52 protein-coding genes, 2 pseudogenes and 2 riboswitches (2 of these 56 only partly in view) are annotated in these 55,756 nt (G+C 61.8%); of the genes and pseudogenes, 27 read left to right on the forward strand and 27 right to left on the reverse strand.

What is annotated here, in order from left to right:
* The 5 genes in view from GTP46_RS17805 to GTP46_RS17825 are tightly spaced (at most 44 nt apart) and all read left to right on the forward strand, a layout consistent with a single transcriptional unit that may run on beyond the window.
* A protein-coding gene (locus GTP46_RS17805; RefSeq protein ID WP_229259002.1) for a chemotaxis protein CheB crosses the window boundary here: on the forward strand, positions 1–273 show its 3' portion. Its footprint begins 2,283 nt before the window's first position; only the last 273 of its 2,556 coding nucleotides appear in the window; its start codon lies beyond the left edge, outside the window; it ends in the stop codon at positions 271–273.
* Complete coding sequence (locus tag GTP46_RS17810) at positions 270–1,946, forward strand: sensor histidine kinase (protein ID WP_161007980.1); 1,677 nt, start codon at positions 270–272, stop codon at positions 1,944–1,946. The genes GTP46_RS17805 and GTP46_RS17810 overlap by 4 nt, the downstream gene beginning before the upstream one ends.
* A gap of 32 nt (positions 1,947–1,978) precedes the next feature.
* Entirely contained in the window at positions 1,979–4,114 is a 2,136-nt protein-coding gene (locus GTP46_RS17815; RefSeq protein ID WP_161007981.1) for a S46 family peptidase, read from the forward strand.
* A 44-nt stretch (positions 4,115–4,158) separates the two neighbouring features.
* Positions 4,159–4,767, forward strand: coding sequence for a nicotinamide riboside transporter PnuC (gene pnuC, locus GTP46_RS17820; protein WP_161007982.1), 609 nt, complete (start codon positions 4,159–4,161; stop codon positions 4,765–4,767).
* 7 nt (positions 4,768–4,774) lie between these two features.
* Complete coding sequence (locus tag GTP46_RS17825) at positions 4,775–5,290, forward strand: AAA family ATPase (RefSeq protein ID WP_161007983.1); 516 nt, start codon at positions 4,775–4,777, stop codon at positions 5,288–5,290.
* On the opposite strand, the gene GTP46_RS17830 is transcribed toward GTP46_RS17825, so the two are convergent.
* On the reverse strand, positions 5,287–7,431 hold the full coding sequence (locus GTP46_RS17830; RefSeq protein WP_161007984.1) for a TonB-dependent siderophore receptor: 2,145 nt from the start codon (positions 7,429–7,431) through the stop codon (positions 5,287–5,289). The two genes, GTP46_RS17825 and GTP46_RS17830, sit on opposite strands and share 4 nt — an antisense overlap.
* Positions 7,432–7,486: 55 nt before the next feature.
* Positions 7,487–7,586: riboswitch (TPP riboswitch) on the reverse strand.
* Between the two features lie 111 nt (positions 7,587–7,697).
* Between GTP46_RS17830 and GTP46_RS17835 the strand changes: the two genes are divergently transcribed.
* Positions 7,698–8,189 (forward strand): Imm26 family immunity protein, encoded by a 492-nt coding sequence (locus GTP46_RS17835; protein ID WP_161007985.1) that lies wholly within the window; start codon positions 7,698–7,700, stop codon positions 8,187–8,189.
* Here GTP46_RS17835 and GTP46_RS17840 read toward each other — a convergent pair.
* From GTP46_RS17840 to ompR, 3 genes are read right to left on the reverse strand one after another with little or no spacing between them, the layout of a single operon-like run.
* Positions 8,170–8,847, reverse strand: coding sequence for a hypothetical protein (locus GTP46_RS17840; RefSeq protein WP_229259003.1), 678 nt, complete (start codon positions 8,845–8,847; stop codon positions 8,170–8,172). The two genes, GTP46_RS17835 and GTP46_RS17840, sit on opposite strands and share 20 nt — an antisense overlap.
* On the reverse strand, positions 8,847–10,202 hold the full coding sequence (locus GTP46_RS17845; protein ID WP_161007986.1) for an ATP-binding protein: 1,356 nt from the start codon (positions 10,200–10,202) through the stop codon (positions 8,847–8,849). The genes GTP46_RS17840 and GTP46_RS17845 overlap by 1 nt, the downstream gene beginning before the upstream one ends.
* Before the next feature lies 1 nt (position 10,203).
* Complete coding sequence (gene ompR / locus GTP46_RS17850) at positions 10,204–10,971, reverse strand: osmolarity response regulator transcription factor OmpR (protein ID WP_161007987.1); 768 nt, start codon at positions 10,969–10,971, stop codon at positions 10,204–10,206.
* A gap of 244 nt (positions 10,972–11,215) precedes the next feature.
* Here ompR and GTP46_RS17855 point away from each other — a divergent pair, with 244 nt between their 5' ends.
* The 3 genes from GTP46_RS17855 (at position 11,216) to GTP46_RS17865 (ending at position 15,595) form a co-directional block, all read left to right on the forward strand.
* Positions 11,216–11,527, forward strand: a complete 312-nt coding sequence (locus GTP46_RS17855) for a hypothetical protein (RefSeq protein WP_371869688.1) — start codon at positions 11,216–11,218, stop codon at positions 11,525–11,527.
* Between the two features lie 302 nt (positions 11,528–11,829).
* A complete protein-coding gene (locus tag GTP46_RS17860; RefSeq protein ID WP_161007988.1) occupies positions 11,830–13,626 on the forward strand; it encodes a flagellar assembly protein A in 1,797 nt (598 codons plus the stop codon).
* A gap of 100 nt (positions 13,627–13,726) precedes the next feature.
* Positions 13,727–15,595 (forward strand): flagellar assembly protein A, encoded by a 1,869-nt coding sequence (locus tag GTP46_RS17865; protein ID WP_371869689.1) that lies wholly within the window; start codon positions 13,727–13,729, stop codon positions 15,593–15,595.
* Here the strand turns inward: GTP46_RS17865 and GTP46_RS17870 are convergent.
* Positions 15,592–16,482: a LysR family transcriptional regulator gene (locus tag GTP46_RS17870; protein ID WP_161007989.1), complete on the reverse strand. Its 891-nt coding sequence runs from the start codon at positions 16,480–16,482 to the stop codon at positions 15,592–15,594. The genes GTP46_RS17865 and GTP46_RS17870 overlap by 4 nt on opposite strands.
* A 77-nt stretch (positions 16,483–16,559) precedes the next feature.
* Here GTP46_RS17870 and GTP46_RS17875 point away from each other — a divergent pair, with 77 nt between their 5' ends.
* Entirely contained in the window at positions 16,560–17,276 is a 717-nt protein-coding gene (locus tag GTP46_RS17875) for a sulfite exporter TauE/SafE family protein (RefSeq protein WP_308495433.1), read from the forward strand.
* On the opposite strand, the gene arfB is transcribed toward GTP46_RS17875, so the two are convergent.
* Positions 17,266–17,661: an alternative ribosome rescue aminoacyl-tRNA hydrolase ArfB gene (gene arfB, locus GTP46_RS17880; RefSeq protein ID WP_161007991.1), complete on the reverse strand. Its 396-nt coding sequence runs from the start codon at positions 17,659–17,661 to the stop codon at positions 17,266–17,268. The two genes, GTP46_RS17875 and arfB, sit on opposite strands and share 11 nt — an antisense overlap.
* A 115-nt stretch (positions 17,662–17,776) precedes the next feature.
* On the opposite strand from arfB, the gene GTP46_RS17885 reads away from it, so the two are divergent.
* Complete coding sequence (locus GTP46_RS17885) at positions 17,777–18,253, forward strand: chemotaxis protein CheW (RefSeq protein WP_161007992.1); 477 nt, start codon at positions 17,777–17,779, stop codon at positions 18,251–18,253.
* Positions 18,254–18,255: 2 nt separating this feature from the next.
* Here the strand turns inward: GTP46_RS17885 and GTP46_RS17890 are convergent, their stop codons facing one another.
* The 5 genes from GTP46_RS17890 to GTP46_RS17910 all read right to left on the reverse strand — a co-directional run bounded on the left by GTP46_RS17890 (position 18,256) and on the right by GTP46_RS17910 (position 23,614).
* Positions 18,256–20,259 (reverse strand): ATP-binding cassette domain-containing protein, encoded by a 2,004-nt coding sequence (locus GTP46_RS17890; RefSeq protein ID WP_161007993.1) that lies wholly within the window; start codon positions 20,257–20,259, stop codon positions 18,256–18,258.
* A 3-nt stretch (positions 20,260–20,262) separates the two neighbouring features.
* A complete protein-coding gene (gene prmB, locus GTP46_RS17895) occupies positions 20,263–21,150 on the reverse strand; it encodes a 50S ribosomal protein L3 N(5)-glutamine methyltransferase (protein ID WP_161007994.1) in 888 nt (295 codons plus the stop codon).
* Between the two features lie 8 nt (positions 21,151–21,158).
* Positions 21,159–22,292: a succinyl-diaminopimelate desuccinylase gene (dapE, locus tag GTP46_RS17900; RefSeq protein ID WP_161007995.1), complete on the reverse strand. Its 1,134-nt coding sequence runs from the start codon at positions 22,290–22,292 to the stop codon at positions 21,159–21,161.
* A 1-nt stretch (position 22,293) separates the two neighbouring features.
* Complete coding sequence (locus GTP46_RS17905; protein WP_161007996.1) at positions 22,294–22,647, reverse strand: ArsC family reductase; 354 nt, start codon at positions 22,645–22,647, stop codon at positions 22,294–22,296.
* 67 nt (positions 22,648–22,714) lie between these two features.
* Positions 22,715–23,614 (reverse strand): LysR family transcriptional regulator, encoded by a 900-nt coding sequence (locus GTP46_RS17910; protein ID WP_161007997.1) that lies wholly within the window; start codon positions 23,612–23,614, stop codon positions 22,715–22,717.
* A gap of 114 nt (positions 23,615–23,728) precedes the next feature.
* Between GTP46_RS17910 and GTP46_RS17915 the strand changes: the two are divergent.
* The 3 genes and pseudogenes from GTP46_RS17915 to GTP46_RS17920 all read left to right on the forward strand — a co-directional run.
* Positions 23,729–23,893, forward strand: a pseudogene (locus GTP46_RS17915) (polysaccharide deacetylase family protein); the annotation flags it as partial.
* A pseudogene (locus GTP46_RS30385) lies at positions 23,892–23,993 on the forward strand (polysaccharide deacetylase family protein); the annotation flags it as partial. The pseudogenes GTP46_RS17915 and GTP46_RS30385, both read left to right, overlap by 2 nt.
* 12 nt (positions 23,994–24,005) lie before the next feature.
* On the forward strand, positions 24,006–24,719 hold the full coding sequence (locus GTP46_RS17920) for an SDR family oxidoreductase (RefSeq protein ID WP_371869693.1): 714 nt from the start codon (positions 24,006–24,008) through the stop codon (positions 24,717–24,719).
* Between the two features lie 2 nt (positions 24,720–24,721).
* On the opposite strand, the gene GTP46_RS17925 is transcribed toward GTP46_RS17920, so the two are convergent.
* From GTP46_RS17925 to dapC, 3 genes are read right to left on the reverse strand one after another with little or no spacing between them, the layout of a single operon-like run.
* On the reverse strand, positions 24,722–25,870 hold the full coding sequence (locus tag GTP46_RS17925; RefSeq protein WP_161007999.1) for a PilT/PilU family type 4a pilus ATPase: 1,149 nt from the start codon (positions 25,868–25,870) through the stop codon (positions 24,722–24,724).
* Between the two features lie 24 nt (positions 25,871–25,894).
* The gene (gene dapD / locus GTP46_RS17930; RefSeq protein WP_161008000.1) at positions 25,895–26,722 is read right to left on the reverse strand and encodes a 2,3,4,5-tetrahydropyridine-2,6-dicarboxylate N-succinyltransferase; all 828 of its coding nucleotides are present in this window, start codon (positions 26,720–26,722) and stop codon (positions 25,895–25,897) included.
* Between the two features lie 13 nt (positions 26,723–26,735).
* Complete coding sequence (dapC, locus tag GTP46_RS17935) at positions 26,736–27,950, reverse strand: succinyldiaminopimelate transaminase (protein WP_161008001.1); 1,215 nt, start codon at positions 27,948–27,950, stop codon at positions 26,736–26,738.
* Positions 27,951–28,036: 86 nt separating this feature from the next.
* Here dapC and GTP46_RS17940 point away from each other — a divergent pair, with 86 nt between their 5' ends.
* Positions 28,037–29,857 (forward strand): DUF4153 domain-containing protein, encoded by a 1,821-nt coding sequence (locus tag GTP46_RS17940; RefSeq protein ID WP_161008002.1) that lies wholly within the window; start codon positions 28,037–28,039, stop codon positions 29,855–29,857.
* Between the two features lie 7 nt (positions 29,858–29,864).
* Here the strand turns inward: GTP46_RS17940 and GTP46_RS17945 are convergent, their stop codons facing one another.
* Complete coding sequence (locus tag GTP46_RS17945; RefSeq protein ID WP_161008003.1) at positions 29,865–30,776, reverse strand: LysR family transcriptional regulator; 912 nt, start codon at positions 30,774–30,776, stop codon at positions 29,865–29,867.
* Between the two features lie 88 nt (positions 30,777–30,864).
* Between GTP46_RS17945 and GTP46_RS17950 the strand changes: the two genes are divergently transcribed.
* Positions 30,865–32,031, forward strand: a complete 1,167-nt coding sequence (locus GTP46_RS17950) for a mandelate racemase/muconate lactonizing enzyme family protein (protein WP_161008004.1) — start codon at positions 30,865–30,867, stop codon at positions 32,029–32,031.
* Here GTP46_RS17950 and GTP46_RS17955 read toward each other — a convergent pair whose 3' ends face one another.
* Positions 32,032–33,021 carry a dipeptidase gene (locus GTP46_RS17955; protein WP_161008005.1) on the reverse strand — a complete coding sequence of 330 codons (990 nt, stop codon included), beginning with the start codon at positions 33,019–33,021 and terminating at the stop codon, positions 32,032–32,034. It abuts the gene before it with no gap.
* Between the two features lie 109 nt (positions 33,022–33,130).
* On the opposite strand from GTP46_RS17955, the gene GTP46_RS17960 reads away from it, so the two are divergent.
* On the forward strand, positions 33,131–34,381 hold the full coding sequence (locus tag GTP46_RS17960; protein ID WP_161008006.1) for a DEAD/DEAH box helicase: 1,251 nt from the start codon (positions 33,131–33,133) through the stop codon (positions 34,379–34,381).
* A gap of 5 nt (positions 34,382–34,386) precedes the next feature.
* On the opposite strand, the gene GTP46_RS17965 is transcribed toward GTP46_RS17960, so the two are convergent.
* Complete coding sequence (locus GTP46_RS17965) at positions 34,387–35,331, reverse strand: GlxA family transcriptional regulator (protein WP_161008007.1); 945 nt, start codon at positions 35,329–35,331, stop codon at positions 34,387–34,389.
* 98 nt (positions 35,332–35,429) lie between these two features.
* Between GTP46_RS17965 and GTP46_RS17970 the strand changes: the two genes are divergently transcribed.
* Positions 35,430–36,041, forward strand: a complete 612-nt coding sequence (locus tag GTP46_RS17970) for an isochorismatase family protein (RefSeq protein ID WP_229259005.1) — start codon at positions 35,430–35,432, stop codon at positions 36,039–36,041.
* Here GTP46_RS17970 and GTP46_RS17975 read toward each other — a convergent pair.
* From GTP46_RS17975 to GTP46_RS18000, 6 genes are read right to left on the reverse strand one after another with little or no spacing between them, the layout of a single operon-like run.
* Positions 36,038–36,385 (reverse strand): translation initiation factor Sui1, encoded by a 348-nt coding sequence (locus tag GTP46_RS17975; protein ID WP_161008009.1) that lies wholly within the window; start codon positions 36,383–36,385, stop codon positions 36,038–36,040. The genes GTP46_RS17970 and GTP46_RS17975 overlap by 4 nt on opposite strands.
* Positions 36,385–37,347 carry a nucleoside hydrolase gene (locus tag GTP46_RS17980; RefSeq protein ID WP_161008010.1) on the reverse strand — a complete coding sequence of 321 codons (963 nt, stop codon included), beginning with the start codon at positions 37,345–37,347 and terminating at the stop codon, positions 36,385–36,387. Before GTP46_RS17980 ends, GTP46_RS17975 begins: the two co-directional genes overlap by 1 nt.
* A 56-nt stretch (positions 37,348–37,403) precedes the next feature.
* Entirely contained in the window at positions 37,404–38,060 is a 657-nt protein-coding gene (locus GTP46_RS17985) for a hypothetical protein (protein WP_161008011.1), read from the reverse strand.
* Positions 38,057–39,025, reverse strand: a complete 969-nt coding sequence (locus GTP46_RS17990) for an MlaD family protein (protein ID WP_161008012.1) — start codon at positions 39,023–39,025, stop codon at positions 38,057–38,059. The genes GTP46_RS17985 and GTP46_RS17990 overlap by 4 nt, the downstream gene beginning before the upstream one ends.
* A gap of 1 nt (position 39,026) precedes the next feature.
* Complete coding sequence (locus GTP46_RS17995) at positions 39,027–39,791, reverse strand: MlaE family ABC transporter permease (RefSeq protein WP_161008013.1); 765 nt, start codon at positions 39,789–39,791, stop codon at positions 39,027–39,029.
* A gap of 40 nt (positions 39,792–39,831) precedes the next feature.
* Complete coding sequence (locus tag GTP46_RS18000; RefSeq protein WP_161008014.1) at positions 39,832–40,698, reverse strand: LysR family transcriptional regulator; 867 nt, start codon at positions 40,696–40,698, stop codon at positions 39,832–39,834.
* A gap of 87 nt (positions 40,699–40,785) precedes the next feature.
* On the opposite strand from GTP46_RS18000, the gene GTP46_RS18005 reads away from it, so the two are divergent.
* Positions 40,786–42,171, forward strand: a complete 1,386-nt coding sequence (locus tag GTP46_RS18005; RefSeq protein ID WP_161008015.1) for an MFS transporter — start codon at positions 40,786–40,788, stop codon at positions 42,169–42,171.
* A gap of 60 nt (positions 42,172–42,231) precedes the next feature.
* On the opposite strand, the gene ribB is transcribed toward GTP46_RS18005, so the two are convergent.
* Positions 42,232–42,891 (reverse strand): 3,4-dihydroxy-2-butanone-4-phosphate synthase, encoded by a 660-nt coding sequence (ribB, locus tag GTP46_RS18010; protein WP_161008016.1) that lies wholly within the window; start codon positions 42,889–42,891, stop codon positions 42,232–42,234.
* 94 nt (positions 42,892–42,985) lie between these two features.
* A riboswitch (FMN riboswitch) is annotated at positions 42,986–43,117 on the reverse strand.
* A 101-nt stretch (positions 43,118–43,218) separates the two neighbouring features.
* Between ribB and GTP46_RS18015 the strand changes: the two genes are divergently transcribed.
* A complete protein-coding gene (locus tag GTP46_RS18015; RefSeq protein ID WP_161008017.1) occupies positions 43,219–46,038 on the forward strand; it encodes a M16 family metallopeptidase in 2,820 nt (939 codons plus the stop codon).
* Positions 46,039–46,047: 9 nt separating this feature from the next.
* Complete coding sequence (locus GTP46_RS18020; RefSeq protein WP_161008018.1) at positions 46,048–46,248, forward strand: hypothetical protein; 201 nt, start codon at positions 46,048–46,050, stop codon at positions 46,246–46,248.
* Positions 46,249–46,251: 3 nt separating this feature from the next.
* On the opposite strand, the gene GTP46_RS18025 is transcribed toward GTP46_RS18020, so the two are convergent.
* The gene (locus tag GTP46_RS18025; RefSeq protein WP_161008019.1) at positions 46,252–46,662 is read right to left on the reverse strand and encodes a VOC family protein; all 411 of its coding nucleotides are present in this window, start codon (positions 46,660–46,662) and stop codon (positions 46,252–46,254) included.
* A gap of 68 nt (positions 46,663–46,730) precedes the next feature.
* On the opposite strand from GTP46_RS18025, the gene GTP46_RS18030 reads away from it, so the two are divergent.
* Genes GTP46_RS18030 through GTP46_RS18040 form a run of 3 tightly spaced genes read left to right on the forward strand, consistent with a single transcriptional unit; the run spans position 46,731 to position 49,177 of the window.
* Positions 46,731–48,176, forward strand: a complete 1,446-nt coding sequence (locus GTP46_RS18030; protein ID WP_229259006.1) for a cytochrome P450 — start codon at positions 46,731–46,733, stop codon at positions 48,174–48,176.
* A gap of 13 nt (positions 48,177–48,189) precedes the next feature.
* The gene (locus GTP46_RS18035; RefSeq protein WP_161008020.1) at positions 48,190–48,717 is read left to right on the forward strand and encodes an SRPBCC family protein; all 528 of its coding nucleotides are present in this window, start codon (positions 48,190–48,192) and stop codon (positions 48,715–48,717) included.
* 37 nt (positions 48,718–48,754) lie between these two features.
* The gene (locus GTP46_RS18040) at positions 48,755–49,177 is read left to right on the forward strand and encodes a hypothetical protein (RefSeq protein WP_229259012.1); all 423 of its coding nucleotides are present in this window, start codon (positions 48,755–48,757) and stop codon (positions 49,175–49,177) included.
* On the opposite strand, the gene GTP46_RS18045 is transcribed toward GTP46_RS18040, so the two are convergent.
* Entirely contained in the window at positions 49,174–50,232 is a 1,059-nt protein-coding gene (locus GTP46_RS18045) for an AraC family transcriptional regulator (RefSeq protein WP_161008021.1), read from the reverse strand. The genes GTP46_RS18040 and GTP46_RS18045 overlap by 4 nt on opposite strands.
* 76 nt (positions 50,233–50,308) lie before the next feature.
* Here GTP46_RS18045 and GTP46_RS18050 point away from each other — a divergent pair, with 76 nt between their 5' ends.
* The 3 genes from GTP46_RS18050 to GTP46_RS18060 are packed head-to-tail and all read left to right on the forward strand — an operon-like array spanning position 50,309 to position 55,028.
* Positions 50,309–51,898 carry an FAD-binding oxidoreductase gene (locus GTP46_RS18050; protein ID WP_161008022.1) on the forward strand — a complete coding sequence of 530 codons (1,590 nt, stop codon included), beginning with the start codon at positions 50,309–50,311 and terminating at the stop codon, positions 51,896–51,898.
* Positions 51,895–53,454 (forward strand): glycerol-3-phosphate dehydrogenase/oxidase, encoded by a 1,560-nt coding sequence (locus GTP46_RS18055; protein WP_161008023.1) that lies wholly within the window; start codon positions 51,895–51,897, stop codon positions 53,452–53,454. The genes GTP46_RS18050 and GTP46_RS18055 overlap by 4 nt, the downstream gene beginning before the upstream one ends.
* 11 nt (positions 53,455–53,465) lie before the next feature.
* Positions 53,466–55,028, forward strand: coding sequence for an FGGY-family carbohydrate kinase (locus GTP46_RS18060; RefSeq protein ID WP_161008024.1), 1,563 nt, complete (start codon positions 53,466–53,468; stop codon positions 55,026–55,028).
* Here the strand turns inward: GTP46_RS18060 and GTP46_RS18065 are convergent.
* Positions 55,003–55,756: the 3' portion of a diguanylate cyclase domain-containing protein gene (locus GTP46_RS18065; RefSeq protein ID WP_161008025.1), read on the reverse strand. It continues 620 nt past the right edge of the window; only the last 754 of its 1,374 coding nucleotides appear in the window; its start codon lies off the right edge, out of view — the gene reads right to left on this strand; its stop codon occupies positions 55,003–55,005. The two genes, GTP46_RS18060 and GTP46_RS18065, sit on opposite strands and share 26 nt — an antisense overlap.

Consider the following 55,756-nt stretch of genomic DNA (forward strand, 5'->3'; position numbering starts at 1 on the left):
CCGAGCGATGTTAATCGCCCGCTGAGCGACATCGTCAACGACCTGCTGTACACTGACCTGGAAGAAGATGCGCAGCACGTGTTGCGCACCCTGGTGTTCTGCGAGAAGCAAATCGAAACGCGCAGCGGTGGCTGGTACACCATGCGCATCCGGCCTTACCGCACGGTGGACAATGTGATCGACGGCGTCGTCGTCACCTTCATCAACATCACGGAACTGAAGCAGATGGAAGCGCGCCTGCTGGTGCAATCCAAGGACACTGACCGCAAATGATCAAACGCTCGCGCCCTGAGCTGGATCCTGGCCAGCTGCGCGAGATCGCGGAGTGGACGGCGGCATCGCGGTCAAACCAGCCCCCGGCCGATGCCGATAGCGATCAACTGAAGCACTGGCATGAGCTGCAAGTGAGCCAGATCGAGCTCAATATGCAGCAGCAGGCGCTGGCCGAGCTGCAAAGCGAGCGCGATGAAGCGGACGTCATGCACCAGCGCTATGCTGCGCTATACGACCAGGCGCCGGCCGGCTACCTGTCGTTGAACAGCGGCGGCGAGATCGTTCGCGCCAACCTGGCTGCCGGCGAATTATTGCAGTGCCGGCGTGATGCCTTGATCGACAAGCGTTTCGAACAGTTTCTGGCGCCGCAGGCGCAGATCGGGTGGCGGCGTTTCCTGAATCAGTTGTTTGAAAGTGGAACACGCGCCGTGATGGAGGCGCCGCTATTCGATCCGGCTACGCCGGACGGCGCCTCGGCGCAGCGGCGCGTACGCGTTGAGGCTAATCTGGATGTGGAGCTGTCGCGCTGCCGCATGATCCTCACCGACATCGGCACGCCCGATGTGCGCGACGCTGCCCGGTTGCGCGCCATGCGGGTGCTGGACAATATCAACGAGGGCGTTCTGGTATGTGATGTGGCGCAGAACATCGTCTCCGTCAACCACGCATTCACCGTGTTGACCGGCTACCCGGTAGAAGAGGCACTGGGCCGCAATCCGCGTTTCCTTGGCCGACAGGATGCCCATCCACGTGGCTATCACGCCAGCGCCATGCACCAGCTACGCACCGCAGGGCGCTGGGAGGGAGATGTCTTCAATCGCCGCCGTGACGGCTCCGCCTACGTGGCGCATATGTCGCTGACGGTGATCCGCGACGACGATGGCGCGATCAGCTATTTCATCGGCGTGTTCTCGGACGTGACGGCGCAGCGCGAAGCCGATGCCGCGCAACTGCGCTGGTCGCAGGAGCTCGATGCGCGAGTAGAGGAGCGCACCGCCGAGCTGCTTGAGTCGCGCGAGCAGCTGCGCAAGCTGGCGGTGCATCTGGAGGTGGTGAAAGAGGAAGAGCGCAAGCGCATCGCGCGCGACGTGCACGATGAACTGGGCCAGAACCTGCTGGCGCTGCGTATCGACATGTCCATGCTCAGCGCACGTACCAGCGTGCAGCATGGATTGCTGCACCAGCGCGTGAATGCGGCGCTGGAAACTGTCGACGCCACCATTCGCAGCGTGCGAGGCATTATGAACGAACTGTGGCCGCCGGTGCTGGATCTCGGCTTGGCGGCGGCACTGGAGTGGCAGGCCGCTGAATTCCGCAAACGCAGTGGTCTGGCCTGTATGCTGGTGCTGCCGGAGGAGGCGGCGCTGGGCGGCGTGTCGCAGGATATGGCGACGGTGCTGTTCCGCGCCGTGCAGGAAGCCTTGAGCAATGTGCGCCGTCATGCCGCGGCCAGCCGGGTCGAAATCGCGCTGTCGGCGAGCGGCGGGCGGCTGGTCCTGAGCGTGGCCGACGATGGTGTGGGCATGGAGCCATTGAGTGATGCGCGGCGTGGTGCCGACGATTCCTTTGGCCTGATCGGCATGCGCCAGCGCGTGACGGCGCAGGGCGGCCGGCTCGATATCGCCAGCCCGGCGGGCGGCGGCTGTAGGCTGACGCTGAGCTTCGATCTATAATATCGGCGCCGTAATTCAACTGGGGCCGTATCTTGTTAAAATATTTAGTCATTCCAGCCGCGCTGCTGTGCGCCACGAGCGCACATGCAGACGAAGGCCAATGGCAGCCATACCAGCTGCCGCAACTGAAATCCGAACTGAAACGCGTGGGCATCGCCATCCCGGCGGAAAAGCTTGCCGATTTGTCCAAACACCCGATGAGCGCCATCGTGTCGCTGGGCGGCTGCTCGGCGTCGTTCGTGTCGGGCGACGGTTTGGTGGTCACCAATCACCACTGCGGGTACGGCGCCATCCAGCGCAACTCGACCCCTGAACATAATTACATCGCCAACGGCTTCCTCGCCAAGACCCGCGCCGAAGAGCTGCCGGGCGGCCCGAATACGCTGGTGTACGTGACCGACAAAGTGGAAAACGTCACCAGCCGCGTGCTGAAAGACGTAACGCCGGCCATGAGCGGCAAGCAGCGCAGCGAAGCGGTGGAGCGCGCCATCAAGGCGCTGATCGCCGAATGCGAGAGCGACAAGTTCTATCGCTGCTCGGTGCCGGCTTTCCATCGCGGCCTTGAGTACTACCGCATCCGCCAGATGATGATCCGCGACGTGCGCCTGGTGTACGCGCCGGCCAACTCGCTGGGTGACTTTGGCGGCGATATCGATAACTACGAATGGCCGCGCCACGTTGGCGACTACTCGTTCCTGCGCGCCTACGTCGGCAAGGATGGCCGTCCCGCCGATCCGTCGCCGGACAACGTGCCTTATAAATCCAAGGACTTCCTCGTCGTTTCGGCTGCGGGCCTGAAGAACGGCGACCCGGTGCTGTTGGCCGGCTACCCTGGCCGCACCAGCCGTTACAAGCTGCCGGCGGAAATCCGCTACGCGCGCGACGCCGCTTATCCGGCCAAGGCTGCCGAGATTCAGTCGGACCTGAATGTGATCGCTGAAGCCACCGCCAGCAGCGAAGGCAACGCCGTGCGTTACGCCAGCGTGGTGAAGAGCCTCAATAACGTGATGAAGAAGACGCGCGGCCTGGTGGACGGCTTCGCGCGCAAGGACATCGCCGCCATCAAGGACGTGCAGGACGCCGAGTTCCGTGCGTGGTACGGCAAGCAACCGGCCGCCAACAAAGCCTTGCTGGCAGAACTGGATGCGCTGATCGCCGCCGACATCGCCCTGAGCGATGAGGAATTCGGCTACGGCGTGGCCACCACCGGCGACCTGCTGAAAAGCGGCAGCACCCTGTATCGCCTGGCGCAGGAAAGCGCCAAGCCGGATGCGGAGCGCGAGAGCGGCTACCAGCAGCGCGATTTGGCCTTCATCAAGGCGCGCCTGAATCGCCTCGAGCAGTCGTATGTCGGCAGCGTAGACCAGGCTCGCTTGGTCGCGGCCCTGCAGCGCTACGCCAAGCTGCCAAAGTCGATGCACGTGAGCGGCCTCGATGGGTTGCTGCCATCGGTGGACGCCGTGCCTGCGTTGTTCGCGCAGTCGCAGCTGGGCGACACCGCGCAGCGCCTGTCGTGGGTAGGCAAGGACGCCGCCGCCATTACCGCGTCCGATGACGCCTTCCTCAAACTGGCGGTGAAGATCGATGGCGTGACGCAGTCGCTGAAAGAGCGCCGCAAGGAATTGGATGGTAATCTGGAACGCGTGATCCCGCAGTACATGGCGGCCGTCATCGCGTGGAAGAAGTCGCAGGGCAAACCGGTGTATCCTGATGCGAATTCGACGCTGCGTGTGACTTATGGCACCGTGTCGCCTTACTCGCCGAAGGACGGCATCACCAAAGGCCCGTTCACCACCATCGAAGGCATCGTTGAGAAGAACACTGGCAAGGAACCGTTCAATGCGCCGGCCAATCTGCTGGAAGCCATCAAGGCCAAGCGCTATGGCCAGTTCAAGGATCCGATTCTGGGCACCGTGCCGGTTGACTTCCTGACCAGCGCCGACACCACCGGCGGCAACTCCGGTTCGGCGGTAATGAACAAGAACGGTGAGCTGATTGGCCTGAACTTTGATTCGACCTACGAGTCCATCACCAAGGACTGGTACTTTGACCGTGAGATCACCCGCGCCATTCACATGGATATCCGGTATATGCTGTGGGTGATGGCGGAAGTCGATCATGCCGACAACCTGCTCAAAGAAATGACTATCAAGTACCCTAAAAAATGAATACGCTGACGCTCCTTCTTGCGAGTTGGATAAATACTGCAAATATGCCATTACACTTGGCAGTATTTGCCACGACGCCGTTGGAGCTGTTGTCGTTCATTTTGTCGGTGGCGACGGTGTGGTTCAACATTCGCCAGAGCCATTGGGGCTGGTTGTTTGCGATCATTTCGTCGGCCACTTACGGTCTGGTGTTTTTTGGCTCGCGGCTTTATGGCGACATGGGCTTGCAGCTGGTATTCATCGCTGTCTCGATCTTCGGCTGGTATCAATGGCTGCATGGCGACGATAGCCACGACAAGCTGCCCGTCACTTCGCTCGACGCGCGCGGCCGCTGGACCGCTGCCGCTGCATGGCTGGGCGGCTTTGCGGTGCTGGCGTGGTTCCTCAAGACCTACACCGATACCGACGTACCGAACTCGGACGGCTTCCTCACTGCTGGTTCGCTGGTCGGTCAGCTGCTGCTGTCGCGGAAGAAGATCGAGAACTGGCACGTGTGGATCATAGTCGACGTGTTGTACGTGGCGCTGTACCTGCACAAAAACCTGATCCTGACCGCGATCCTGTACCTGGTGTTCGTCGGCATGGCGATCGTCGGTCTGCGCGCATGGAGTGGCGACGCCGATACGGGCGGCCGCCGCCTCGCAATGGAATAAATTCGGAATGAAACGCATCGCCATCCTCGGCACGGCGTCCTCCGGCAAGACCACGCTGGCCGCCGCGCTGGCGCAGCGCTATGGCACCGTGTGGGTGCCGGAATATTTGCGGGAGTTTGTCGACACGGTAGAACGCGTGCCGGTGGAAACGGACCAGATCCACATCGCCCGCACGCAGCTGGAGCGCGAGGCCGAAGCTGCGCTGCGCGCGCAGCACCTCCTGTTTTGCGATACCACGCCGCTGATGACGGCAGTCTACAGCCGCCACTACTTCGGCGGCATCGATGCGCAGCTTGCGCCGCTGGCGGATGCCCATCCGCAGCGCTACGACCTCACAATCGTAACGGCCGCCGACATTCCATGGGAAGCGGATGGGTTGATGCGGGAAAATGAGGAAGTCAGCATCACGATCAATCGCATGCTGATGGAAGAGCTGTCGGCACGCGGGATTCCCTACGTGCCGGTCAGCGGTAGCGTTGAGCAGCGCGTCGCCGCTGTGGCGGACGCGCTGGCCAAACTTTAAAGGTCGAACTGCGCCGAGATGCGGAAGGTGCGCGTAGCACCCGGCATCAGGTAGCCGCCCAGGTCCGGCGTTACATCGCGCCAGTAGAACTTGTCGAACGCATTGTCGATACCGGCGCGGAAGGTGGTGCCAACATCGCCGATGCGGGTGGCGTACGATGCGCTCAAATTCACCACGTGGTAGCTCGGTACGAACACGGTGTTGGCCGCGTCGAAGGCTTTCTTGCCCGAGTACTGCCAGTTGGCGCCGACTTTCAAGCCTTCCACTTGCGGCACTGCGTAATCGGCGTACACCGACGATTTGAACGCGGCGACGTCGGTCACGCGCTTGCCGTCGAAGTCTGTCGAACCGGTGTCGTGCTGCTGCGTGTTCAGCGCGGTGGCTGATACGCCCACCGTCAGCTCGCGGGTGGCACGGCCGTTCAGTGCTACTTCCAGGCCGCGGTTCTGCGCTTCGCCGTTACGCACGTAGACCTGGTTGGCGTCCGTGTATTCCAGGCCTTTGCGGATCTGGAACAGCGCCACGGTGGCGCTCAGGTCCTGGCGGATGTCCGCTTTCACGCCCACTTCCACTTGCTTCGATTTGCTCGGATCCAGTGCGCGGTGCTGGTTGACGGTGCCGATCGGCGCCACGCCGCCATGCTCCAGGCCTTGTGCGTACGAGACGTAGGTTGACACGTTAGGACGCAGGTTGTACACCAGCGCCACGTTTGGCAGCCAGAAGCCGATATCGGTGTGTGCGTACGGCAGCACCGTCACGCCTTTGTCATCCTTGCCCACGTATTCATCGCGCTTGACTTGCACGTAGCGTGCGCCGGCGTGCAGCTTCAGTTGCTGATTCCGGCTGACGATGTCTTGTGCGAACAGGGCGCGTTCATTGTCGCGGCGGCGTTCGGAGACTGGGCCACTGTCGCCCGGCGCAGGCGCTACCACTACCGGATGGTAGATGTTGCTGACGCCCGACAAGTCGTACAGGTAGTCGCCCCATTTTTCGCTGTTCTTGAAGAACGATGCGCCGCCGGTGAATTCATGCTTGATGCCTGCGGTAGCGAAGCGGCCTTGCAGCAATGCTTGCGCGGTCAGCGGCGATTTTTTCTCGCCCTTGCTGATGTAGTTGTAGACGTCATAGTCGCCATTGCCGCAGAAGCCAGGGTACAGGTCCTGATCGCCGCAGCCGTAAGGGAAGGCGGTGTAGTCGTCGCGCTTGAACTGGTGCTGGTTGGCGCTGATGGTGGCGTTCCACTCCGGCGAGAACTGGTAGGCGAAACGCACGCCGACGTTGCTGCTGGTGGTTTCCACCGGGCGGCTCCACGGCTGGTCGTTCAGCATGGTGTCGGCATCAACCTTCGGCAGGGTGGCGTTGTTCAGCAGCTGGAAGCCCGGCGCGGTGATTTGCGATTTGCGCTGATAGTCGCCGTCGATCTGCAGCAGCGCTTGCGGCGAGAGTTGCCAGTCGAAAGCGGCGGAGACGAATTTGCGGTTGCCGTCCGCGCCCTTGATGTAGGAGCGCAGGCGTTCAGCGGCGGCGTTGATGCGGTAGCCGAAGCGGGTATCTTCAAAGCGGCCGCCCAGGTCGACGGCGCCGTACAGCGTGCCGCGTTCACGGGTTTCCAGCACCACGCTGCGCAGCGGCGTGTCGGTCGGACGCTTGGTGACGAAGTTGATGATGCCGCCCGGCGCGCTGACGCCGGCCTGCAGGCCGGACAAGCCTTTCAGTACTTCGATGCGTTCCTTGTTCTCCAGCGGGATTTGGGTGTCGCCGGTGATGGCAGTGCCGTCCTTGCGGTAGCTCGACGCGTTATCGAGCTTGAAGCCGCGGATCGAGAACTGCTCGGCGTAGCCGACGGCGTTGTAGGCGTCACTCAGGCTAGCGTCGAATTTGGCGGCGTCGGTGACGGAGCGGATTTGCAGGTCCAGCATCTGCTGGGACGTCAGCACGCTGACCGAGGCTGGCGTTTCCAGCAGCGGTGCGTTGGTGAAGCCGGCCACGCTGGCCGTGCTGGCGCGGGTTTTGGCGGCGGTAACGACGACTTCCTGCAACGGCTGCTCAGGTGCGTTCGTTTCTTCAGCGCGCACGGCGCCGGAAGTCATCTGTAAAACCGCCAATGCGATGGCGGACACTGCGAAGTTTGGTGTGGACATATCTGCTCTCTACTTGTTCGGCTGGGAGCCGCGAAGAGAGCCATCAAAGGAGGGGAGAACCACATTTGCGCTTTCCTTCGCTGGCATTATCCAGATCAGGTACGAAGGGTATCTCTCACCCGGAAACGACGTTCCCAGGACCCCTAGCGAGCCGCCAGTGTAACACAAGTGTCACGCACGCCTTGCCGGCGATGGCGTGCGCCGTGTTTTGCGCGGCGTGGCTACACTGCGGACTTGCGCCGCTGGGTGCTGTTGAAAGGATGTGAATGAAGCAGTCGTATCAAGAGGGGAGCTGGTTTGCCGTGCCATTGCTGGACGGCGGCTATGGTTGGGGTTTGGTGGCGCGTCTGTCGCCCGGTAGTAAAATCATGCTCGCGTATTTGTTCGGTCCCAAGCTGGCGCGCTTGCCGTCGGCGGATGAGTTGAATACCTTGCGTCCGCAGGACGCGGTCAAGGTGCTGCGTTGTGGTGACATGGCGCTGGCCAGCGGCCATTGGCGCGTGCTGGGCGAAATCGATATGTGGGATGCCGCCATGTGGCCGGTGCCGCAGTTCCTGCGCCGCGCCGATGCGCTCAAGCGCGCGTGGCGCGTGACGTATGCCGATGCGGACCCGAGCCGTTCGGAGCGCGAGGAATCAGTCCCGTATGAGCCCGACGGGCTGGAGGCGGATTCGCTGTACGGCTATGGTTCGGCCGAGCTGCTGTTGACCAAGCTACTGGAAGCGCCGGATCATCCGATCAATCAGCAGCGCAGTTGACGTTCCAGGCCGCGTATTCGCCGCGGCTCTTGCGCACGGCAACGCGCACGTGCGTGTCGCGGTCACTCTCGAACACCATGCCCACCATTGCTGGAGCGCCGTTGGATGGCGGCGCCGGCTCGATGGCGCTCAGGCGGAAGGTCAGGGCGCGTTGGCGCGCGCAGCCAGAATTGCCGGCGAACAGAAGGCGGGCGCGCAGCAGCAGCTCGCGGTGCTGGCGCAGCAGCGCGGTGGCGTCGGCGTTGGCAACGGCAGGATCCATGCGCACGGTGTACTGTGCGGCGGCGCAAACGACGTTTGGTGTCGCCAGCCAGACGTACCATTCCGGCTCGGCGGCTGATTGCTGCCAGCGCTGGCCTTTCGGCGCCTTGGCGTCGTACAGATAGCTGGTGCGGACCTGGCGGCACAGTTCTGGCGAATGGTGGCGCGGTGCGGAATCGACGCGTGCGATGACTTGCCACGGTTCGCCGCGACGGCGCTGGATGTCGAAGGCAGGGGCGAACAGCGACGGACCGCCGCTGACGCGCGCCGGCACTTGTTCGCGGTAGAACTCATCGAAAGAGTTGCGCTCTTCAGCGCTTGGCTCGCGTGTTTGCATGGCCGGCGCAGCATGGATTGCGCCGGCGACAGCGGCGGCAATCAAAAATACCCACCGCATCACAGTCCTTTCATCACGATCTGGATGTGCAGGCCGCCGCCTTCGCGGTTGCGTACAATCAGCTCGGCATTATGGCGCGTCATTACGCGGTCGACGATGGCCAGGCCCAGGCCTGCGCCGTTGGCCTGGCCGCGCGCCGCATCCAGCCGCGTGAAAGGCTTGAGCAGTTGCTCGATCTGCTCCGGCGGCACGCCGACGCCATGATCCTGCACTTCAATCGTCACGCGTTTCGACGTGTGCATGCCTTTGACGCTGCACTTGATGTCAATCTCGGTGAGATCCTGTCCCGGCGTCTTGCCGTAGCGGCGCGCGTTCTCAATCAGGTTATTGATCACGCGCTTGATGTCGGTGGCGTTGCCCATTGCGTGCGCGCCTGGTGCGATGTCGGTGTTGATCAGCACATCCGGTAGGCGCGACGCCTCATGCGCGGTATCGCTTAACAGCTCGCTGATATCGATGTTGATAAAGCTGGAAGCCTCGGTCGGCTTGGCGTAGTCGAGGAACTGGCCGATGATGGCGTCCATCTGGCCGATATCGGACTGCATGCCTTCGCGCGCATCGTCCGACAGGTGAGCCATCTCCACCTCCAGCTGCATGCGCGCCAGCGGCGTGCGCAAATCGTGCGAGATGCCCGCCAAAATCACCGCACGGTCGGATTCAACTTGTTGAAGATCGTCGACCATCTGGTTGAAGCTGCGGTTGGCCTCCATGATTTCGAGCGGGCCTTTTTCCGGCAGCGGCGCCGGGCGTTTGCCTTGTGCGAAATCGCGCGTGGCCTGCGTCAAACGGCGCAGTGGAAGATTGATCAGGCTTGAAATAAAGGCGGCGCCCAGCAGTGACACCACCGACACCACGCTGGCCCAGCCCAGCCACTGGATGCCGGTCAGGCCGCGTATGCGTTCGCGTTCCAGCATCAGCCAGTACTGGTCATCATCGATATTGAAGCTGACCCAGAAACCGGCCACCCCATTCACCTTGGCCGAGAAGCGCGTATCTGCACCCAGCTTGGCCTTCACCAGCTTTTCGATATCCGGCATCAGCGCGTTGTCGGCCGGCGGTTCGACCTTGTCGTCTTCCTCCAGCGGGAACACGCGGATGCCTTCATTCGACACCAGCTCGAACAGCAGTTCGCGCCGCAGTTCTGGCGCTGAGTGAGTGAGGGCGGCGTGGGTGATGGTGACCACCGAGATCACCTGCGCGGAGATTTGCTGTACCTGCGGCTCGTGCTGCACCACGCTGATCATGCCGACCCACGCCGTCATGCTGGTGGTGGTCAATGCGCCAAGCAGGAAGAAGGTGCGCCAGAATAAGCCGCTTTTCAGGCTGGCGAGGCGTAAGGGAAACGGCAACTTCATATTAGCGAGGCTGACCCTCCGGGATGAACACATAGCCCAGGCCCCACACGGTCTGGATGTACAGCGGGCTAGATGGATCCGGCTCGATCAGTTTGCGCAGGCGCGAAATCTGTACGTCCAGGCTGCGGTCGAACACTTCGTATTCGCGGCCGCGTGCCAGTTCCATCAGCTTCTCGCGCGACAGCGGCTGGCGCGCATGGCGGGCAAACACTTTCAGCACCGAGAATTCGCCGGTGGTCAGCGGCACGGTCTCGCCATTTTTCTTCAGTGTGCGCGTGCCCAGGTCCAGCACGAACTGGCCGAACTCAAAGGTCTGCGGCGTTTCCGATGGCGCACCCGGGATTTCGTCCGGGCCGCGGCGACGCAGCACGGCGCCGATGCGGGCCACCAGCTCGCGTGGGTTGAAGGGCTTCGGCAGGTAATCGTCCGCGCCCATTTCCAGGCCGACGATGCGGTCCACGTCTTCGCCTTTGGCGGTCAGCATGATGATCGGGGTCTGATCGCCGGCGCCGCGCAGGCGGCGGCAGATCGACAGACCGTCTTCGCCTGGCAGCATCAGGTCCAGCACCAGCAGGTCGTAGCGCTCGCGCAGCCACAGCTTGTTCATGGCGGTCGCGCTTTCGGCGGTGAAGACGTTAAAGCCTTGTTCTGTGAGGTAGCGGCGCAGCAGGTCGCGCAGGCGCACGTCGTCGTCGACCACCATGATCTTGGCGGCGTGGCCGTTCGAGCTGGCGGTGTTGTTGCTGGATTCTGTCGGTGTACTAGTCATTTGTCAGCCAGATTTGTCTTATTCATGTTGCTATGGTAACGTCATAATCGTCCTGCGAAAACGCGCACGGGACAACCCATTACAAATTATTACAAACTTTACCCAATTAGCCTTACCCCCTCGGTCAAAGCATCATACACTGCGGGCATAGATTCAGCTCCTTAGGAACGCCATGTTCATCGATCACAAAAAAATATCTGCGGCAGCTAGCGCATCTTTTTGCGTTCGATTTTTCTCGGCTTCCGTGCTGGCCTGTTGTGCCGCGCTGGCCCATGCGGATGGCGGCGATGGTCCGCGCCGCGAAGCGCCGCAGCAGAATCAACAGCAGCAGGGCGCGCGCAGTGAGCAGCGCCCGGCCGCCAACGACAATCGCCAGATGGATCCGCGCAGCTACGAAGCACGCGCGGAAGAACAGCGCCGCGCCATGCAGGAAGCCAGCCGCAATGCGGAAATGAACCGCCGCGTCGGCCGCATGACGCCGGACGAACGCCGCGACCTGCGGCGCCAGATCAACGAAGTGGGCCAGGATCTGTACGCCAACCCGCCACGTCGTTAATTGCCAGGCAATTAAACATATCAAAACAATATAATTAATATTTAAATTGTATTGATGTGTATCAATAACTTCACAGTTGTGCCGTTTTCGGCATCAATTTTCCTTCTTTTTTCATGGTCTGCGTGTAAGATAAATTAATCACACGCAACGCCTTCCGGCCCGAGCGTGCCGTTTGGAGGAAGACCGTGGTTCAAGACGTTGCATCCGCAGCGCTAGCCGCCGGCCAGGAGCCAGAAGCTTCCGGTCCCGGCTTGCCTATTGGTTTGGGAAAGCTGGCGGACGGAATTTACATTGATTTGGGCATGAGCAAACCATCGCTGGTCGCCGCGATAACGCACGTGTTCCAGTCAGGCTGGTATTTTGTCGGCCTCAGTTATCCAGCACTGCTGAAAGCTTTGTACGATGTGGGCCCGGCGCTCGCTCCCGGCCAGCAGTCGCTGCGCCTTGCCGACGATGTGCGCGTTTTCGACGGCAACCGTCTGGCGCTGTACAAGTCGCCGAAGATGAGTCTCTCCTACGCCGAATACTATTTTCAGCAGCTGTACCAGGAAGAGATGACGCTGCCGGATGGCACCGTGATCCCCGAACGTCCGGTGTATCTCGACATCGACGAATTCATCGCCGACATGTGGAACAAGGGTATTCGCTTCGGCATCGACGTGGCGGCTGTGAAGGCGGCCATGACGTCGACCAAACCTGATCGCATCACCTTTGCTACCGATCTTGATCCGGAAAAAGGGCAAGATGCGACGGTGGTGGAGGTGTCGTCGGACCTGCACCGCAGCGATGCACCCAAGGCGCGCGCGGACGGCCGCATCGATCTGCAAAGCTTCCAGAACCGCTTCCCGCAAATCAAGGCGAATATGCAGCTGCTGAAAAAGCTGCCGCCGATACCTGGCCTGCCTGGCTTTGATCTTGCAGGCCGCAAGACCGATCCCGAGCCGCCCAAAGATTTGACGCTGCGCTTCCTGGCTGGCGAAGGCACGGAAGCGAAGATGTTTGAAGACGGCGAATACCTGGTCTCCACGCGCGAAGGCTTTCTCAGCGTGGACTCCAAGTCGAACCGCATCTCCATCAACGACAAGATCATCAGCCTGGAAGGCGTGAGCGGCCGCACTACCGGCAACTTGCAGCTGGCCGGCGCGTATGAAGAATATGGCGACGTGCAGGAGCAGCGCGAAGTCACCGGCAGCGACATCACGGTGCACGGTAATGTCTACGGCAATATCAGTTCGCGCGGCGGCACGGTGGTGCTGGATAAGAACCTGGTCAGCGGCAGCGTGCATAACACGGCCGGCAGTATCAACATCGCTGGCGTGGCGTCGAATGCTGTGATTTACGCGGCTAACGGCGCCGTCACCATCAATCGCGCCGAGAACTGCGTTATCTCCGGCACCAGTGTGAAATTGGTGGAGGCATCCAACTGCGAGATCATCGCCGATGAGGTCTTCATCGAGGTGGCCGAGGGCTGTGCAGTCGCAGGCCGCAACGTGGAAGTGGAGAGCGCCGGTCCGCGCCGCCGTGCCGAAATGCTGATCTACGTGTTGGTGAAAGACGTGACGCAGTTCGATCAGGAGATCGAAGAACTGGAGCAGCGCGTGGCTGCGTTTGCGCAGGCGAATGTCGCCAGCCAGGAAGAGATCACGCGCCTGTCTACATTGCCCGATGTGCGCCGCTACCTCGCGCTGGCCTCCAAGCTGCGCACGCAGGAACTGGTGCTGACGCCGGAACAAGGCCAGCACCTGCGCAAGATCGCCGGCGCGGTGGCGGAGGAGATCAAGGTGCTGCACAAGCTGCAGCAGGATTTGCAAGTCGGCCAGACGCAGCACAAACTGCTGCAGGACCGGCTGGCGCGCGTGATCGAGCAAAAGGTGGAAGCAGCCGGCATCTCGCGCTGCGGCCTGCACATGGTCAGCGGCGAGACAATCGTGCGCACCATGCCGTTCGCCGGCGACACTGCAGTCATGCGCGCGTTGCCGCCCAAGGATCTCAAGCAGCGTTTGCGCGGCACGCCGACTGGCGGTGAATTGCTGTTTGCGGAAGGCGTGGGTTCGCTGGACTGGCATTTGAATCCGCGCCAGCGGTTCGCGCCCGCTTGAAGCGGCTGGCGCAAGCAGTGCGTAACATGCTAATCTTGGACTAACATCAAAAAGTGAAGGGCCGGATCGGCCCGACGTACATCTTCCTGGGGATTGCACTGTGTCAGACGACGCTACGGCGCTGGAACAAACTGCGGAAGGCGATCTGCCTGCAGCGATCGTCAAGCGGGCGGACGGCATCTACTTTGCAGCCGATGCCGCGGCAGTGGCTTGCTTGTCGGCGGTCAGCCAGATCTTCCTGAGCAGCGCCTTTTTTGTCGGTCTCGATTATGCGGTGTTCAGCAAGATGCTGTACAACGTGGGGCCCGATTTGCCGGACAGCCTGCGCGACAAGCCCCTGCTGCGCTTTGCCGATAGCATCGAGCCATTCCATGCGGCGCGGCGCGCGCTCTACAAAACCGTCAAGATCATCAACGGCGAAGCGGAGTACTACTTCGAGCCGGTGTTCTTTGAGGTGCCCGATATGCCGCCGCAGCCGGCGCGCTTGAACTTCGACGAATTCGTCTCCGACATGTGGGTCAAGGGCATCCGCTTTGGCATCGATGCGCCGGCGGTGCGCGATGTGATCGGCACGGGGCGGCTATCGCGCCTGATCGTGGCGCGGCGCTTGAACGCTACGCCGGGCAAGGACGCTACCATCGTTGAAGTGTCGCAGGATATCCACCGCAGCAATGCGCCGCTGGAGAAGGCCGACGGCAAGCTCGATTGGCAAACCTTCCAGAACCGCTTCCCGCAGGTGAAGCCCAACGTCAAACTGCTGCGCAAGGTGCCGCGTACGCCGGGTGTTCGCGGTTATGAATTGTCTGGCCTTGTGCTGGAGCCGCCGGTGCCCAAGGATATTGAGCTGGCCAGCGTGGCCGGCGAGGGCACGGTGATTGAGAATCTGCGCGGCAGCGAGTTTTTGGTGTCGGCGGTCGAAGGTTTTTTGAGCGTGGACTCAGGCAGCAAGCGCTTGTCGATCGGGCCGAAGATTATCAGCCGCGAAGGCGTGAGTGCACGCACCACGGGCAACCTGCAGCTCACCGGCGAGTATGAAGAATTCGGCGACGTGCAGGAACAGCGCTCGGTCGAAGGCGGCAACATCACCATTCACGGCGACGTGTTCGGGAACATCATCTCGCGTGGCGGCGACATCGTGCTGAGTAAAAATCTGATGGGCGGCTCGGCCACCAATGCCGACGGCGCAATCCGCGTGCAGGGCGTGGCCTCGGGCGCGGTGCTGCAGACCAAGCGCGGTGAGATCGCGCTGGCGCGCGCTGAAAGCTGCATCATCACCGGCACCCGCGTGGTGATCGGGGAGGCCAGCAACTGCGAGATCATCGCCGAGGAAGTGGTGATCAAAGTGGCCGAAGGCTGCGCCATCGCCGCGCGCAAAATCGAAATCGTGCACGCCGGGCCGCGCAAGCAGAACGAGATGCTGTTGTACGCGCTGGTGCCGGATACCTCCAAGTTCGACAAGAAGATCGCTGAACTGCAGCCGAAAGTGCAGCAGGCCGCGCGCGAAGCCGACGTGCGCAAGGCGGAGATGGACGCCATCACCAGCCAGACCGAAGTCCGTAACTACCTGACGCTGGCCACGCGCGTACGCAAGCGCGAAGTGACGCTGACGCCGGAGCAGGAGCCGCTATTCCACAAGATGGCGGAAAGCGTCGGCCCATCGCTGCGGCAGGTGGCGAAGATTTCGCTGAAGGTGAAAGCGGCGCAGGTGCAGCAGGAGCAGGCGCAGGAAGAGGTCAACCAGGTGCAGCGCCAGAAGAGCGCCGTTCAGCGTGGTGCGCGTTGCGTAGTGGAGCTACTGACCGGCGACGTGCTGCTGCGGACCATGACCTTCGTGCCAGGCGAACCGCCGCCCTACGACCGGCCGGCCAAAGAAGTCAAAGCCAAGGTACGCACCGCCGTGCCGGGTATGACCGTACTGCACAGCGGCCACATAGGCCCGATCAACTGGGCGCCGTATTTAGCGGATTAGTCGCTGCGAAGCGTTGCGACCAGTTCGCGCGCGTAGCCGGGGAGGGTGGCTTCGTCGCGCACGCAGATCAGCAGTTTTCGGTCGGCCCAATCATCGCTCAACTTTACGATGCGCAGGTCGTCAGGACTGCGGCGCGCTGCCGTTTCAGGCAGGATGGCCACGCCCGCGCCGCTGGCCACCATGCGGCAGATGGCTTCAAAGCTGCGCAGCCGGATTTTGCAATGCATGCGCCGTCCCAGTCGCGCTGCTTGTCCTGCGGTGTACTGTTGCAAGGCGCTGTCGCCGGCGAGGCCGATAAAGTCGTGGTCCAGCGCAGCGGCAAACCCCATGTGGCGTTTGTGGCCCAGCGTCTTCGCCAGCGGATGGTTGCGCACCATGACCAGTACTAGTGGATCGTCGCGGAAGGGGAAGGTTTGCAGCGCCGCGCGGTCTGCTGCGTCCGTGATGATGCCGATGTCCGCCGCGCCATCGGCAACTGCCTGCACGATATCGTGGCTCAGGCGCTCTTCGAGATTGATGCTCAGTTGCGGATGCGCGGCCAGGAAGGCTGCCAGCGCATCCGGCAAAAACTCGGTCATGGCGGAGGTGTTGCACAGCAGGCGCACCTGTCCTTTGAGGCCGCCGGCAAATTGCGCCAGTTCGGCGTGCATGTCTTCCACCTGCCGCAGCACGATGCGGGCGTGCTGCAATAGTGCGCGTCCGGCCTCGGTTGGCTCGGCACCGCGTCGTCCGCGCTGGAGTAGCGGCACGTTGAGCGCTTCCTCCATGCCGCGCACGCGCGCGCTGGCAGAGGGCAGCGCCAGATGCGCCAGCGCTGCACCAGCTGTGATGCTGCCGCTTTCGGCGATGTGGACGAATAGCTGGAGGTCGGTCAGGTCGAAGCGCATAGCCTATGTTTTATCCGAAGTCTGGCTCAGTATATTCCAGATATTCAGCCGCCGTCCGGCGCGGCACAATGGCAGGCATGGATACCTTATTTATTGCTGCAGTTTTCGTACTGGCCGGTGTTGTTAAAGGCGTCACCGGCATGGGCTTGCCGACCGTGGCTGTGGCCTTGCTTACTCTGCGCATGTCGCCGCTGGAAGCCGCCGCGCTGCTGATCGTGCCTTCGTCTGTGACGAATGTATGGCAACTGGCAACCGGACCGGCGTTATATCCGCTCTTGCTGCGCTTTCGCTGGCTGCTGTTGGCGGTTTGCGCCGGCACGGCGTGCGCGCCACTGCTGGGCGCTGCGGCGTGGAGCGGTGCAGTGCTTGGGTTGGCGCTGGTGGGCTATGGCGTGCTGGGACTCACGGGCTGGCGCATGCGCGTCGCGCCATCGGCCGAGCGCTGGGCGGGACCGCTGGCCGGTGCTGCCACTGGTGTCATGGCCGGCGTCACCGGCGTGTTCGTGATGCCAGTCGCTCCTTATCTGCAAGCGCTCAACCTGGGCAATGATGACTTGATACAGGCCATGGGCATGGCCTTCACCGTTGCCACGCTGGCGCTGGCGGTGATGCTGACGGTGCGCGGCGAATGGCACGCAGCGGCGGCAGGCAACTCCTTGTTGGCGCTGATCCCGGCCGTCGCCGGCATGCAGCTCGGCCAGTGGCTGCGCGACCGCATGCCGCCGGCCGTGTTCCGCCGCTGCTTCTTCATCGCGTTATTGGCGCTGGGCGTGCACCAGTTGTTCAGAATGTGACTTTGCCGCGCATCTGTTTGCGTTCGCCATCCTTGGCTTTGCCGTCAAGGCGACGGCGCTGCGAGCTATAGGTCGGCTTGGTGGCGCGGCGGATGGGCGGCAATACGGACACGCCATCCACCATCTCCTGCAAGCGGCGTAAGGCATCCTCTTTGTTCGCCTCAAGGCTGCGCGATTGCTGTGCCTTTAGCACCACCACGCCTTCACGCGTAATGCGGCTGTCGCGCAAGGCCAGCAGGCGCTCCTTGATATAGTCGGGCAGCGACGAAGCGCCGATGTCGAAGCGCGCATGAATGGCGTTGGACACCTTGTTCACATTCTGCCCGCCCGGCCCCTGGGCGCGGATGGCGATGAATTCGACGTCGTGCGGATGGATGATGTTCATGTGGCGATTGTAGCAAACATGCGGCTTGCGCCGGGTTAGCTTGATGCGCCTCAACGCCTGCGGGCGATCGCGCGGTTAGGATGGCACTTGCTGTTCCCCGAACGAAAGGATCATCATGTCTTCTTCGATAACGCAAGCCGCCGCCGGCGAGGCGCGCCAGTATCTGGTTTTCAGGCTCGGCGGACTCGATTACGCGCTGGATTTCAATAAGGTGCAGGAGCTGCGGCCCTTGCAGGCATTGGAGCGCTTTTCGTCGGATGGGGAAATTGTCACCGGCGTGGTGGTATCGCGCGGGGTGATTATGCCGATTGTCGACATGCGCATCGCCTTCGGTCCGCGCCCGCCGCAGCATGATCCGCTGACGGATGTGATCATCCTCAAGCTGTCCAGCTGCGTGATGGGGATGGTGGTGGATGGAGTGACGGATATCGTAGCGCTCAAGCCGGAACAGATCCAGCCGATTGCCGGCGCTGGCGCAGTTGATTACCTGACCGGCCTTGGTGAACTGGATGGACGCCGCCTGATCGTGGTCGACATCGATAAGCTGATGTCGATCCGCAAAGTGCAGTTCGGCGCCCGGCAGGCGGCTTAGGTTTAACCCAGTGCTTCCAGCTGCTCCTGCAATTCCAGCCACTCGCCTTCCAGATCACTCAAATCCTTGGTGATGGAAGTCTGGTCAGCCAGTAGCTGTTTCAGCTTGGCCTTGTTGGCGGCGTCGTAGATCGACTCTTCGCCCAACTGGGCATCGACGTCGGCCTTCTTCGCCGTCAGCTTGGCGATCTGCTCGTCCAGCTTCTTGATCTTCTGCTCAATCGGCTTGCGCTCTGCGGACAAGCGCTGGCGATCTTCTGCTTCTTTGCGTTTCTGCTCTTTGCTTAGCTGCGGCGCAGGCGCTGCAGGCTTGGGCGGCGCGACCGGCGACTGCACCGGGAACGCCGTCTTGTTCTCTTTGCCCGCAGCCGGCAGCACGTCGGTGCCCTTACCCAGCTTGGTCTGGAACAGCCAATCCTTGTAGTCATCCAGGTCGCCGTCGAACGGTTGCAGCTTGCCGTCGGCAACGATGATGAATTGGTCGGTGGTTGCGCGCAGCAGGTGGCGATCGTGCGATACCACCACCAGCGTGCCTTCAAACTGCGCCAGCGCTTCGGTCAGTGCCTCGCGGGTTTCCAGATCCAGGTGATTGGTTGGTTCATCAAGCAGCAGCAGGTTAGGGCGCTGCCACACGATCAGTGCCAGTGCCAGGCGCGCCTTCTCGCCACCGGAGAACGGCGCGATCGAGCTGGTGACCATGGTGCCAGGGAAGTTGAAGCCACCGAGGAAGTTGCGCAGTTCCTGCTCGCGCGTGGTCGGCGCAATCTTCGCCAAGTGCCACAGCGGCGATTCGTCGTGACGCAGCATCTCCACCTGGTGCTGGGCGAAGTAGCCGATGTTCAGCCCTTTGCCGGTGGTTGATTCACCGGTCAGCGGCATCAATTCGCCGGCGATGGTTTTGATCAGCGTCGACTTACCGGCGCCGTTAATGCCCAGCAGGCCGATACGCTGGCCGATTTGCAGCGAGAAGTTGATGTCGCGGACGATGGTTTTCTCGGAGATGTCGCCAGTTTTTTCGTCTTCGCTACGGTAGCCGGCGTTGACGTCTTCCATCACCAGCAGCGGGTTAGGTGCGTTCAGCGGTTCACGGAATTCAAACGAGAATTCGGCGGCGGCGCGCAACGGCGCCAGTTCTTCCATCTTGGCCAGTGCCTTCATACGGCTCTGTGCCTGACGCGCTTTGGAGGCCTGTGCCTTGAAGCGGTTGACGAAGGATTCCAGGTGGGCGCGCTTGCGCTGCTGCTTTTCCAGTGCGCCGGCGGCAAGAATCATCTGCGCTGCGCGTTGGCGCTCAAACGCCGAGTAGTTACCCGAGTAGCGCTTCAGTTTGCGCTCGTCGATGTGCACCACAACGTTGACGATTTCGTCGAGGAAGTCGCGATCGTGGGAGATGATGAGCAGCGTGCCGGTGTAGCGTTTCAGCCAGTCTTCCAGCCAGATGATGGCGTCCAGATCCAAGTGGTTGGTCGGTTCATCGAGCAGCAGCAGATCGGAAGGGCACATCAGCGCTTGCGCCAGATTCAGGCGCATACGCCAGCCACCCGAGAAGCTGGCCACCGGCTGCTGCATCTGGTCGAGCGAGAAGCCAAGACCCAGCAGCAGCTGTTCACCGCGCGACTGCACGGTGTAGGCGTCAGCGTCGGCCAGCGCGCTGTAGATTTCGCCCATGGCGATGCCGTTCTCGTTGGATTCCGGCTCGGATTCCAGGCGTGCCAATTCGGCTTCCAGCTTGCGCAGATTGACGTCGCCGTCGATAGCGTAATCGAGGGCAGCGCGTTCCAGCGGCGGGGTTTCCTGCGCCACGTAAGCGACGCGCCATTTAGCCGGGAAGTCGATATCGCCGGCGTCTGGATGCAGCTCGTTGCGCATCATCGCGAACAGGCTGGATTTGCCGGCGCCATTGGCGCCGATCAAACCGATTTTGTCGCCCGGGTTGAGGGTAACGTCGACTTGTTCCAGCAGCGGCTTCACGCCGCGCATCAGGCTTACTTGGTTGAAGCGAATCATAGTTTACAGTTTCAGTTGGTCGGCCGTCAGCAGGAAGACCATGTCGTCGCCGTTGCTGGTGGTGAGCCAGGTCAGGCCCATTTCACCGAATGCAGCTTCAGCGAATTCTTTTTCATTGCCGATTTCGACGATCAGGATACCGTCGTCGGTCAGGCGTTCAGCAGCACCGGCCACGATGCGGCGCACCAGGTCCATGCCGTCCTTGCCACCATCCAGTGCCAGCTCAGGCTCGGCGCGGTATTCCATCGGCAGTTTGCTCATCGAGGACGAGTTCACGTACGGCGGGTTGGTGATGATCAGGTCATACTTCTTGTTCGGCACATTGGCGTACAGGTCGGACTGGATCAGCGTCAGGCGGTTTTCCAGTTCGTAGGTGGCCACGTTGCGCTTGGCGACTTCCAACGCGTCGGCCGAAATGTCGACCGCATCCACCGCCGCATCCGGGAAGGCGTCCGCCATCATGATGGCGAGGCAGCCGGAGCCCGTGCACAGTTCGAGGATGTTGGCCACGTTCTCAGGCTCGTTGACCCACGGCGCGAAGTACTCAGGAATCAGTTCAGCGATGAAGGAGCGCGGCACGATGGTACGCTCGTCCACGTAGAAGCGATAAGAGCCCAGCCACGCCTCGTTGGTGATGTAGGCCGCCGGCACGCGTTCGTCGGTGCGGCGGCTAATCACGGCCATCACCGCCGCCACTTCTTCCGGCAGCAGCTTCGCATCGAGGAATGGATCGAGGCGGTCCAGCGGCAGCTTGAGCGTGTGCAGGATCAGGTAAGCTGCTTCGTCAAACGCTTCCGCGCTGCCGTGGCCGAAGAACAGCTGGGCAGTGTTGAAGCGGGTGACGGCGTAGCGCAACAGGTCGCGCGGCGTGGTGAATGGAGTGGTGGTCATGGCTTTTATTATGTGAGCAGGTTTTCCAGCGTGCGGCGATAAATATTCTTCAGCGGATCGACGAAACGCAGTTCGATATGCTCATCGATCTTGTGAATGCTGGCATTCGGGGGGCCGAATTCTATCACTTGCGGGCAGATCTGCGCGATAAAGCGGCCGTCCGAGGTGCCGCCGGTGGTCGACAGTTCGGTGTCCACGCCGGTTTCCGATTTGATCGCCGACGACAGCGCATCGCTCAGCGTGCCGCGCGGGGTCAGGAACGGCAGGCCGCTCAGCGCCCATTTCAGGTCGTAGTGCAAATTGTGCTTGTCCAGGATGGCGTGCACGCGGCGCTTCAGGTCTTCGTGCGTGCTGGCGGTGGAGAAGCGGAAGTTGAAGTCAACGACCATCTCGCCCGGAATGACGTTGTTGGCGCCAGTGCCGGCGTTAATGTTCGACATCTGCCACGAGGTAGGCAGGTAGTACTCGTTGCCGTGGTCCCATACTTCCGCTGCCAGTTCGGCCAGCGCTGGCGCGCCGAGGTGGATCGGGTTCTTGGCCAGCTGTGGGTAGGCGATGTGGCCTTGTACCCCTTTGATCGTCAGTTTGCCGGACAGTGAGCCGCGACGGCCGTTCTTGATCATGTCGCCCAGCGTTTCGTCCGAAGTCGGTTCGCCGACGATGCAGTAGTCCAGCGTTTCGCCGCGCTCTTTCAGCATATTGCAGACGATGACGGTACCGTCGGTGGCCGGACCTTCTTCATCGCTGGTGATCAGGAAAGCGATCGAACCTTTGTGGTCGGCGTGCTTGGCGATGAACTCTTCGCAGGCCACGACGAAAGCGGCGATCGAGGTTTTCATGTCGGCTGCGCCGCGGCCATAGAGCTTGCCGTCGCGGTGCGTAGGCGTGAAGGGCTGCGAGCGCCATTGTTCGACTGGGCCGGTCGGCACCACGTCGGTGTGGCCCGCAAATACCATCACCGGCGAAGTGGTGCCACGGCGCGCCCACAGATTGGTCACGCCGTTCGATGCGATGGTTTCGCAGACGAAGCCCAGCGGGGTCAGGATGTCGATCAGGTGCTGCTGGCAGCCTTTGTCGTCCGGCGTTACGGAGGACAGGGAGATCAGCTTTTCGGTCAGCGCCAGGGTCTTGGATGGAGTCATATCAGCTATTGAAAATTTGTTGGTACTGCGCGTCGGAGAAGCCGACTGCGAAGGTGCCGCTCTTGTCCAGCACCGGGCGCTTGATCACGGATGGATTTTCCAGCATCAGGGCGATGGCCGCTTCGTCGTCAACGATGGACGCCTTGCGTTCATCGGACAGGGCGCGCCAAGTGGTGCCCTTGCGGTTCACCAGTACATCGCGCGACAGATGTTTAAGCCAGCCTGCGACGATGTCGCGCGAGAGGCCCTGCTTTTTAAAATCGTGGAAAACAAAATCCTGCTGCTGGTCGGCCAGCCAGGTACGTGCTTTTTTGACGGTATCGCAGTTCGGGATACCGTAGACAGTAATGGTCATGATAAGTCGGGAAAGTTAGACCCGATAGGATACCACGCCGGAGGGGCTTCACCACTGATGGCGGCCACTAAGCATCCCAGCGCCAGGCCTGTTGTAGCCTGGCCTGCAGATAGTCGATGAAGGCGCGCACGCGTGGCGCCAGGTTCTGGCTGTGCGGGAAGATGGCCTGCAGCGGCGCGGTCGTCATCGAATGGGCGGGCAGCACGCGCTGCAAGCGCCCGGCGAGGATGTCGTCGCCCACGTCCCAGATCGATTTGACTACGATGCCTGCGGCTTGCAGCGCCAAGGCATGCGCCGCCTGGCCATCGTTGGTAATCAGGGCGCCGTTCACGCGCACCGCCACCTGTTCTTCGCCATGGAATCGCCATTCTGCGCGGCGCTGTTCGCCGATCAGGATGCAGCGGTGCTGCGCCAGTTCCGCTGGATGCGAGGGTGTGCCGTATTGCGCCAGATAGGCCGGCGCAGCACAGGCCACGCGATAGTTGGGCGCCAACCGGCGCGCCACCAGTGTGGAATCTTCCAGGCTGCCGAAGCGGATGGCCAGATCGTGGCCGCTTTCCAGCAGGTTGAGTACCGCGTCGCTCAAGTCCAGTTGTATCGCCAGTTGCGGGTGCTGGCGCTGGAAGTCCGCCACAATCGGAACGATGTGCTGGCGGCCGAATTCTCCCGGCGCGGTCACACGTAGCAAACCGCTGATCTCGCGCCGGCTGCTAGACAGCAGTGTTTCCGCTTGTTCGATTTCGTCGAGGATGCGCAGCACGCGCGCGTGGAACAGGGTACCTTCTTCGGTCAGCGCCTGGCGGCGCGTGGTCCGTTGCAGCAGCCGGACGCCGAGGCTTTTCTCCAACTGCGCCATGCGCTTGCTAATGACCGATAGCGGCAGGTCCAGCTCACGCGCAGCGGCCGACATGCTGCCCGCGCTGACGATGCGTGCAAAGGCGGATAGGGCGGGCAGGTCGTCAATCATGGTGGTTGATTATTCGCGAAATGGAAAATATGTATAACCCAAAAGAGGCTATTTCTGCGAGTTGCAGGCTCCTATTATAGCTACATCGACTACCCAACTATTGCTGAAGGAGAGATGATGAAGTTATCCGCCGAACCGGCGAGCAGCGCGCGCCGTCAATTCCTGGGCCAGGCCGGCGATTTCTGGCCCGGTAATGCGCGGCTGGCGATTTCGATTTCCATGCAGTTCGAGGCGGGCGGCCAGCCACCGAAGGGTACCGACAGCCCATTCCCGAAAGTGGGCGAAATCGCACCCCGGCGTAGTTTTCATGCGCAAGGATGACATAGCACGCTTTGCAGCAGGCAGCACGAACACCTTACGTGAAACCGAAACCATTTAATTCAGGAGAATCATCATGAGCAAACTCGAAGGCAAAAAAGTACTGGTTGTTGGCGGCAGTTCCGGCATTGGCGAAGCATCGGCGCAAGCGCTGGCAGCGCTGGGCGCAGAGGTGACAATCGCCTCGCGTGATCCGGCCAAATTGCAGGCAGCGGCGGAGCGGCTGGGTGGTGCGGTGCGCACTGCTGTTCTGGATACCTCGAACGATGCCGCCGTCGAAGCGTTCTTCGCTGCGCAGGGGGAATACGATCATGTGGTGATCTCGGCGGCGCAGACGGCGTCCGGGCCGGTGCGTCAGCTGCCGCTGGTGGATGCGTATGCGGCCATGAACAGCAAGTTCTGGGGCTCGTACCGTGTGGCGCGCGCCGTCAAAATCGCGGCTGGCGGTTCGTTGACGCTGGTGTCGGGCTTCCTGGCCAATCGCCCTAGTAAGACCTCGGTGCTGCAAGGCGCGATCAATGCAGCGCTGGAATCGCTGGGACGCGGGCTGGCGCTGGAGCTGTCGCCGGTGCGCGTGAATACGGTGTCGCCGGGGATGGTCGCCACGCCGATGTGGGGCGGCAGCGATGAGGCGCGCACGGCCAAGTTTGACGCCGTCGCATCGCGGTTGCCTGCGCAGCGCATCGGGCAGCCGGAAGACTTGGCCAACGCCGTCGTCTATCTGGTCACCACGCCATATGCCACTGGCTCCACGGTGCTGGTGGATGGCGGCGGCATAATCGCTTGAGTTTAAGTATTGAGCGTGAACTCGGTGAACGAGGCCTCGCTGGGCGAGGCCTTGGGGGCTTCCGGCTCGTCGGCCTTGGCGAGTTTGCTGTCCGGGCCATTATTCAATAGCCAGAGCAGGTTGGTAGCGGAATCCGCGTTGGCCAGCGCTTCGTCCTGGCTGACCAGGCCATCCTGCACCAGCTTGAGCAAGGCCTGCTCGAACGATTGCGAGCCGGGCGACATGCTCTTTTCCATCGCCTCCTTGATCTGGCCAATTTCGCCTTTCTCGATCAGGTCCGCGATGTAGCGGGTGTTAACCATCACTTCCACCGCCGCCGAGCGCGTGCCGCCGTTGAGCGAGCGGACCAGCCGTTGCGACACGATGGCTTTCACGGTGCTCGACAAATCCTGCAGCAGCGCCGCGCGGTTTTCGATCGGGTAGAAGCTGATGATGCGGTTTAAAGCGTTGTAGCTGTTATTCGCGTGCAGCGTAGCCAGCACCAGGTGGCCCGACTGTGCGTACGCCAATGCGGCGGCCATGGTTTCCTTGTCGCGGATTTCGCCGATCAGGATGCAGTCCGGCGCCTGGCGCATGGAGTTGCGCAGCGCGGTGTAGAAGTCCTTGGCGTCGCTGCCGATCTCGCGCTGGTTGACGATGGATTTTTTATTGCGGAACAGGTACTCGATCGGATCTTCCAGCGTCAGGATATGGCCGGAGCGCAGTTCGTTGCGATGATCCAGCATCGAGGCGATGGTGGTCGATTTGCCGGAGCCGGTGGAACCCACCAGCAGCAGCAATCCGCGCTTTTCCATGATCAGGTCTGCCAGCACCGGCGGCAGCTGAAGGTCGGCCAGCAGCGGAATGGTAGCGGGCACAAAGCGGAACACGGCGGAGATGCTGCCGCGCTGCTTGAACGCGGACAGGCGGAAGCGGCCCAGGTTAGGCACCGATACGCCCATGTTTAATTCATTGGTGGCGGCCAGTTCGTCCATCTGCTCCGGCGTGGCGATTTCCGCCAGCAGGGCATGAATGTTTTCTGGTTCCAGCTTTTGCTGGTTAATGGGAATCAGGTTCCCATTGATTTTGATGTGAACCGGAGAGTTCACCGCGAAGAACATGTCCGACGCGTTTTTTTCCTTCATGAGTTGGAACAGGCGGTCCATGGCCATGGTGAGTCTCCGGTTTAAATCACTTTAGATACCGCGCAGCAGTTCGTTGATGCCGGTTTTTGAGCGGGTCTGTGCATCGACGCGCTTGACGATCACCGCGCAGTACAGCGAGTACTTGCCGTCGTCCGAAGGCAGCGAGCCCGATACCACGACCGAACCCGATGGCACGCGGCCGTAGGTGATTTCGCCGGTGGTGCGGTCGTAGATCTTGGTCGACTGGCCGATGTACACGCCCATCGAGATCACCGAGTTCTCTTCCACGATCACGCCTTCAACGATTTCCGAACGCGCGCCGATGAAGCAGTTGTCTTCGATGATGGTTGGATTGGCTTGCATCGGTTCCAGCACGCCGCCGATGCCCACGCCGCCCGACAGGTGGACGTTCTTGCCGATCTGCGCGCACGAACCAACGGTGGCCCAGGTGTCTACCATTGCGCCTTCATCGACGTAAGCGCCGATGTTGACGTAGGAAGGCATCAGCACCACGTTCTTGGCGATGAAGGAGCCACGGCGCGCCACAGCTGGCGGCACCACGCGGAAGCCGCCCTTGGCGAAATCTTCAGCGGTGTAGTTGGCGAACTTGGTTGGAACCTTGTCGTAGAACTGCATGGTGCCATCCGATGGCAGGACCACGTTGTTCTCCAGGCGGAACGACAGCAGCACGGCCTTCTTGACCCACTGGTTGACAACCCAGGTGCCGGTGGCTTTGTCGGCCACGCGGATGGTGCCTGCGTCCAGGCCTGCCAGCACGTGGTTGACGGCGTCGCGCAGTTCAGCCGAACCGTTGGCTGGGTTGATGTTGGCGCGGTCTTCCCATGCCTGGTCGATGATCTGTTGCAGTTGTTGGCTCATGATTAACTCAATCTTATTTGTTAAGGGATTTGCAGAATTGGACGATGCGCTGCGCGGCTTCCAGGCCTTCCGCCGTTTCGGCGACCAGCGCCATGCGGATGCGGTTGCGGCCAGGGTTGATGCCGTGCGCTTCGCGCGCCAGATAGCTACCCGGCAGTACGGTGACATTATATTCGGCGTACAGGCGCTGGGCGAATTCGGTGTCCGACAGGCCGGTGCGGCTGACGTCGGCCCACAGGTAGAAACCGGCGTCCGGGAGTTCCACGTCCAGCACTTCCTTCAGTAGCGGAGTGATGGCGTTGAACTTGGCGCGGTATTGTTCGCGGTTTTGTTCGACATGGGTTTCGTCGTTCCAGGCCGCGATCGACGCAGCTTGCACGGAGAGGCTCATGGCGCCGCCGTGATAGGTGCGGTACAACAGGAATTTCTTCAGTACTTCGGCATCGCCGGCCACGAAGCCCGAGCGCATGCCCGGCACGTTGGAGCGCTTGGACAGGCTGCTGAACACGACCAGGCGCGCGTAAGGACGCTCGATGGTGGCGAGGCCCAGCTGGTGGGCTGCTTCCATCGCGCCCAGCGGCGGCTGCTCGCCGTGATAAATCTCGGAGTAGCACTCGTCGGCGGCGATCACGAAGTTGTAGCGCTCCGACAGGGCGAACAAATGTTCCCAGTCAGTCAGCGACAGTACCGCGCCGGTCGGATTGCCCGGCGAGCAGACGAACAGCAAAGCAACACGCTTCCAGACTTCTTCCGGAATGCTGTCGTAGTCGCAGCCGAAATTACGGGCCGGGTCGGAGTTGACGAAGTACGGCTCGGCGCCAGCCAGGTAGGCCGCGCCTTCGTAGATCTGGTAGAACGGATTCGGGCTGACCACGATCGACTTGGCATCCTTGTCGATCACCGCCTGCGCCAGCGCGAATAGTGCTTCGCGCGAACCGTTCACCGGCAGCACCTGTGTGGCCGGATTCAGTTTCGGCAGGTTGTAGCGGCGTTCCAGCCAGGCGGCGATGGCGTTGCGCATCTCCGGCGAGCCTATGGTGGTCGGGTAGATGGCGAGGCCGTCGACATTGTCGATTAGCGCCTGCTCGATGAATTGTGGCGTAGGATGCTTTGGTTCTCCCATGCCCAGACTAATGGCCTTGTGCTGAGGGCTGGCAGTGACTTGCTCAAACAGCAGACGCAGTTTTTCGAACGGGTAGGGATGAAGCTTGTCGAGAAGTGGATTCATAGTCTTTGATTATAGCGCCTCCACGCCTGCACGGTCATCCATGCTAAATTATTAAAATAATTGAATAGGCAACCGTGGACGGGACAATGGAGACAAACGAGATCGCACTGGAGACGCAAGTCAGCCGCAAGGTGATGGCGGCGCGGCTGGCCATTGGGCTGGTTCAGGGACTGCTGCTGTATTGGCTGTACGCCGCCGCCCGTGACCTGGTGTGGCCTGCCACCGCGCCATATGTGATGGTGCCGTTGATGATGGTGCTGCTGATACTGCCGGTGCTGCTGATCTCCAGTCTTGGCCACCTCAAGCCGAGCCAGGCGGCGGTCTGGCTGATGGTGGCGCTGGCTGTGTTGCTGCTCCTGTCGTTCCATGACGCGTGGCGCGGCATGAATTCGCATCCCTTGCTGAACAACTGGGAGCAGAAGCCGTTTTACTCGCCGTCGGAACTGCTGGTGTTTTTCAGCGTCGTGTTTTTTTTCATCGCGCATACCCTGGTGCTGGCCGGTACGCAGGAGGGCCGGCGCATCGCCAGTTACAACACCTACTTCGAAACGGCATGGAAGCTGGCTATACAACTGTTGTTTTCAGCGTTCTTCGTCGGCTTGCTGTTCGTCGTGCTGTTCATGGGCGCGGAGTTGTTCATGCTGGTGAAGCTGGAATTCCTGCGCAAGCTGCTGCAGGAATCCTGGTTCAATGTGCCGGTGATTTGCACCGCCTTCTCCTGCGCCCTGCACGTGACGGACGTGCGGCCTGCTATCGTGCGCGGCATCCGTACCTTGCTGCTGGTGCTGATGTCGTGGATTTTGCCGGTGGCCGTGGTGCTGGTGACGGGCTTCCTTTGCGCGCTGCCATTCACCGGTTTGACGGCGCTATGGGAGACGCGCCACGCCACTTCGGTGCTGTTGACGGCTGCGGCGGTGCTGCTGGTGCTAATCAACGCGGCGTTCCAGAATGGCGAGGCGGTAGTGGCCTTGCCGTTGCGCGTGGGGGCGCGCACGGCGGCAATCTTGATCCTGCCGGTGATCGCGGTCGGCGTCTACGCGCTGGGACTGCGGGTAGCGCAATATGGCTGGACGTCGGACCGGGTGATCGCTGCGGCTTGCCTGCTGGTGGCGGCGTTCTACGCCATTGGTTATTTGTGGGCTGCGTATCAGTACGACACGTGGCTGCTACTAGTCAGCGTCGTCAACGTGTGGGCTTCCTTTTTGGTGCTGGCAGTGCTGCTGGCTTTATTTACGCCGATTGCCGATCCGGCGCGTATCGGCGTAAATAATCAGATGGCGCGGCTGGCGAACGGTAAAACTGCTGCCGCCAAATTCGATTTCCGCTATCTGCGATTTGAGGGCGGGCGTTATGGGCAGGAGGCATTGGAGGCGCTGAAGCAGCGCAGCAGCGGGCCCGATGCCGAGTTGCTACGGCGCGAAGCCGCCGCCGTGCTGGCGCTGGCGCCGAAGGATCGCTGGATGCTGCCCAAGAAATTCACTGCACCGGTTTCGGTTGCCGCGAACCTGAGCGTCTGGCCTGCGGGTGTGCAGCTGCCGGCCAGCTTCCTCGCCCAGGAATGGGAGCTGACGCCGGACGATCAAAAGCCCGGATGCCTGAGCCGCAAGGAAGCCAAGTGCGACGCCATCGTGCTCGATGCGGATGGCGATGGCAAGCCTGAAGTACTGCTGGTGGAACAAGAGCGCGGCAATGCTGGCTATCTATTTGCAGAGGCGAGCGATGGCAAGTGGATCGTCGCTGCATCCGTGAGTTATCGCGAAACCGCCTGCAAGCCGCTGGTGGAAAAACTGCGCAAGGGCGAATTCAGTTTCGTCGCTCCGCGTTTCAAGGAGCTGGATGTCGGTGGGCGGCGGGTCACGTTCGATAACACGAACTTGCCGGTACCGGAGTGCAGCACGATTAAGTAACAGCGCCTTAAGGGCGTGGCGCAGTTGCTGCCGGTATGCTCGCCACCAGAAAATCGATAAAGGCGCGGACGCGGGCCGGTTGTTGTTGGCGGCTCGGGTAGTAGGCGTACAGGTTGGCCGAGGGCAGGGTATAGTCGGGCAGGACGACTTGCAGGCGTCCGCTGTCCAGATATTTCGCCGCGTCCCACTCGGAGCGCAGCAGGATGCCGTGGCCGTCCAGCGCCCAGCCCAATACCACGTCGCCGTCGTTGCTGGACAGGCTGCCGTGTACTTTCACAGTTTCGTGCTTGCGGCCTTTTTGCAGCTTCCATGTGCTGTAGCTGTCGTCGTTTTGCCGGTGCAGGATGCAGCGGTGCTGCGTTAAGTCCTGCGCCGTGTGTGGCGTGCCATTGCGCTTCAAATAGCCCGGCGAGGCGCACAGGTAGCGATGGTTGGACAAAATCTTGCGCGCGCCCAGCCGCGTATCGGGCAGCTCGCCGAAACGGATGCCCAGATCGTAAGCGTCTTCCACCAGGTTGATGGCGCGATCGGTCAGCTGCAACTGTACTTCCACCTCCGGATAGCGCCGCGCGAACGCCGACACCAGCGGCGCTATGGTGGTGCGGCCGAAGCCCAGCGTGGCGTTCACCCGCAACAGCCCCTTGGGCGCCGCGCGGCTGCTCGACACTGATTCCTCCATGTCGCGGATGTCGGCCAATATGCGTGTGGCTTGCGTCAGGTAGGTTTCGCCCTCACTGGTCAGGCTTACACGGCGCGTGGTGCGGTTCAGCAGGCGCACGCCGAGGCGCTGCTCCATCAGCATCAGCCGCTTGGTGACGGCCGGCGGCGTCAATCCCAGTTCGCGCGCGGTAGCGGCCAGGCTACCCAGCTTTGCCAGCTGCACAAAGAACGACAGCTCAGAGGTGATATCGTTATTCACTTGAAGTTAATAAAGGAATGAATTTTAGTGAATTATACGACTATCTTTCAAGAGTAAGCTGTGGTCATTGTTCAACGGAGACCGCATCATGAAAATCGTCGAGATTCGCGAAAAAACCATCCCTATCAGTTCCCCGATCCGCAACGCTTACATCGATTTCAGTAAAATGACGCTGAGCCTGGTGGCAGTCGTCACTGACGTTATCCGCGATGGCAAACCGGTAGTCGGCTACGGTTTTAATTCGAATGGCCGCTACGGGCAGGGAAAATTGATGCGCGAGCGTTTCATCCCGCGCATCCTCGAAGCGGATCCGTTTTCGTTGCTGAACGACGATGGCACCAATCTTGATCCACACAAAGTGTGGGACTGCATGTTCACCAACGAGAAACCGGGCGGCCACGGCGAACGATCGGTCGCCATCGGCACCATCGATATGGCGATCTGGGATGCGGTGGCGAAGATCGATCGCAAGCCGCTGTTCCAGCTGCTGGCAGAGCGTTACGGCAGCGGCACGCCGGACCGCAAGGTGTTCGTCTACGCCGCCGGTGGTTATTACTATCCGGGCCAGAGCCACGACGCGCTGAAAGACGAAATGCGCAGCTACATCGATCGCGGCTACACGGTGGTGAAGAAAAAAATCGGCGGCGCTTCGCTGGACGAAGACCTGCGCCGCATCGACTCGATCCTGAGCGTGTTGGGCGACGGCCAGAAGCTGGCGGTGGACGCCAATGGCCGCTTTGATCTGGACACCGCCGTCAAATACGCCAAGGCGCTGTCGCAGTACGATTTGTTCTGGTACGAGGAAGCGGGCGATCCGCTGGACTTCGAACTGCAAGCCACACTGCGCAACTACTACGATAAACCGATGGCCACCGGCGAGAACCTGTTCTCGATGCAGGACGCGCGCAACCTGATACGCTACGGCGGCATGCGCGCAGACCGTGACTGGCTGCAGTTCGATTGCGCGTTGAGTTACGGTCTGGTGGAGTGCCTGCGCACACTGGACATGTTGCACCAACACGGCTGGTCGCGCACACGCTGCATTCCGCACGGCGGCCACCAGATGTCGCTGAATATTGCGGCCGGCCTGGGGTTGGGCGGCAATGAGTCCTACCCGGACCTGTTCCAGCCGTTCGGCGGTTTTCCGGATGGCGTGAAAGTCGATAACGGCTATATCACCATGCCGGAACTGGTGGGCATCGGCTTTGAGGGCAAGTCGAATCTCTACAGCGAGATGCAGGCCCTCAGCGCGTAACTACGCGGCTTTGGCCAGTGCCTGCGGGCCGTTCCACACTTGCTGCGCCACGCGCATCATGTTGCGGCCCAAGACCAGTTCTACTTCGTTGTCGCTCATGCCGACCTTGCGCAGCGCGGACGGCAGTTCACGCCACACTTCCGGCGGCGTGAAGCTCGGCGGATGGTTCATGTCGTAGCCGGCGGAGGCAGGCCACCAGTGCGATGGATCGAATTCGCCCGGTGGCGTGTCATCCAGGTCGGATTGCTGGAAGCAGAGATCCAGCCCGATGCCGACGTGCTTTACGCCCACCAGGTTGGCGATATAGGCTGCATGGCGCGCTACATCCTCGGCACACGGCTGCTCGCTGCCGAGGAAGAAGGACAGGCCGGACACGCACACCACGCCGCCGGTACCGGCGCAGGCGCGAATCTGTTCGTCGGTGACGTTGCGGCCGTGCTGCACCAGCGTGTACGGATTGGCGTGGCTGAAGATCACCGGCTGCGACGAGGTGTTCATGATTTCGAGGCTGCATAGGCGGCCCGTGTGCGAGCAGTCCATCAGGATGCCGTTATCGTTCACCGCTTCCACCATGCGATGGCCGAGCGGCGTCAGGCCGCGCGACACGTCATGGCAGCCGTCGGCCACGCTGTTGTTACGGTTGTAGGCGAAGTGGATCTGCCGTACACCCAGCTGCGCATACAGCGCCACCATGTCCGGCTGGTCCAGCAGCGGCATTGAACCTTCAAGATCGAAGCTGATGGCCATGCGGCCGTCGGCGGCAGCTTGAATGATATCGTCCACGCTGGACACCAGCACGTAGCGGTCGGGATCCGCCGCGATGGTGGCGCGGTAGCCGGCAATTACCGACATCACTTGCGACACCGGATTCATATCCGCACCCACATTCAGCGAGACATAATTGACGCCGGAAGCGTGCAACCGGCGCACCGGCGTAAAGTCGGCCAGCGGATGTTGCGGCAGGCAAGCGTGGGCGTCCCAATTGATCATGATCGTCAGCGTGATGGAAAAGGCTATATTCCCATGAATTGGCTGCGGAGGGCAAATTTGCCGCATGCTTTATACTGGCGGCTTTTCACCCGTTTATCCGAAGGCCGACATGTCTTTTTCTACGCTGGGCCTCGCACCCTCACTGCTTAACGCCATCACCGAAATCGGTTATCAGGAGCCCACGGCCATCCAGAGCGCCGCGATTCCCGCTATCCTGCGCGGCGAGGATGTGCTGGGGGCTGCGCAAACCGGCTCTGGCAAGACGGCGGCATTTGCGCTACCTCTGCTGCAATCGCTGCTCGATAAGCGCGGCAGCCATCGCCAGTTGCATGGCCTGATCCTGGTGCCGACGCGCGAACTGGCGTCGCAGGTGGCGGATGCGATTCGCTTGCTGGTGTCGCATTTGCCGACCACGCTGAAGGTGCAGGTGGTGTTTGGCGGCGTGTCGATCAATCCACAAATGCTGGCGCTGCGCGGCGGTACGGATATCCTGGTCGCCACGCCGGGACGCCTGCTGGACCTGATCGATCATAACGCGGTGAAGATTTCGCAGACGGCCATGCTGGTGCTGGATGAGGCGGACCGCCTGCTGGATATGGGCTTTAGCGAGGAACTGAACCGCATTCTCGAACTGCTGCCGAAGCAGCGCCAGAACCTGTTCTTCTCAGCGACTTTCCCGTCGGCGGTGCAGAAGCTGGCGGATAGTCTGCTGAACAAGCCAACGCGTATCGAGGTGCCCGCCGAGGAGGGCAACAAGCCGGATATCGCGCAGCGTGCCATTCAGGTGGATGTAGCGCGCCGTACCATGCTGCTCAAGCACCTGATCCTGGAGCACAAGTGGCGTGGTGTGATGGTGTTCGTCGCTACCAAGTATGCTTCTGACCTCGTGGCCGATAAACTGAATCGCAACGGCATTCACGCGGCATCCTTCCACGGTGAGCTAAGCCAGGGCGCGCGCACCCAGACGCTGACCGATTTCCGCTCCGGTTATTTGCAGGTACTGGTGGCGACTGACGTGGCGGCGCGCGGGATCGACATTGCGCGTTTGCCGGCAGTGGTGAACTACGATTTGCCGCGTTCCGCCGTCGATTACACGCACCGCATTGGCCGTACTGGCCGGGCAGGCGAGAGCGGCGTGGCGATCAGCTTTATCACTGCAGAAGCGGAGCAGCATTTCCGCCTGATCGAGAAGCGCCAGAACCATCGCGTGGCGCGCGAAGTCATCGCCGGTTTTGAGCCGACCGAGCTTGCGCCGGTGGTCAGCGCCGTTACCGATGTGGAGAACGGCGGTATCAAGGGTAAGCGCAAGAGCAAGAAGGACAAGCTGCGCGAAGCCGCCGCAGCTGCCGCCGGCGAATAAGCCGCTCAGCCGCCGCTGGCGCGGAACTGGCGGCGATAGACGGACGGCGACGTACGCAGCGCGGTGCGAAAGTGCTGGCGTAGCGACATCGCCGAACCGAAACCCGCTTCCTGCGCCACGACTTCAATCGACACATCGCTGGTCTCCAGTAACCGCTGCGCATGCGCCACGCGCTGGTTGAGCAGCCACTGTTTGAACGAGGTGCCGGTGGCGTCGCGGAAGTGGCGCGTGAAATTACGGCGGCTCATGACTGCACGCGTGGCCAGCGCATCGATGCTGTGATCATCGGCCAGATGCCGGTTGACCCAGTTAAGCACTTGCGCAAAGCGATCGTCGCTGCCGCTGACCGGCACCGGGCGTTCAATGAATTGCGCCTGCCCGCCTTGCCGGTGCGGCGCCACCACCAGCTGCCGCGCCACGTGATTGGCCGCCTCCGCGCCGCACAGCTGACGTAGCAGGTGCAGGCAGCAATCCAGTCCCGCCGCCACGCCGGCGGACGTCAGTACATCATCATCCACATACAGCACTTCGCGGTCCACGCAGACCGTGGGGTGGCGCTTGGCCAAAGCATCCGCAAACTGCCAGTGGGTGGTGGCGCGGCGGCCGTCCAGCAGGCCCGCTTCCGCTAGTGGAAAAGCGCCGAGGCACAGGCCGACGATACGCGCGCCGCGCTTGTGTGCACGCTTTAGTGCCTGCAGCAGGGCCTCTGGCGCGGGACGGCAATCGTCATGCCAGGTCGGCAGGATGACGATATCGGCGCGGCTTAAGGCCTGCAAGCTATGTGGAACAGCGATATCGAAGCCGCCGGTGGTGCGCAATGGCGACGGATCGCCCGAGCAGATTTTCAGCTCGAACCCTGCATCGCTGAACACCATGCCGGGCACGGACAGATGGAAGGGCGTGATGCCGTCGAAGGCAATCACTGCGATCTTGTAGCGGAAAGTAGTCATGGCCCGATTATATCGTTTGTATGCCTTCGGGCCGCTGTCGATCGGCGGCGTGGAAGCGCACAATGTCTCTCATCGTAACCCAATACAGGAGAAACACCATGCGCCGTGCCCTGATCGTCGTTGATGTGCAAAACGAATACTTCACTGGCAATATGAGGATCGAATACCCGCCGGTGGCGGTTTCGCTGCCGAATATCACGCGCGCGATGGATGCAGCCCGCGCCGCAGATATTCCGGTAGTGGTGGTGCAGCATGATGCGCCGGAGGACTCGCCGATATTCGCCAAGGGCTCGCCGTCATGGCAATTGCACGAGGAAGTGGCGAAGCGTTCGGCCAATCACCACATCAACAAAGTCCAGGCCAGCGTGTTCACCGGCACCGATCTGGCGCAGTGGGTCGCCGACAACGGCATCGATACGCTGGCCATCGTCGGTTACATGACGCACAACTGCGACGCAGCCACTATTTTCGAAGCGGCGCACCAAGGATTATCGGTGGAGTTTTTGTCGGATGCCGGCGGTTCGCCGTCCTACGAAAACGCGGCCGGCAAGGCCAGCGCGGAAGAGATACACCGCGTGTTCAGCACTGTGTTCCATTCCGGCTTTGCGGCCGTCGCCAGCACGGAAGAGTGGATTACCGCTGCACGCGAAGGCAAGGCGCTGGAGCGCGACAATGTTTACCTGTCGGTCCAGCGCACCTTAAAAGCTTAACCGCCGACGCGCTTCGGTTTGTGGCCGAGTTTCGTCAGCTCGGCCATCACGCGCTCGCAGTGGTCGCCCTGGATTTCGAGCACACCATCCTTGACGGTGCCGCCGGAACCGCAAGCGCTGCGCAGCTGTTTTCCGAGCGTCGCCAGTTCGTCGGCAGCCAACGGTAGGCCGCGCACCAGTGTGACGGTCTTGCCGCCACGTCCCTTGGATTCGCGCGACACCTTGATGTTGCCGTCGCCGGCCGGTTTGGCCTTGGAGGCCGCTTTGCAGGTGCAGTCGCTGAGCGGCTTGCGGCAGTCCGGGCACATGCGGCCCGTTTCGGTGGAGTAGACGAGTGCCATCATTAATCTTTCAATAGTCGCGGCATCAGGATGTCGAAGAAACGCTTCTGGTCCGAGGCCAGGCATACGTTGGCGTTCGGTGTGCCGGGCTGCTCGCGCGTGTAGCCTTCGTTATCGACTACGATCCGTAGTGGCGTGGTTGGACACACGGAAGGATCGATCATCCACGCCACCGGCACCACATCGAACAGGGATGGCATATTGCTGGACCACGGCTGGTAGGCATCAATCCACTGATGGTAGAGCAGCGCCAGTTGGTCGGTGACCGCAGAGCCGTGGCCGAGCAGGGCATTGCGTTCCACTTCATCGAGGCGGATCTGGGTTGAATCCACTGGCATCATCACAATCGGCACGCCGGAGGTGAACAACTTTTGCGCGCTGGCGATATCGGACACGATGTTGTACTCCTTGTCGGCCGGGCGGGATGGCACGTACTGCGACTTGCGGTAACCGCTGCGCACCGAGCCTCCCATCATGGCGACCTGTTTCATCTTGCCGAAGGTGGCGGCGTCGCGTTGGATGGCCACACCGACATTGGTCAGCGGGCCGAGGGCCAGCAGCGTGATCTCGCCCGGCTGGCGCTTGATCTGCTCCAGCATGAAATCGACCGCATCGATTTTGGCCGGCAACTGGCCGCGCTGCGCATAGCGCGCCTGTGTGAACGGCTGCGGATTGCCGGTAGTGCGGATGCCTTGCGCTACCGGGATGCGGCTATGGCCAGTCTCGCGCAGCATGCGTTCCAGCAATTGCGCGCGCAGTGCGGTGTCGCCCCATGCGGTGGTGATGCCGACGATCTCAATCTCAGGACTTTGCAGCAGCAGGCCGAGGGAGAAGGCGTCGTCGATGTCGTCGCCGATGTCCATGTCGACGATGACCTTTTGCGGCGCGGCCTGCGCCAGCACGGCGCACGACAGCGCCAGTACGGAAAACAGCCCGCGCAATGGGCGGGCGAACGGGTAAGCCATGTCTATCCTTGACGCGTTGAAGCGTGGATTTTACAGGATACGGTGCCCGGTTGCCGTCAGCCGCCGACCAGCGCCATGCGGCGTTTGATGCGCTGGGCTTCGGCAGTGTCTCCGGCTTGTTCGGCGCGTATGGCTTGCACGCCCAGCCATGCCAGCAGCGGCCGGCGCCAGCCTTGGGCGGAGGCTGTGTCCACGGCATCTGCCAACAGTTGCGGCGTGGCGTGGCCGGCCCGCAGCAGCACGCCGCTGGCGACCAGCCGGGAAAGCGGATCAGTGATGGCTAGCACCGCGCTAGACGCCGCCATGTCGGTGGCGGCGGCGGCCACTGCCCGATGCGCTTCCGGCAGCAGCGCGATATCCGGCGCGGCTCCGCTGGGCAGGCGGCCAGCGAGGTAGGTGGCGTAGGCGCGGTCGGCGGGGCTGGCGTCGACGGCCACTTTGTCGTAGACGGCGCAGTCTTCGAATACCAGCGAGGCTACGCGTGCGGCGCAGCGGATCAGTTCCGCGCGAATGATCAGGTCTACTTTGCCGGTGCTGGCCAGTGCCTCGCGGGCACGCGCCGATTCAGCGGCTTCCACGCGCGCATTGCCTTCCATGTAGGCCGCTGTTGCGCGCTCGATGCTGCTGTGTGCATTCATCTGCCAGTCTGGCACGGGCGGATTGTTGCCGCAGCCGGCCAGCAGCAACGTGGCGATAACGATGGTCCTCTTCATGGCAATTTGATCTCCATGTCGCGCTTGAACGGCCACTTGCGGTTGATTTCATTCACTAGCTGCTCCACCCGCCGCAAGCTGCTTTCCACCTCGCCGCGCAACGTACCCAGGTCCTCCGTGGCTTCCTTGGTATTCGATGCTACTGCCTGCGCCTCGACCAACACTGCATCCATTTTCTTCAGCGAGTTGCGCGCATCAGCCAGCAGACCGTTAAGCTGCCGGATGGTGGCTTGTGCATCCGTCGCCACACCCGCCGGACCGAAGACCCGCTCGTCGGCGTGGCCGATCAGGCTATCCGCCTTGGCGGCCAGCGCATTTACTGTGACCAGCAATGTGTTGGCGCGCTCCGTCAACTGCTGCGCGCCTTTGTCGTCGCCGGCGATCAGGCCCATGGCGCCGTGCGGGCCATTGAGCTTGCCGGTCACGCCGGCCACGTTGGCCAGTGACGCGGCCAGCGCCGAATTCTCCGCCGTCAGGTCGTTCAGGTTTTGCAGCAGATCCCTGGCTGCCGCCAGCAGACGTGGAATCTCCGCCGCTGAGTCGCCCACCAGCAGCGTGCGCGCCGCGCCATCTTCCAATGGCGGATCGGCGGGAATGCCGGTGAAAGCGCGCAGCTTGGCGCCGCCCACCAGTCCTCGCTCCAACGTGAAGATGCTGGAGCTGCGAAGCCAATGGGCGTCCTGGCGCGGCACATCTACCACCAAGCGCGCCTTGCCTTCCGGGCTCAATTCGATGCGCCGCACGCGGCCTATGGGAAAGCCGGCGAAGGTCACGTCCATGCCCACCACCACACCCTCGGAATCGTCGGCCTGCAAGATCAGCGTCTGCGTCGATTCGAAGGCGCCGCGCGCATACAGCAGATACAGCGCCGAACCAAGCACCAGCGCCACCATCAGCACCAGCAGCACGGCAGCCTTGAATTCGGCATTGTGTACCGGTGCGGTTTCATGTTCCTGTTCTGTCATATCAGTAGTAATTCCCCATGAGCGAAGCGACTTCGATCAGCAGCATCAAGCCAAACACCCGGACCATGTCCGCCAGACCGTGCGAGATGCGGTTCGAGGTTGCCATCGGTATCAGCCCGACCGCAAAGCTGAAGAATACAATCTTCAGCACCAGTATCAGCGTGACCGCAGGATTGAACACCTGTCCGACCACGCGCGTGTAGCCGGCCAACGCCCATGGCGTGAAGCCGTACAGCGAAAGATAAGCCAGGATCAGCGTCAGCACGCAGCTGACTGCCGCCAGCATCCACACCGCAAACACGCCGGCCGCCACGCGCGGGAAAAAATCGCGATGCAGTTCGCCACCGCTGGCAGCACTCGCTGCATGACGGCTCTGCGCCAGTTCCAGGCCTGCGGGCAGGGTGGTGCGCAAAGCGACGAAGGCGGCGGCGGTCAGGGGAATCAGCTCCAGCACCAGCACGCGCACCACCATCTCCAGCGCAAAGCGCGACAGGCCGTAGCTCTGCGAGGTCACCACCACAATCCGGATCAGCACCAGGCTCACCAGCGCGGACAGCACGCCAAACCAGGCCAGGTTGGACACAGTATCCGTCACCAGGTGGCGAGCGAGGATGGGACGCTGCGCGCGACCGTAGCTGGCCGGCGTTAGCGCCATGGAAAACATCAGCACCGCAAAATGCAGCAGCCGCCACCAGCCGTGCAGCGCGGTGACAACGCCTTGGTGCAGTCTTTGCAGGATGCCCGGTGTGGATGCTTGCGTATTCATGTTGGCATATTAGCACCGCCGCGAATCCGGCGGTCACACGCTATTTCTCCGGGAAGCTGGCGATGATGGCGTCGGCCGCCGCGCGTACCCGGGCGCTGCGGCTTAAATCGCTATGCATCACCAGCCAGGCGTCATACTGGTCCACGCGTTCGGGCCAGATGCGCACCAGCCGCTTGTCGCCGTCGGCCATGTGGCATGGCAGTTCGGCCATGCCGATACCTTGCCGCGCCGCTTCCAGCATCGCCATTCCGCTGTTGACCTCTAACGCCACGCGGGCGTTGTGCACCGGTTCGAGGCAAAGCTTTTCCTGATGACGCGGCGCGACCGAAGCCTGGTAGATGATGATGTCATGGCCTGCCAGACCATTGCCTTGTTGCGGCATGCCTTGCGCCTTCAGGTAGCCAGGCGTGGCGTACAAACCCATGCTGCGTTTGGCCAGGTGGCGCGAAATCAGGTCAGGGCTGGTCGGTTTGAGCGTGCGCACCGCAAGATCAGCCTCGCGTCGCGTCAGGCTGGTGATTTCGGTGCCGGTAGTGAGCACGATGCGGATGTCTGGATGCTGCTTGTGCAGCCGCTGCATGGCGCCGATCACGAAGTGCGCGGCCATCGTGTCCGAGGTGGTGACGCGCACCACGCCGGACAGGCGATTGTCGATGCCCTGCATCTCGCGCTGGAACTGCAGCGCCGCGTGTTCCATTTTCTCTGCGGCGTGGACTGCCATTTCACCGGCCGGCGTGGCCATGTAGCCGGACGGCGTACGCAGGAACAGGCGCGCGCCGAGCGAGGTTTCCAGGGCGTTGAGTCGGCGGCCGACGGTGGCCTGGTCGATATCGAGCGACGCGGCGGCCGAGCGCAGCGTGCCTTTACGGTAGATGGCGAGGAAGATGCGGGCGTTATCCCAGTCCATGAGGGGCTCCAGCGTGATGCATTTTTGCATCAGAGTGCTGATGTTATGCGTATTTACTGCATCACGCAAGCGGCCTACCATGTGCGCATGAATACATCTACTGTAACGGCGCCGGTTCGCCATGTGCCTCCTTTGTTGATGCTGATGACGCTGGCCATCGGCTTTGTGATGGCGATGATCGATGTCACTGCGGTGAATACTGCGCTGTCCGACATTTCTGTCAGCCTGTCGGTGCCGCTCACTGGTTTGGTGTGGGTGGTAGACGGCTACACGCTGACTTTTGCCGCGCTGCTGATGGCGGGTGGCGCGCTGGCTGACCGTTTGGGGCCGAAGGCTGTCTATCAGGGCGGCTTGAGCGTGTTCATACTCGGTTCGATATTGTGTGCGGTGGCACCGAGCGGTCATGCGCTGATTGCGGCGCGTTTGCTGCAAGGCGCGGGTGCGGCGTTGTTCATGCCGAGTTCTTTGAGTTTGCTGACGCATGCTTATGAAGACCAGGCCACGCGGGCGCGCATGCTGGGCACGTGGTCGGCGATTGTCGGCTGTTCGTCTGCGGCGGGGCCGCTGGTGGGCGGTTTGCTGGTGCACGAATTTGGCTGGCGCAGTGTGTTCTGGGTGAATGTGCCGATTGGGTTGCTGGGCATTGTGCTGACGCAGGTGCTGGCGCCAGCTACGTCGCGGCATGAGCGCGATTTGTCGATGTGGAGCCATGCGCTGGGCGTGGCGGCGTTGGCTGCGCTGAGTTTTGTGCTGATTGAAGGGCCGGCGCTGGGCTGGACATCGGTGGCGGTGCTGGGTGCTGCGGTAGTGGCGCTGCTGGCGGCCGTGCTGCTGGTGCGTAGGGAGCGGTCCGGCGCGCATCCTTTACTGCCCAAGGCGTTGTTCGAAACGCCGGCGTTTGCGGCGGCGAATGGCGTGGGCTTTTTGATTAATTTTGCGGTGTTTGGGCAGTTGTTCTTATTGAGTTTATTCATTCAGCAGGGTGGGGCGGATGCGCTGCAGACTGGCATCAAGCTGATACCGATGATGGCGGCTTTCGCGGTGGGTAATTTGACGTCGGGGCGGATTACGTCGCGCGTAGGAACGCGGCCGCCGATGATGTATGGCTTGATGGCCGGCTTGGCGATGGCGGTATTGATGCTGGTTGGCCTGCGCCCGGATACGCCTTACTGGTTGCTGGTGATGGCGGCGGTGGTGATGAATGTCGCCATCGGGATTGCGATTCCGGGGATGACGGCGACGGTCATGCTGGTAGCGGGGAAGGAGCACGCTAACAGCGCCGCTGCGGCGCTGAACGCCAACCGGCAGATCGGTGCGCTGGTTGGCGTGGCGATGATGGGCACTGTGATGCACGTTGCGCCGTCATGGGCAACGCGGCTGCCGATGGCGTTCACTTTGATCGCAGCGGCGTATGCAGGCGCGTTATGCCTGGTCTACCGCTACGTCAAACCCGCACTGCCACGCGGGGTCTGACCCCGTACGGGGTCAGACCCCTAAGCGGTCAAGCTGGCGTCGTGGCTAAAGCATGTGGGTTTAGATGCCGTGCTTTTTACGCCATTCGATCATTTCGGCGATGGTCAGGATAGGCATTTGGTGCAGTTCTGCGAAGCGCTCGATATCGGCGCCGCGCATCATGGTGCCGTCCGGGTTCATTAGTTCGCACAGCACGGCCGACGGGTTCAGACCCGCCATCGTCGACAAATCCACCGAACCTTCGGTGTGGCCTTTGCGCGCCAATACGCCGCCCGGCGTCGCACGTAATGGGAACACGTGGCCCGGATGTACCAGGTCCGACGGCTTGGCATTGGCCGCCGTCGCTGCGCGGATGGTGGTTACGCGGTCGGCAGCCGACACGCCAGTGGTCACGCCTTCGCGCGCTTCGATCGACACCGTGAACGGCGTGCCATAGCGGCTGCCGTTATTCGCGGCCATCATCGGCAATTCCAGTTCACGCACTTTGTCTGCGCTCAGGCACAGGCACACGATGCCGCTGCATTCGCGGATCATCATGGCCATCGTTTGCACGGTTATTTTTTCAGCGGCGACGATCAGGTCCGCTTCGTTCTCACGGTCGAAATCATCAAGCAAGATGACCGGCACGCCGGCGCGCATGGCTTGCAGCGCCGCGTGGATGCGGCCTTCCAGATCATCGGATACGATGGAGTAGGGGGATACTGCGGTTTGGTCCAGCATAGTGAAACGCTCCTTGTAAAAGTCAGGAACGCGACAGGGCAAGCGAATACGCGCAGCCAGCCGCGCCAAAATGGCGAGCAGGATGCGTTCAAGCGCACATCTTCTTTCATCCGGACTTTAACCGTCGGCCCTGGAATTACACCAGATCTGCGCATTACTGCGCTCGCGGGCTTAGTTGGGTAACTTTACCGCCGGTGGGGAATTACACCCCGCCCCGAAGACGTTGTTAGTACCTGCCAGGCGGCAGGCAGCAAGGATTCTAGCCTAAATTGAGAAATTCGGTGTATGGTAGCTATTCTCTAAAATTCCAAGTATCCGGAGACGAAGTTGACCAACCTGCGTATTTTGTCCGGCGCTGTACTTCTGGCGTGTACTTTCCTGGCGCAAGCCGACGATCTCCCCCCACTGAAGCTGAGCGACACAATTCCAGTTGGTCCGCAGGTTAAGGTTGGTAAATTGGCCAATGGCCTGACTTACTACATCCAGAAGAACGGCCGTCCTGAGAACAAGCTGGAACTGCGGCTGGTGGTCAAGGCAGGCTCCATCCTCGAAGACGCCGATCAGCAAGGCCTGGCACACTTCACCGAACACATGGCGTTTAACGGCTCCACGCACTTCAAGCGCAATGAGCTGGTATCGTATTTGCAATCGATCGGCGTGAAGTTCGGCGCGGACCTCAACGCCTACACCAGCTTCGACGAAACCGTCTACATCCTGCCGATACCTACGGAGAAAAAGGAGGTCGTTGAGCAGGGCTTCCAGGTGCTGGAAGACTGGGCCCACGGCCTGTCGTTTAACGACGAGGATATCGATAGCGAACGCGGTATCGTGCTGGAAGAGCTGCGCCTCGGTAAAGGCGTGGACGACCGCATGAACAAGATCGTGCTGCCCAAGGTGTTGAACGGCTCGCGCTACGCCGAGCGTATGCCGATCGGTAAAGAGGACATTCTCAAGACCTTCAAATACGACGCCATCAAGCGCTTCTACCGCGACTGGTACCGGCCGGACCTGATGGCGGTGGTGGCAGTTGGCGACATCGAGCCGGCCGAGGCGCAGCGCCTGATTGAGCAGCATTTCAGCAAGTTGAAAAATCCAGCCAAGCCGCGCCCGCGTGAATACGCGAAGATCCCGGAGCGTCAGGATTCCGAAGGCATCGTCTTCACCGACAAGGAAGTCAGCGCCAATACGGTCTACATCCGCTACCCGATCCAATTACGGCCGACCGACGATACGATCGGCGATTATCGCCAGAAGCTGATCGAGGGTATGTACAGTTTTATCCTCAGCCAGCGCATGTATGAGTTGACGCAGCAAGCCAACCCGCCGTTCCTGCAAGGCGGTAGCGGCATGAACAAGATCGTACGCGGCTATCGTTCCTTCGGCGCTGGCGCAGTGCTGGGCAAGGGCGGCGTCACGCCGGCCATCAATGCGCTGGTGGAGGAAGATCAGCGCGCGCGCCAGTACGGCTTTACCACGTCGGAAGTGGAGCGCGCCAAGAAGGGCATGCTGCGCAACTATGAACGCATGTACAACGAACGTGACAAGTCCGATTCGTCCGGCTATGCGGCGGAGTACATCCGCAATTTCCTCGAACAGGAATCCATTCCCGGCACCGCCGCCGAATACCGCTACGCGACAGAACTGATACCGGGCATTACGCTGCAAGAAGTGAATGCCGCCGCGCGCGCCGCCATTCCGGAAAACCAGAGCAAGCTGGTAATTTACGCTGGCGTCGACAAACCGGGCGTGGTCCAGCCCAAGGCCAATGAACTGGTGGGCATCGCCAGCGCAGCGGAGAAGATTGCCGTCCAGCCGCTGGCGGACAAGGTCTATGCAACGCAGCTGATGCCTAGTTTGCCCAAGGCCGGCAGCATCGTCAGCGAAACTGTCGACGCCAAAATCGGCACCACGCAGCTCACGCTCAGTAACGGCGTGAAGGTGGTGCTCAAGCCGACCGATTTTAATAACGACCAGGTGATCCTCGGTGGCTTGCGTTACGGCGGCTGGTCGCTGCTGCCGGATAGCGATGTCTTCGCGGCGCACTATGCCAGCAGCATCGTCGGCCAGATGGGCGTGTTGAACTACTCGCCCAACGATCTGGTAAAAGTCCTGGCAGGGAAGAGCGTCAGCTCCAGCGCCAGTGTCAGCTCGCTCAATGAATCGGTGGGCGGCAGCTCCGGCAGCACCGACGTGGAAGCCATGCTGCAATTGGTCTACTTGCAGATGACGCAGCCGCGCAAGGACGTGGCCATCTACAGCGCCTATGTGGACCGCCAGCGCGAACTGGCGCAGAACAATCTGGCGCGGCCGGAATCGGTGTTCTACGATACCGTCACCGCTACGCTGTACAACAACAGCCCGCGCGTGCTGCGCGCCGCCAAACCGGCCGACTTCGACCAGCTGGCGCTGGACCGCGTGCTCGATATCTATAACAGCCGCATGTCCAGTGCGCGCGACTTCACCTTCTTCATCGTCGGCAGTTTTGACGTGGAGAAGATTAAGCCGCTGATCGCGACTTACCTGGCCAGCTTGCCGGTGGGTGAGATTCCGGTGGCCTTCAAGGATGAAGGCGTGCGGCCGATCAAGGGCGTAGTCAAGAAAGAGGTGCATGCCGGCTCAGAGCCGAAGAGCACCATTTCGCTGTCCTTCACCGGCGACATTGAGTACTCGCGCGCCGCGCGCATGCGCATGCAGGCGCTGGTCGAGGTCATGAACATCAAGCTGATTGAAACGCTGCGCGAGAAGATGGGCGCGATGTACAGCGGCGGCATGAGCGGTTCCATGAGCCGCATCCCGTACGGGAATTACGCCATCAACGCCAGCCTGCCGTGCGCGCCGGAGAACGTGGACAAGGTGCTGACCGCGACTTTTGCCGAAATCGAGAAGATCAAACAGAACGGCGCGGAAGAGGCGGACCTGAACAAGGTGAAGACGGCATGGATCAAGAGCTACCGGAAAGGTATGCGCGAAAACGGCTATTGGATGGCGTCCCTGCAGAATGCCTTCTTCAACAATAACAATCCAGAGGATATACTGACGTACGAGTCGCGCGTGAACGGTTTGACCGTGGCGGACCTGAAAGAGGCCGCGCAGCGTTACTTTGACACGAATAACTACCTGCAGGTAGTGCTGTACCCTGAGAAGTAAGGAGTCATCATGGCAAAGAAAAAGGAAGAAGTGGATCCAGAAACCCTGGAGCTGATTAACTGGTGCATCGAAGTGGAGGGCTTCCTGGTAAAAGGCGGCGCGACGCTGGAACAGGCGCAGGAGCACATCGAGGAACAGGTGGAGTGGTTCACCGACCAGTTCTATGAAGGGCTGACGCCCGAGGAAGCGGCCAAGGAAGCCTTGGCTTAAATCTTAATCCGGCTGTGCGCCGTGGTGTTCATCATGGCATACGACGCACAGCTTATTCCCCTCCGGGTCGCGGAAGTAAGCGCCGTAATAATTGGCGTGGTACTGCGGCCTCAGTCCCGGCGCGCCTTCACAGACGCCGCCATGCTCGCGCGCTGCTGCATAGGCGCGATCCACCATTTCCCTCGACGTTGCCATCAGTGCCAGCATTTGGCCGTTGCCGCATGCCGCCGGCTGGTTGTCGTACGGCGCACCGATGATGAACAGCGGCCGGATGCCTTCCGCCGGCTGCCACGCCGCCCACGGCCGGTGGTGGTCGATAAAACGCTGGCGCGCGCCAAGTTCCGCCATCAAGGCGCTGTAGAACGGCAGTGTCTCCTCGAAGTTGTTAATTCCCACATAAACGTGCGACAGCATTGCGTCCTCCGGCGAGTGAGTATATCGTCAACATTTGGAGATATAGTGTACGCGGAGACGAGCACAATATGGAAAAAAACATCATGGAACTGACCCCGGGCATGGCGCCGCCAACGCGCAGCATTCCAGACCTGCCGGGCCCCAAAGGCCGGCCGCTGCTGGGGAATGTGCGCGAGATCCGCGCCCGGCCTTTTCACCAGGTGCTGGAAGACTGGGCGCGCGAGCATGGGCCGATGTACCGCTTCCGTATCATGCGCAGGCAGATGCTGGCGTTTTCCGACCGTGAGCTGATCGGCCAGATGCTGCGCGACCGGCCGGACGTGCTGCGCCGCTCGACCCGTTCGGCCGACATGCTGAATGAAGTCGGCACGCGCGGCCTGTTCACCGCCGAGGGCGAGGATTGGCGCCGTCAGCGCAAGCTGGTGATGCGGGCGCTGACGCCGGAGGTGATTCATAATTTCTTCCCCACGCTGGCGGCGATGACGGACCGCCTGCGGCTGCGCTGGGACAAGGCGCTTGCCGCCGGCCAGTCGGTGGATGTGCTGCGTGACCTGAAAGCCTACACGCTGGATGTGACCATCGGGCTGGCGATGGGACAGGACATCAACACGCTGGAGCTGGAGGAGCATCCGCTGCAGCGCGATATCGAGTTTCTCTTCAAACTGGTGGCGCGCCGTTTGACCACGCCGTTTGCTTACTGGCGCGTGCCGGTGCTCAAGCGCGCGCAGGATCACGAGGCCACGGCGGCGTCGGCGCGCATTCAGCAGGCCATCTTTGGCTTTATTGCGGACGCGCGCAAGCGCATCGCGGACAATCCGGCCTTGCGCCAGAAGCCATCCAATATGCTGGAAGCGCTGATCGTAGCGCGCGATGAACCGGATTCCGGCTTCACCGATGAAGAAGTGGTGGGCAATGCCATCACGATGGTGTTTGCGGGCGAGGATACGACCTCCAACACGATGGCGTGGCTGCTCGAATTTTTAGGCGATCATCCGCAAGCCGCCGCCCGCATGGCGGAAGAGTCGCGGCAGGTGCTGGGCGAACGCGCCGTGCTGGATGACTACCACTTGCTGGATCAGCTCAAGTACATCGACGCCGCCACGCGCGAAGCCATGCGCCTCAAGCCGGTGGCGCCGTTCATGGCGGCGGAGGCCAATCAGGATGTGGTGCTGGGCGATCTGGCCGTGCCGGCGGGGACGGTAATCTTCCTGCTGCTGCGCCATGCGTCCGAGCGCGATTGCGAGTTGGCGCAGCCGGACCGCTTCATGCCGGATCGCTGGCTGGAAGCAGCGAACGGGCAGGGTGATGATCCGGGCCGCAAGCTGTATCCGTTCGGCGCCGGGCCGCGTTTCTGCCCGGGGCGTTACCTGGCGATGGCGGAGATTAAGATGGCGATGTCCATGCTGATGCGGCATTTTGCGCTGGAGCGCGTGCCCGGTGCGCCGTCGGCGAACGAGTGCTTCACCTTCACCATGACGCCGGATGCGCTGCCGGTGCGGCTGGTGCGTCCATAAAAAGGAAGAGATCATGTTCAGGAAAATCATCATCGGCTTGTCGGTATTGATTCTGATTGTGCTGGCGGTGGCGGCCATGCAGCCGGCGACCTACAGCGTTACGCGCAGCATTGCGATCAAGGCGCCGGCGGAGCGCATCCAGCCGCTGATCAGCGATTTCCACAACTGGACGCTATGGTCGCCATGGGAAAAGCTGGATCCAGCCATGAAGCGCACCTACAGTGGTGCGACCAAGGATCTGGGCGCGGTCTATGCTTGGGAAGGGAACAAGAATGTGGGCAGCGGCCGCATGGAGGTAATCAGCCTGACGCAGCCGGCCAAGGTTGGCATCAAGCTGGATTTCTATGCGCCGATGGCGTCGAGCGCGATGACCGACTTTGTGCTGGATACAAAAAATGACACTACGACCGTCACCTGGACCATGTCCGGCAAGACCGACTTCGCGGCCAAGCTGATGACCATTTTCGTGAGCATGGATAGCATGATCGCGCCGGATTTTGAGCGTGGCCTGTCGCAGATGAAGGCGGTGGCGGAAAAATAAGCGGAGGTGTGCGATGCGGATGCGATGCTTGGCATTGATGCTGGCGCTGGCAGGCGCGTTGGCGCAGGCGGCGGCGCCTGAGGCGTCGTCCGAGATGCCGCTGCGGTCCGATCATCCGCTGATCGGCACATGGCGCATCACACTGCCGGATGGTTCCTGCAGCGAGACCTACCGCGTCCGCGCCGACGGCACCACGCTGGTGTTCAGCCGCGAGGAGGTGGCGGAATCGGTCTTCACTATTAGCGACCAGCCGGACAAGGACGGTTTCTACGAGGAGACCGATACCATCGTCAAGGACAACGGCAAGCGCGATTGCAGCGGCGAGGTCACCGCGCCCGGCAAGCCGATCACCAATTACCTGCAATTCCACCCCAGCGGCAACCTGTTCGTGATGTGCGTGGAGCGCAGCCTTGACCGCTGCATCGGCCCCTTCATCCGCGTGCGCGGCAAAGCGATTTAGCTATTGCGGTAGGCGCCGGGATTCATGCCAGCCCATTCCTTGAACGCGTGATTAAACGCGCTCTGTTCCTGGTAGCCGAGCAGGAACGCGATGTCGATCAGGCTCAGTTCCGGGCGCCGCAGGTAATCCTTGGCCAGCGCAAAGCGCGCCTGGTCCAGCACCTGCTGGAAGGTGGCGCCGGCTTCGCTTAACTTGCGCTGCAAGGTGCGCGGCGAGAGTTTCAGTTCATCGGCAATCGTGGCGAGGCGCACCTGCCCATGCGACAGCCGCGCCACGATGGCGGCATGCACTTGCTGTGTAATCGCTGGTTGCGCTGGTTGCGCTGGTTGCGCCGGTTGCGCCGTTTGATTGGCGGCGCGTTGTTGCAGCAGCTGTTCCGCGTGCTGCTGCAGAACCGGGTACAGGCTGACGTCTGCATTCGGCACCGGCCACGTTAGCAGGGCGGCATTGAAGCTGGCGACGTTGGCTTCCGCGTTGAAGACGGGCAGGTCGCCCAGCACGCGCGCATATTCGTCGCGCAGTTCTGGCGGACCGCCGTCGTGCATCAGCCGCAGTTCGTTGGCCGGCAGCGTAATCCCGGCCAGCCAGTTGCTGAATACCCGGATGCCGGAGAACACGCTGTCCGCCAGATGGCGCTGCGCGCTGCTGTAATTGCTGTGCCACGTATAGTGGGCAAGGTCGTCGTCAATGGTGATGCTGGAGCGGCCCAGGTCATGCGCCAGCTGCTCGTAGCGCATGGTTTGTTCGAACACTTGGCCGAAGTCGCGGCAGCTCAGCAAAATCAAGCCATACACGGTGTAGTTGCCAAGCTTGACGCACTGGCCCACGTGCAAGCCGAAATGCGGATCGTTGGCCAGGTCGGCGGCGATGTCGAGCAGGCGCACGTAGTCGTCGGCGGCCAGGGATTCCGGCAGCGGCTCCAGCGTGCCGGCCGGCAGATGGGCCGCTTGCTCCAACGCTTGCGCCGTCACCCCGCGCTGGGCGGCGGCTTCTAGTAAAGGCTGAAGATAAGAGCCCGCCACGCGGCTGGCATGATCGAACAAGGCTGGTGTCATGAATGCGCAATACCGGCGAGCGGCATTGTTTTAATCTCAGGGGCTGGATACTCAGTATAACGGAGATGGCATAACTATGAGACGCTGGAACGGTTGGGGAGACGATGCAGTGGAGTTTGCGCTGAACGATGAGGCGTTAGCTTTTCTCGCGCAGCGCGTTGGTGCGGGCAAGCCGGCGGCGGATGCCGGCTATGAGCAGGCCTGCGCGCAGATTCAGGAATCGCGCCTGCCGCCGCATCGCCTGATCGACACTTCGCCCGAGGTCCGGCTGCGCAATGCGCTGGGCCAGAGTTTGCCGGACTGGCTGCGTTTGCGCTATGGCGTGATCGGTGCGGCACCGGATGGCGTAGCCTATCCGGAGAGCGCGCAGGATGTGCGCGATCTGCTCGATTACGCGCAGCAGTTTGGGGTGGCCTTGATCCCTCAGGGCGGTGGCACCAGTGTGGCCGGGCATCTGACAGCACCCGCTGGATTGCCGTCGTTGACTGTGAATATGACGCGCATGCGGCAGCTGCTGTATCTCGACACCGAGTCGCAGCTGGCGACATTTGGTGCGGGCGTGCTGGGACCTGATCTGGAAGCACAGCTGCGCGCGCGCGGCTACACGCTGGGCCATTTCCCGCAATCGTTTGAATATTCCACCTTGGGCGGCTGGGTCGCGGCGCGTTCGTCGGGCCAGCAGTCCTTGCGCTATGGGCGCATTGAGCAGATGTTCCGCGGCGGCTCGCTGGAGACGCCATCGGGCACGCTGCATCTGCCGACTTTCCCGGCATCGGCGGCGGGGCCGGATTTGCGCGAGATAGTGCTGGGCTCCGAGGGGCGTCTCGGCATTTTGACCGAGGCCACGGTGCGCGTGACGCCGGTGCCGGCGTATGAGGCGTTTCATGCGGTGTTCTTCCCAGATTGGCGTTCGGCGGAGACGGCGGTGCGGCAGATCGTGCAAGCCGGTTTGTCGCTGTCGATGCTGCGGTTGTCGAATCCTTTGGAGACCACGACGATGCTGGCGCTGGCCGGCCATAAGAAATTGATTGGACTATTGGAAGGCTACTTGTCGCTGCGTGGCTGCAAGGAGGGCAAGTGCATGCTGATGATAGGCGTGAGCGGCCGCAAGTCGCTGGCGCGGACGGCCTTGCGCGAGGCGCTGGCTTTGACTTTGCCGCAAGGCGGCGTGCACGTGGGCCGCTACATGGGCGACAAATGGAAACAGAACCGCTTCCGCAATGTCTATCTGCGCAATGCTGCGTGGTCGCATGGTTATGCCATCGATACGGTGGAGACGGCGGTTGATTGGCCGCGTGTGGAGATCATGATGCGATCGGTGGAGGCGGCGGCGAATGCGGCGCTGGGTGCGCACGGAGAACAGGTGCATACGTACACGCACTTGTCGCACCTGTATGCGCAGGGCGCCAGTGTTTATACGACCTTTGTGTATCGCCTGGCCGGTGATTATGAGTCGGATCTGGCGCGCTGGAAGTCGCTGAAGAAGGCGGTGTCGATGGCGATTGTGGAGAATGGCGGGACCATCAGCCATCAGCATGGCGTCGGTTCGGACCACGCGCCGTACCTGGCGGCGGAGAAGGGGCAGTTGGGGATATCGTCGCTGCGGGCCTTGTTTGAGCATGTGGATCCGCAGGGGATTATGAATCCTGGGAAGCTGCTGCCATGAGCAGGCAGGTGGCGCTGGCCGGGCCTTGGGACCTGGTCGTGATCGGCGGCGGGATTACCGGCGCAGGTATTTTGCTGGAGGCGGCGCGACGCGGTTTGCGTGTGCTGCTGGTGGAGCAGCGTGATTTTGCGTGGGGCACGTCGAGCAGGTCTTCAAAGCTGGTGCATGGCGGCTTACGGTATTTGAAGGAAGGCCAATTCGGCCTGACGCGCGAGTCGGTGCATGAGCGCGAGCACTTGCTACAGCAGGCGGCGGGTTTGGTGGAGCCGCAGAGTTTTGCGTTCGGCGATTATGTGGGGCGCAAGCCGGGCAAGCGGGCGTTTTTGGTCGGACTCGCGATTTATGATCGCATGGCGGGCCAGCGTGGGCGGCACTATTTCGAGCGCGATGAGTTTGTGGTGATGGCGCCGAATGTGGCGACCAAGGGCCTGCAAGGCGGCATGGTCTACACGGATGCCAAGACTGACGATGCGCGCTTGGTGCTGCGCGTGCTGCAAGAAGCACGTAAGCACGGCGGCGTCGCCGTCAACTACATGGCTGTTGAATCGCTGCTGCACGAAGGCGAGGCTGGCAACGTGTGCGGCGTGCGACTGCGCGACGGCTTGGGCGGCGCGCAGCACGAGGTTCGCGCGCGGCTGGTAATCAGCGCGACGGGTGCATGGGCCGACCGCTTGCGCGCGACCGAGGGTGCTGGACATCGCCTGCGGCCTTTGCGCGGAAGTCATCTGGTGCTGCCGGCGTGGCGGCTGCCGCTGGCGCAGGCGATTAGTTTGATGCACCCGGTGGATGGCCGCCCGGTGTTTGCCTATCCTTGGGAAGGCGTTACGCTGGTTGGCACGACGGACGTCGACCACGCCGACGACCTGTCACGCGAAGCGGCCATCACGCGCGCGGAATGCGATTACCTGATGGCCGCCTTGCGCACCCAATTCCCGCAACTGAACCTGACCGACGACGACATCATCGCCACCTACGCCGGCGTGCGTCCCGTGATCGACAGCGGCCAAGCCGATCCCTCCAAAGAAACGCGTGACCACGCATTGTGGCTGGAACACGGCCTGCTTACCGTCACCGGCGGCAAGCTGACCACCTTCCGCGTGATCGCACTTGATGCACTCAAGCTGGCGGCCACACGTCTCCCGGAGCTGCAAGGGCAACTGACGCCGCAGCCGGTGTTCGCCGCCGCACCGCCGCTGCGCTACACGCCCGAACTCCCGCCCGGCCAGGCGCAGCGCCTGCAAGGCCGTTACGGGGCGGCAGCGCAAGCGCTGGTCGATGCCGCGCAAGCCGGCGAACTCGCATATATCCGCGGCACCGAAACCATCTGGGCGCAGCTGCGCTGGGCCGCGCGCAAGGAAGACGTGTGCAAGCTGGAAGACCTGCTGCTGCGCCGCACCCGCATCGGCATCCAGCTGCGCGGCGGCGGCATTGACATCCTGCCGCGCATCCGCAGCATCTGCCAGCTGGAACTCGGCTGGAGCGATGAGCGATGGGACGCTGAGCAAACAGACTACCTGGCCCTGTGGACCACGCATTACAATTTACCAAAACAATAACGAGACATCACATGGCAGACCAATACCTGCTCGCTATCGACAACGGCACCCAAAGCGTGCGCGCCTTGCTATTCGATTTGAACGGCAATCTCGCCGCCAAATCGCAAATCCACCTGCAAGCCTATTTTTCCGAACATCCCGGCTGGGCCGAGCATGATGCTGAAGGCTATTGGGATGCCGTGGCAGCTGCCTGCCAGCAGCTCTGGCGTTCTACCGATATCCCGCGCAGCGCCGTCCAAGGTGTGGCCGTCACCACCCAGCGCGGCACTGTCGTGAATCTTGATCGTGACGGCAAGGTGCTGCGCCCCGCCATCACATGGCTGGACCAGCGCCGCGTCGGCAAGCAAAAGCCACTCAGCCTGTTGTGGCGCACCGCCTTCAAACTGGCGCGCGTGGAAGGCACCATCGAATACTTCCGCCGCGAAGCGGAGATCAACTGGATCGCCGAGCACCAGCCAGACATCTGGAACAAGACGCACAAATACCTGCTGCTCTCCGGCTTCCTCAACTACCGCCTGTGCGGACGTCACGTTGATTCGATTGGCTCGCAAGTCGCCTACCTGCCGTTTGATTACAAGCGCCATCAGTGGGCCGGTGCGCGCGACTGGAAATGGGAAGCGCTGAAAGTCCGTGCCGACATGCTGCCCGAGTTGGTGGCACCGGGCACCATCATCGGCGCCATCACCGCCGCCGCCGCGGAAGCGACCGGCATCCCGCAAGGCACGCCGCTGGTGGCTGCAGCCGCCGACAAGGCTTGTGAAGTCATCGGCGCGGGCAGTCTTGAGCCGCACATCGCCTGCCTGAGCTACGGCACTACGGCCACCATCAATACCACCAGCAAAAAGTACGTCGAAGTCACACCCTTCATTCCGCCATATCCTGCGGCGGTGCCGGGCGCGTACAGCACCGAGGTGCAGATCTTCCGCGGCTATTGGATGGTCAACTGGTTCAAGGAGCAGTTCGGCCATCTTGAACAGATGGCCGGTGCGGAGCAGGGCATGGCGCCGGAGGCCATGTTCGACCAGCTGGTGAACGAAGTGCCGCCTGGTTCCATGGGGCTGATGCTGCAGCCGTACTGGAGTCCCGGCATTCGCATTCCGGGGCCGGAAGCCAAGGGCGCAATGATCGGCTTTGGTGACGTGCACACGCGTGCACACATGTATCGGGCCATCCTCGAAGGCCTGGCCTATGCGCTAAGGGAAGGGAAGGAGCGCATCGAAAAGCGCAGCGGCGTGGCGGTGACGGAACTGCGCATCGCCGGCGGCGGTTCGCAAAGCGACGCGGCCATGCAGCTGACGGCCGACATCTTCGGCTTGCCCGCTGCTCGCGCACACGTCTACGAAACCTCGGGACTGGGCGCGGCGATTGCGATTGCGGCAGGTCTTGGCTTGCACAAGGACTTTGAAACCGCCACCCGCGCCATGACGCGCAAGGGCCGCGTATTCCATCCCATTGCCGCCAACCAGAAAATCTACGACCAGCTGTACCGGCGCGTCTACCTCAATATGTACAAACAGCTGCAGCCGATGTACCAGCAAATCGCCGATATTACCGGTTACCCGGAACAGCTCTGACCAGGTTCTTGACGGCGGCCAGTGAGGCGCCGCTGGATTTGGTGGCTTGCACCTGATTGCGGCCGCCTTCCTTGGCCGAGTACATGGCACGGTCGGCGGCGACGAACAGCGATTCGGTGTTGTCCAGCTGGTGCGGATGGATGGTCGCCACGCCGATGCTCACCGTCAGCCACGCCGAGGTGGTCGAACGCGGATGGGGAAGCTGCAGCGATTCAATGTGCGCGCGGATCGATTCGGCCAGCAGGTAGGCCGAATCGCCGTCGGTTTCCGCAAACAGCAGCACGAATTCCTCGCCGCCGTGGCGCGCCGCCAGGTCGGTCGGCCGCAGCGCGTGCGAGGCGATGGCTTGCGCTACTTGCTGCAGGCAGGCGTCACCGGCCGAGTGGCCCAGCGTGTCGTTGTACAGTTTGAAGTGGTCCACGTCCAGCACCACCAGCGACAAAGGCTGGCCGCTGCGCATGGCGCGCTGCCATTCTTTTTCGAGGAAGGTGTCGAAGTGGCGGCGATTGGCGATCTTGGTCAGCGGGTCGACCATCGCTGCGCGCTGCAGCGCATCTTCTGATTGCTTGTGGTGCGTGATGTCGTGCAGCAGGCCGATAAACAGCGGCTGGCGCAAATACATCGGCGTCAGCGTCAGGTCCATGCATACCGAGCTGCCGTTGCGGTGGCGGATGATCACTTCGCGCGTGCCGTGATTGTGCGCCGTGTGCGGTGCGGCGGCGTAGCGG

It is taken from the genome of Duganella flavida (genome assembly GCF_009857445.1).
Classification (GTDB): domain Bacteria; phylum Pseudomonadota; class Gammaproteobacteria; order Burkholderiales; family Burkholderiaceae_D; genus Rugamonas; species Rugamonas flavida.

What these genes read in the sequence shown, in the direction of transcription:
- GTP46_RS17960 (WP_161008006.1), top strand. Translation starts at nt 33,131, where the DNA reads ATGTCTTTTTCTACGCTGGGCCTCGCACCCTCACTGCTTAACGCCATC.
- GTP46_RS18000 (WP_161008014.1), bottom strand. Translation starts at nt 40,698, where the DNA reads ATGGACTGGGATAACGCCCGCATCTTCCTCGCCATCTACCGTAAAGGC.
- GTP46_RS17830 (WP_161007984.1), bottom strand. Translation starts at nt 7,431, where the DNA reads ATGTCCACACCAAACTTCGCAGTGTCCGCCATCGCATTGGCGGTTTTA.
- GTP46_RS17995 (WP_161008013.1), bottom strand. Translation starts at nt 39,791, where the DNA reads ATGAATACGCAAGCATCCACACCGGGCATCCTGCAAAGACTGCACCAA.
- GTP46_RS17810 (WP_161007980.1), top strand. Translation starts at nt 270, where the DNA reads ATGATCAAACGCTCGCGCCCTGAGCTGGATCCTGGCCAGCTGCGCGAG.
- GTP46_RS17940 (WP_161008002.1), top strand. Translation starts at nt 28,037, where the DNA reads ATGGAGACAAACGAGATCGCACTGGAGACGCAAGTCAGCCGCAAGGTG.
- GTP46_RS17985 (WP_161008011.1), bottom strand. Translation starts at nt 38,060, where the DNA reads ATGAAGAGGACCATCGTTATCGCCACGTTGCTGCTGGCCGGCTGCGGC.
- GTP46_RS17980 (WP_161008010.1), bottom strand. Translation starts at nt 37,347, where the DNA reads ATGGCTTACCCGTTCGCCCGCCCATTGCGCGGGCTGTTTTCCGTACTG.
- GTP46_RS17885 (WP_161007992.1), top strand. Translation starts at nt 17,777, where the DNA reads ATGTCTTCTTCGATAACGCAAGCCGCCGCCGGCGAGGCGCGCCAGTAT.
- GTP46_RS18040 (WP_229259012.1), top strand. Translation starts at nt 48,755, where the DNA reads ATGCTGGCGCTGGCAGGCGCGTTGGCGCAGGCGGCGGCGCCTGAGGCG.
- GTP46_RS18035 (WP_161008020.1), top strand. Translation starts at nt 48,190, where the DNA reads ATGTTCAGGAAAATCATCATCGGCTTGTCGGTATTGATTCTGATTGTG.
- GTP46_RS17955 (WP_161008005.1), bottom strand. Translation starts at nt 33,021, where the DNA reads ATGATCAATTGGGACGCCCACGCTTGCCTGCCGCAACATCCGCTGGCC.
- GTP46_RS18060 (WP_161008024.1), top strand. Translation starts at nt 53,466, where the DNA reads ATGGCAGACCAATACCTGCTCGCTATCGACAACGGCACCCAAAGCGTG.
- GTP46_RS18005 (WP_161008015.1), top strand. Translation starts at nt 40,786, where the DNA reads ATGAATACATCTACTGTAACGGCGCCGGTTCGCCATGTGCCTCCTTTG.
- dapE (WP_161007995.1), bottom strand. Translation starts at nt 22,292, where the DNA reads ATGACTCCATCCAAGACCCTGGCGCTGACCGAAAAGCTGATCTCCCTG.
- ompR (WP_161007987.1), bottom strand. Translation starts at nt 10,971, where the DNA reads ATGACTAGTACACCGACAGAATCCAGCAACAACACCGCCAGCTCGAAC.
- arfB (WP_161007991.1), bottom strand. Translation starts at nt 17,661, where the DNA reads ATGAACATCATCCATCCGCACGACGTCGAATTCATCGCCATCCGCGCC.
- GTP46_RS17970 (WP_229259005.1), top strand. Translation starts at nt 35,430, where the DNA reads ATGCGCCGTGCCCTGATCGTCGTTGATGTGCAAAACGAATACTTCACT.
- GTP46_RS18050 (WP_161008022.1), top strand. Translation starts at nt 50,309, where the DNA reads ATGAGACGCTGGAACGGTTGGGGAGACGATGCAGTGGAGTTTGCGCTG.
- GTP46_RS17910 (WP_161007997.1), bottom strand. Translation starts at nt 23,614, where the DNA reads ATGATTGACGACCTGCCCGCCCTATCCGCCTTTGCACGCATCGTCAGC.
- dapC (WP_161008001.1), bottom strand. Translation starts at nt 27,950, where the DNA reads ATGAATCCACTTCTCGACAAGCTTCATCCCTACCCGTTCGAAAAACTG.
- GTP46_RS18045 (WP_161008021.1), bottom strand. Translation starts at nt 50,232, where the DNA reads ATGACACCAGCCTTGTTCGATCATGCCAGCCGCGTGGCGGGCTCTTAT.
- GTP46_RS17975 (WP_161008009.1), bottom strand. Translation starts at nt 36,385, where the DNA reads ATGATGGCACTCGTCTACTCCACCGAAACGGGCCGCATGTGCCCGGAC.
- GTP46_RS17875 (WP_308495433.1), top strand. Translation starts at nt 16,560, where the DNA reads ATGGATACCTTATTTATTGCTGCAGTTTTCGTACTGGCCGGTGTTGTT.
- GTP46_RS17965 (WP_161008007.1), bottom strand. Translation starts at nt 35,331, where the DNA reads ATGACTACTTTCCGCTACAAGATCGCAGTGATTGCCTTCGACGGCATC.
- GTP46_RS18030 (WP_229259006.1), top strand. Translation starts at nt 46,731, where the DNA reads ATGGAAAAAAACATCATGGAACTGACCCCGGGCATGGCGCCGCCAACG.
- GTP46_RS17860 (WP_161007988.1), top strand. Translation starts at nt 11,830, where the DNA reads ATGAGCAAACCATCGCTGGTCGCCGCGATAACGCACGTGTTCCAGTCA.
- GTP46_RS17845 (WP_161007986.1), bottom strand. Translation starts at nt 10,202, where the DNA reads ATGAAGTTGCCGTTTCCCTTACGCCTCGCCAGCCTGAAAAGCGGCTTA.
- GTP46_RS17905 (WP_161007996.1), bottom strand. Translation starts at nt 22,647, where the DNA reads ATGACCATTACTGTCTACGGTATCCCGAACTGCGATACCGTCAAAAAA.
- GTP46_RS17825 (WP_161007983.1), top strand. Translation starts at nt 4,775, where the DNA reads ATGAAACGCATCGCCATCCTCGGCACGGCGTCCTCCGGCAAGACCACG.
- prmB (WP_161007994.1), bottom strand. Translation starts at nt 21,150, where the DNA reads ATGACCACCACTCCATTCACCACGCCGCGCGACCTGTTGCGCTACGCC.
- GTP46_RS18025 (WP_161008019.1), bottom strand. Translation starts at nt 46,662, where the DNA reads ATGCTGTCGCACGTTTATGTGGGAATTAACAACTTCGAGGAGACACTG.
- GTP46_RS17925 (WP_161007999.1), bottom strand. Translation starts at nt 25,870, where the DNA reads ATGGCCATGGACCGCCTGTTCCAACTCATGAAGGAAAAAAACGCGTCG.
- pnuC (WP_161007982.1), top strand. Translation starts at nt 4,159, where the DNA reads ATGCCATTACACTTGGCAGTATTTGCCACGACGCCGTTGGAGCTGTTG.
- GTP46_RS17950 (WP_161008004.1), top strand. Translation starts at nt 30,865, where the DNA reads ATGAAAATCGTCGAGATTCGCGAAAAAACCATCCCTATCAGTTCCCCG.
- GTP46_RS18055 (WP_161008023.1), top strand. Translation starts at nt 51,895, where the DNA reads ATGAGCAGGCAGGTGGCGCTGGCCGGGCCTTGGGACCTGGTCGTGATC.
- GTP46_RS18020 (WP_161008018.1), top strand. Translation starts at nt 46,048, where the DNA reads ATGGCAAAGAAAAAGGAAGAAGTGGATCCAGAAACCCTGGAGCTGATT.
- ribB (WP_161008016.1), bottom strand. Translation starts at nt 42,891, where the DNA reads ATGCTGGACCAAACCGCAGTATCCCCCTACTCCATCGTATCCGATGAT.
- GTP46_RS17870 (WP_161007989.1), bottom strand. Translation starts at nt 16,482, where the DNA reads ATGCGCTTCGACCTGACCGACCTCCAGCTATTCGTCCACATCGCCGAA.
- GTP46_RS17840 (WP_229259003.1), bottom strand. Translation starts at nt 8,847, where the DNA reads ATGCGGTGGGTATTTTTGATTGCCGCCGCTGTCGCCGGCGCAATCCAT.
- dapD (WP_161008000.1), bottom strand. Translation starts at nt 26,722, where the DNA reads ATGAGCCAACAACTGCAACAGATCATCGACCAGGCATGGGAAGACCGC.
- GTP46_RS17990 (WP_161008012.1), bottom strand. Translation starts at nt 39,025, where the DNA reads ATGACAGAACAGGAACATGAAACCGCACCGGTACACAATGCCGAATTC.
- GTP46_RS17890 (WP_161007993.1), bottom strand. Translation starts at nt 20,259, where the DNA reads ATGATTCGCTTCAACCAAGTAAGCCTGATGCGCGGCGTGAAGCCGCTG.
- GTP46_RS17835 (WP_161007985.1), top strand. Translation starts at nt 7,698, where the DNA reads ATGAAGCAGTCGTATCAAGAGGGGAGCTGGTTTGCCGTGCCATTGCTG.